Source organism: Nocardia sp. CA-084685 (assembly GCF_050955785.1).
In the GTDB taxonomy this organism is placed as follows: domain Bacteria; phylum Actinomycetota; class Actinomycetes; order Mycobacteriales; family Mycobacteriaceae; genus Nocardia.
This window is the reverse complement of record NZ_CP192094.1, coordinates 1,953,813-2,011,483: the sequence shown is the minus strand read 5'-3', so window position 1 is coordinate 2,011,483 and position 57,671 is coordinate 1,953,813. Positions and strand designations below refer to the sequence as shown.

Below are 57,671 nucleotides of genomic sequence, written 5' to 3'. Positions count from 1 at the left end.
GGACCGGTGTCGGCTCCGGCGACGAGCACTGGTGAGCCGCACCCCGGATCGTCCAACTGGGCGATGACGTGCGGGTGGAAGCCTCGAAGTTCTCGGCCGACTCCTTACCCGCGTACGATGCCGACGGCTGATCGGTCTCGACCATAGCCGTTCGGGATCGGTCTGCCCTTGAACACGTTCGTGAACGGGATTCCGGCCCCGCTGATCCCAGCTCGCTGCCGCAACGGTGCGGGGCGAAACGTCATGCCCCCAGTGCGCCCTTCATGTGGAGTTTCAGGAGGCAACGGCCATACACCGAAACTGACTGCTGCAAATGTGCCATTGACAACTGGCACATTCATGCCTGACTCTTAGCTCATGACAAGGTCAACGAGGACCTCGGTCCCCGGCATTCCGACGGTGCCCTCGGCACGGTCCAGACTCACTGCCGCGGCATGCGAGATCGGACTGCGGCCGCTGAACAATGCGGTACCCATGAACGCACCGGGAGTCTGGTTCGCACGCAAGCTGATCGCGACGATCATGGCCACGGCGGGTCCGACGCCGCGTGGCACATCCGTCGTCCAGATCCGGTCCGGAGCCGTCCGCGGCGAATGGGTCCGCGCACCCGGCGTGGATTTCGGACAGCGCGCCATCTATTACATCCACGGCAGCGGCTACGTCCTCTGCTCGGCTCGCACCCATCGCGGCCTTGCCGCACAACTGTCCAGGAAGACCGGACTGCCGGTCTTCCTCACCGACTACCGGCTCGCGCCGGAGCATCGGTTTCCGGCCGCCGCCGACGATGTCGAGGCTGGATACCGCTGGCTGCTCGACCGGGGGTTCACCGCACAAGACCTGGTGATCGCCTGCGATTCGGCGGGTGGGCATCTGGCGCTGGATCTGCTGATCGAGAACGACTGCCACACCCGGCCGCAACCCGCGGCCGTCGCGATGTTCTCCCCGCTGATCGATCTCACCTTCGGTTTGGCTGCCGAACAGGAACAGCGGCAACGAGATCCGGTCATCTCCGCCCGCGCCGCCAGCCGACTTCCTTATGCCTACACCCGCGGCCTGCCCACCGACGCACCGCGCCTGCGGCTCCGCGTTCCGCCGGGTATGACCATGCCGCCGCTGCTGATCCAGGCGGGCGGCGCGGAAATGCTCACTGCCGACGCTCGACATCTGCACGCGATGGTGCGCGACGCGGGCAGCGACTGCACGGTCGAGATCTGGCCGGGCCAGGTGCACGTCTTCCAGGCGCTGCCGCTGCTGGTGCCCGAGGCGGATAAGGCCCTGGATCGGGCCGCCGAATTCCTGCGTACCGCATTGGTTTCCCAGACCGTCGCTAAGAAGGTGAGCTGACATGTTCGGACTGGAAAGACTCATTCCGATCGGGATCCGACCGCGGCGCAGCCATGGCGCCCGCGCGGTGGTGACCGGTGCGGGCAGTGGCATCGGCCGAGCGTTCGCACTCGAAATCGCCGAGCGGGGCGGACAGGTGATCTGCGCCGATATCGATGAGTCCCGCGCCGATGAGACCGTCGCCCTCATCGAGCGCAATCATCCCGGCGCCGCGCATGCCTTCCGCTGCGATGTTTCGCAGCGTGAAGACGTGGAAGTCCTTGCGCGCTTTGCCGAATCGCTCTTCGAACGTCCGGTCACGCTGTTGGTCAACAATGCCGGTGTCGGCATCGGCGGAAAGCCGGTCGGCGAAATCGGATTCGACGACTGGGAGTGGGCGCTCGGCATCAACCTGTGGGGTGTGGTGCAAGGATGCGAGATCTTCGCACCGCAACTGCGCGCCGCCTGCGGTGGCGGGAGTGACGGGCCAGGAGGCGGTAGCTCGCGTAACCACGCAGGGCCCCGCCCCCATCACCACAGCGGCGGGATCATCAATGTCGCCTCGGCGGCTGCCTTCGCCGCCGCACCATCAATGGCGGTCTACAACGCGTCCAAGGCCGCGGTGCTGTCGCTTTCGGAGACCATGGCCGCCGAGATGAGCGGCACCGGAGTCGCCGTAACGGTCCTGTGTCCGACCTTCGTCAAGACCAATGTGGCTCGCGACGGCCGCATTACACCGCAATCGGCCCGATTGGCCGACACCCTCATGCGCCTGACCGGATTCTCCCCCGACAGCGTCGCGCGTACCACCCTCGACGCTCACGACCGCGGCCAACTGTATGTACTGCCGCAACTGGACGCGCACCTCATCTGGCGGCTCAAGCGCTACTTCCCCGCCCAGTACACCTACGCCCTCGGGCTCCTGGATCGGCTACTGCCACAGGAGAACCCGATCACCACGGACCGCTCCTCGGTCTCCGACAAGACGGGAGTCTGATCATGGCCAACACTATGGATTTCGACGATATGCTCCGCAAGATCAAGGACCGGCAGTGGGCGCTGGCCGATATCGACTGGGATGCGCCCGGCGCGGAAACGATTCCGCCGGATTTACACGCCAAACTCAAACCGTTCATGGCCGATCTGATGTGGATCGAGAATGTCGGTGCCCGCGGCTTCGCCGCCATGGCGAAGAAGGCGCCGACCGAAACGCTGCGCGAGATCTACCGCTACTTTCATGCCGAGGAGCAGAAGCACGCCAATGCCGAACTCGCGCTGATGCGGCGCTGGGGCATGCTCGACGGTGACGAAATTCCGCAGCCGAATGTCAACGTCAAGCTGGTCATCGACTTCCTGGACCAGTACTCCGACGATATGTCGCTGTCCTTCCTCGGCACGGTGATTCCGATGCTGGAGGTGGCGCTGGACGGCGCGCTGATCAAGTTCATCATGGACGAGATCGAGGATCCGATCTGCCAGGAGGCCTTCAAGAAGATCAATGCCGACGAATCCCGGCATCTAGCCGTGGATTTCGCGGTAATGGATCTGCTCGGGCACGCACAGATGCGCAAGCTGCTCATCGATCTGGTCGGCGGGTGGGCCAAGCCGACATTCATCATCGGCGTGCTGAGCTACGTGCCGCTACTGAACAAGATGCGCGACAACATCGTCGAAATGGGCGTCGACGAGGAGAAGTTGTACGCGGCGCTGAAGCGCTACGCGAATGTCGGCGAGCGCAGTGAATTCGCGCGCAGACTGCCGATGTATCAGATCGTCAAGATGCACGGCGGCTGGGTGATCAACCGCGGTCACCCCTATCACCTGCTGGCCGACGCACTCGTCAAGATCACCGCGCGAGTGCCGAAGCGGCTGCTGCGCCCGCAGCCGACCTGGTCCAAGGAACTCACCTACGAGCCAGCGGCATGACGAAGGAAGCCATGAAGACGTTGGATGTCGCCATTATCGGCGGCGGATTCGCCGGTATCGGCGCCGCGATTCGCCTGAAACAAAAGGGAATCGGTGATTTCGCGATCTTCGAACGCGGCACCGCGATCGGCGGAACCTGGCGCGACAACACCTATCCCGGTGCGGCGTGCGATATTCCGTCGCGGCTGTACTCCTACAGTTTCGCACCGAACCCGAATTGGTCGCACACCTACTCGGGCAGTAGGGAAATTCTCGGCTATATCGAGTCGATGGCCGCGGAGTTCGGACTGCACAAGCACTTTCGCTTCGGTCACAACGTCACCGGGATCGTGCTCGACGAGGACACCGGAGCCTGGAACATCACGATCGAAGACCGCGCGGAGGTCATCCGCGCCAGAGCGGTGGTGTTGGCCTCCGGCCCCTTGGCGAATGTGAGTCTGCCGAACATCCCCGGCGTCGAGGACTACCGAGGGCACAAGATTCACAGTGCCCGTTGGGATCACGACTACGACTTCACCGGTAAGAAGGTCGCGGTCATCGGTACCGGAGCCAGTGCGGTGCAGATCATTCCAGAACTCGTGGAGAAGGCGGCCTCGGTCAAGGTGTTCCAGCGGACACCGGGATGGGTACTGCCCCGGGTCAATCGGCGCACCACCCCGCTGACCAAACAGCTCTACCGCAGGGTGCCCGCCGCCGAGTCCCTCTCGCGCTCGGCCTGGTTCTACGGACATGAATCCGTCGCGCTCGGTGTGGTCTGGAATACCCCGCTGACCAGGGTGGTCGAACTGGTCGGACGGGCTCAACTGCGCAGGCAGGTCAAGGATCCGTGGCTGCGCCGCCAGCTCACCCCGGACTTCCGCGCCGGATGCAAGCGCCTGCTGATGACCGACGATTACTATCCGGCGCTGCAGCGCGAGAATTGCACACTGATCACCTGGCCGATCGCCCGCATCGCCGAACACGGCATCCGGACCGCGGAAGGTATCGAGCACCAAGCCGATTGCATCGTCTTCGCCACCGGATTCGATGTCTCCAAGACCGGCACGCCCATCCCGGTCGTCGGCCGTGACGGGCGGGTACTCGCCGAGGAGTGGCGCCGCGGCGCCTATGCCTACAAGAGCATCGCGGTATCCGGCTACCCGAATCTGTTCTTCACCTTCGGGCCGAATTCGGGGCCGGGACACAATTCGGCGCTGGTGTACATGGAAGCCCAGATCGACTATCTGGTCAGCGCGATCGGCACCATCCTGGACCGGAATCTGCGCATGCTCGATGTGCGCCGGGACCGGCAGGACCGCTACAACGCGGCGATCCAGCGGCGCCTCGGCAGCACCACCTGGAATTCCGGTTGCCGCAGTTGGTATCTCACCGAGGACGGTTTCAATGCGACCATGTATCCGGGTTTCGCCACCCAATACGTGGGCCAGCTGCGAACGGTGAACCTCGATGACTACCACGTCATACCCGCCGCGTGCACGACGAAGTCGCGGATCGCGGCGGTTTCCTAGGTGACAGGCACCGGTGACCGGGACGTTAGACTCGCCTCGACCGTATTTCGGCCGCCGGTGCAGCAGGCCCTAGTCGCTATGGGAGGTGATATCGGTGCCGGAGTACCGGATCGATGATCTCGCCCGCGCCGCGGGCACCACGAGCCGGAATGTGCGCGCCTACCAGGAACGGGGGCTGCTACCGCCCCCGATCGGCAAAGACGGGCGCGCCAGCATCTACGACGATTCGCATCTGGAGCGACTGCGACTCATCGACGCACTATTGCAGCGCGGCTTCACCACCGCCCATATCGCCGATTTCATCACCAGCTGGGAAACCGGCAAGGACCTCACCGAGGTGCTCGGTCTACAACACGCGGTGACGGCCACCTGGGCCAAGGACGAAACCTTCGAGGTGCCCCGCGAACTGATCGGGACGATTCTCGGCACCGATACCGACGAACTCGTCGACCGGCTCGCGCAGATGAAGCTGGTGCGAATCGAGGGCGATACCGTCGCCTTCACTGATACCGCACTGCTCACCTCATTCGCCGAATTGCACGAATACGGCCTGGAACTGCGCACGCTCATCGAGATCTATGCCAAAGTGGCCGACCATATCGATGACATCACCCACATCATGATCACGGCCGCCAAACAGCACATCGTCGACGAACACGGGCCGGGCTGGATGCCCGAGACCAGCAGCGAAATCGCCGACACCACAACGATGCTCAACAAAATGCGCGAGCTGGCCGTCGCCTCGGTGCACGCCACCCTGGCCCGGTCGCTCGATGTCACGCTGCGGCGCGAGTTGGGCGATTACCTCGCCACCGCCGCGGAGCGCGAACGCGGACGTACCGGTTCATTGCCCGACGTGCCTTGACCGCCAGCGAAATTCGCTGGGAGCACGTTGATTTCGGGGATTCACGCCGCCGATTGTCCGGCCTCGGGCCGACCGAGCGTTTCGGCTCGACAGGCACGGTGCTCCGGGCAAAGATAGGCTAATCCGGGCCGGATGAACGCCGGGTCCAGCCGCTGTGCGAACGTCAAGTTTTCGCGACGCCAGCAGTCGCCGCATACCACTGTGTTCATGTGGCACCTCATTCCGCTCACGGGACGTGTCACCAAGGATTCCCATTTCCGGCGGAATCAACGCTGTATCAGCCCATGGCAACACAACCGTTACTTCGGATCCGCGTTCTTGCCAGCTGTCGCACGACCTCCCGCCCCGCTCCGGGTGTACGACTTCTACACGTTCCTGGGCGCACGTGGCAGCGCATCATGTTTCCGGACACGACCCCTTGACCTGGAGCGCACTCCAAGGATTACGTTCGCTGTCATGGACGAACGCATCGCACTCGCCAACCATGTCGCTCTGGTCACCGGCGGATCCCGAGGCATCGGTCGAGGCATCGCGCAGGCACTTGCCCGCGCTGGGGCGGCGGTTGCCGTCAACTATCGCAATCGACAGGACGAGGCAGCCGCAACGGTTGCCGATATCGAACGGGCCGGGGGCAGAGCGATCGCCGTGCGGGCGGACGTTGCCGTGCGGGCGGAGGTGGAGGCGATGGCCGCGCAGGTCGGGTCCGAGCTCGGCCCCATCGACGTGCTGGTGAACAACGCGGGTATCGCCACGATCCGCGGGGTGGACGACATCACCGAAGAGGACTTCGACCAGACGCTGGCGGTCAATTTGAAGTCGGCGTTCCTGTGCACCCAGGCAGTAGTCCCCGGGATGCGCGAGCGAGGCTGGGGACGGATTGTGAACGTCTCGTCCGTGGCGGCTCGCGGTGCGGGCTCCATCGGTGTGCATTACAACGCGTCCAAAGCGGGTCTGGAGGGGCTGACGCGTGGCTACGCCGCACGCCTTGCCGCGGACGGGATCACGGTCAATGCTGTCGCACCTGGACTCATCGACACGGAAATGGCTGCGCCACTGAAGGAATCGGGGGTCGCAGACCGTCTGCCCGTTGGCCGCATCGGCACACCCGACGAGATCGGTCATGCGGTCCTCATGATGATCGGCAACGGTTTCCTCACCGGGCAAACGGTAGCTGTCAACGGCGGGGGTAGCTTCCTCTGATTCTTGGATCTTGCGGTCGCGCGCGACTCTGTCGACACTGGTTCGGTCCGAGTTTCGCGAGTGCAGGAGCCAACATGGCCATCACAGCTGTTCGTCGTATCTCGTCCGGGTTCGCGGTTCTCGCCGCAGTCGTCGCATTGGGAGGCGGGTCGTTGCTGACCTCCGGCGCCGCCGCCGGCGCACCCGGGGATGTCACCACCACGGTGACGCTATCCGGGCAGGCGGCCACCGGATGCACGGCGCAGGTGAAGGCGACTGTGGCAGGGAGTTCCGCGCTCGGGCTCGGGAATTACATTCCGCCGGTGGAGTTCTGGGATGACGCAACGTTTCTCGGCAGTGTCACACCGACGGTGAACAAGGCAACGCCGTCCAACGGTCCCTCGTTGACCGCGCACATCGATTGGAAGCCCGCGACGACCGGCAATCACACGGTGCGGGCAAAGTATGTGGGTGGCAATTACACGCCGGAGTCGGAGGGCTCGGTTGTCCTGCGTGTCGGTACAGGCGTCGATCTCGGGTCAGCCTGCTTGCCGATCGGCTGAACTCTGCCGCAGGCGTTCGCTTATGTCAGAGCGAGCGCCTGCACGATCAACGCTATGTAGAGCGTCAGGATGAACAAGACGGCCGGAAGCACCGGATAGTCCGGCTTGCTGCCGCGCACGAACTTCACCGCACCCCAAATGGGAAGCAGTAGCAGCGCCAACGGAATCCATGCGACGCCCGCCGTGTACGTCCACGGCTGGACGAGGGCGATATCGGTGGCTGTGGCGATGGCGGCGCACAGCAGTCCGAAAGCGGTGCTGCCGGTCGCGCCGAGGGCATTGGAGTAGAAGTGTTCGTCGGTGCGCGGCATGCGAGATGTCTTGCGGGCGAATTCGAACTGCAGGAATGCGCCGGCGAAGATCAGAGCGACGGCCGTGGTCTTCCAGGTGGCGCGGACTTCGCCCGTATCGGCGGCAGAGAGGACGACATAGGCAGTGACCAGGAGTTGAACCGGATAGGTGAGCGCCAGATTCGCCAGAATATTGGTTCGGATGGTCGCCGATAGGCGCTCGAGACCCCACAGCGCCAGGCCGTAGGCGAGGACGGCGGCGATCAAGAGCGCGGAGAGTACCGAGAGCGTCAGGCTGGCGGCGAGCGCACCGATGGCGATCACGGCCATGGCGGCACGCAGTTCGGTGGCCGAGATCGCGCCGGTGACCAGGGGGCGGTCCGGGTTGTGCACGCGGTCGTAATCGAGGTCCTTCTGCTCGTCGACCATGCGCAGATACAGCAGGACGAACGCGACGACGACGATGCGCACAACCGTGGAACCGGTCGGATGCCACGCCGAATCCGGTTGTGACACCAGGGCTGCGGTACCTTCCAAGGCCAGCACCCAGAGCACGCCGTACAGAACGTAATGCGGCTTGTACATGACCGCGGTGAAGCGCCCGATGCGAACGACGGACGCAAGGACACCCGAGGACGGGGTGCCAGCGACCTCGCTCACCCTTGCGTCCACCGATCCCACATGGTCACCTCGGCGGCGGGCGTGCGCCGCAGCCCCGGCCCCCGGGTGCCGGGGAGCAGATGCGCGACCGGCAGCATGGCGACCTGAGTGACCTGCTCGAACGGAATCCGCAGCAGGTCGGCGATGTCACGCTCGTAGGCCAGATGCGCGGTGGTCATGGTCGAGCCGAGCCCACGTTCGTGCAGGGCAAGCATGAAGTTCCACACCGCCGGATAGATCGAGCCGTAGAAACTGGCCAGCAGCAGCGGCGACGCATTCGCGGGCGGGCGACCGAGAGAGCACACGATGACCAGCGCAGGCACCTCGTGTAGATGCGCCGCGAGGTGCTGCCCGGAGGCCAGATCACCGAGTTGGTCCGGACGGGGCGTGCGCGCGGAGAGGTAAGCGGCGAAGCCCTTTCGGTAGTACTCGGCGATCTGCTGTCTGGTCGCCGGATCCTCGACGACCAGGAAGCGCCACGGCTGACGATTGGTGCCGCTCGGCGCGTGCACCGCGATATCCAGACAGTCCAGCACATCCTGGCGCGCGACCGGACGGGTCGGGTCGAGGCGGCGGCGAAAGGCGCGGGTGGTGGTCAGCAGATCGGTGCCCGAGAACTCCTCGCCCATCAGACTCCTTCGGTATCGGCCTCGGAAACCAGTGCGTCCTCGGCGAATTCGAGATCTATTCGAGCGGCCACGGCGTCGGCCTGGTGTATCTCGCAATGGATCACGGTACTGCCCGCGCCCGCGTCGGTGATCTCGGCGATGCATTCCACGGGCAGATCCAGCTCGACGAATCGGTCGAAAGTACTTGCCACACATTCGAGTTGGGGCAGATCACGGACAACCATCGACAATGCCGTCTGACGGCAGGCCTCGATGAGCAGGCTGCCGGGCACATGGTCGAGCTGGTGGTCGAACAGGAAGGGATGGCCGAGATCGGGTACGAGACGTGCCCGTGCGATCCGGCCGTCGCGCACCGGCGGGCCGATCACCACGTTGCGCCAGTTCTCCCGGCCGACCGCGGCGGGTGCGGCGCGTTCGGTGAGTGCGGAGGCACCACGAAATACACCGAGGCCCAGGCTGTCCCGGAATCCGCTGCGCAGTGCCGACCACTGTCGCGCGGTCACCCAGGAGAAGGAACCATCGACCGTCAGCATCGGTTCGCCGTCGGATTCGATCTCGAGCACCATATCGAGGCCGTGCAGCACGCCACCGCGCTGGTGGCGCTGTGGCACTCGCACATGCATTACCAGATCGGCGGGTGCGGTGCGCACCTCCCAGGCGGCGGTGTCGGATCCGGTGCCGTTGAAAGTGCGGACCACGAAGGCCATTTCGTTCGGCACACCGTAGAATTTGTGCGTCGAAGCGATGGCTGCCTGCCGGGCCGCTTCCATGACCACCAGCGGATCATGGCGCACCGCAAGCGATCCGGCGTGGTCGCCGTAATACGCATGCATCCTGGGTAGTTGAGCTCCGGCGACGAAGGTGTGCTCACCCACGGCGTCCAATGAGGTGACGAATACCTCCGAGACCGCGCATCGGTGTGCGAGTTCCCGGGAAATCGTGCGGGTATGGCTCGCCGTCTGTACGGCGGCCGCATCTGTGGTCACGTTCGACCCTCCAACCATTCTTCGGCGGACACCGGAGGCAACGTCTGCGACGCGGCGCCGGTCCGCATGGGAAGTACATGGGATCCGAGTACGATCGCCGACCACGGATCCAGCTCGCGACCATCGGCCCAGGCCTGATACAGCAACTGCGCGCAGTCCGCATCCGAGGCCGGATCGAAGCCGGGTGGCGCCGTCCTACCGCCCCGTGCCGAATCGTGGAGCACTCGGTCGAGCGCGTCCGCCCGATCGAAGCTGCGCACGGGTGTGCGCGCGTAGAGTTCCTCGGCGATCGCGGCCGCGTCCGAGGTGCGGTCCGCACCGGTGCAGGCCTGTGCGATCACCGTTGCCCGGCTCCATTCGTCCAGGTAGATGGCGAGTTCACGTAGTACGTCGGCGGGATCGTCGGGCGAATGCACCAGGTTGAGCAGGTAGTTGTGGCGGCCGAGCAGATACCGCAGTTCACCAGGGCGGCGCTTGCGCGGATCGGTGGCGCCCTTCGCCTCGGTCAGCCGCACCGGTACGGGCAGTTCACCGTCGGGGGCATGCACGACCAGTACCAGCACATCCGAGATCGCGACCAGCAGGTCGGCCAAGCGGCGGCGTTCGGGCGAGGCGATATTCCACGCGAAATACCACAGTGCGCGAGCCAGATGCCGGTCCACCGGAACGCGAAATGCGCTCACAACGCGAAAACCATTGTCGGCCAACCAATTCAGTGTCGGCTCGACAGAACGCGCGACAATCGCGTCCGGCTTGAGTAGTAACAGCGAATGCTCCCTGGCGAATTTTGCCGTGTCGACACCGAGTCGATCGAGCTGGTCCACCGATTCCTGGACGTAGGTGTCGGCAACGTAGGCGTCGACCTTGTGCCGCGACGGCGTCAACGCGCTCAGCAATTCCCGCAACGACTCACTCACGGGGCGGCTCCGTCGAAGTCGTTGCTTGCCAGGACTTCCGCTATCGAAGGCAGCGGCATGCCCAGATATCCCGATTCCAGGCAGTAGTCCAGCAGCACCCGCAGATACTCCTTGCCGCTGGCCGGAGACGGCTTACCGAGCAATACGTCGGCGCGGGTGGTGTCGAATACCAACCGCCGCCGGAAATAGCTGGTGTAAAGGGAGCCGATGCGACGGTAGTACTCCCGCTCGATCGGCTCGAGATCGTCCTCGACGAAGGTCGTCTCCGGCACGAAGGTGGCGACCTCGAAGGACGGATATTCGGCCAGCACATCGGAGACCTCGCGCAGCGAAAGAGTGTCGCGACCGAGTGCGTGCAGCGTGCGATTCTGCGCGGAGTCGAAATCCAATACTGCCGCGGCGATTACATCGGCGACATGGTCGACCGGCGCCAGCGAAAGCGTCGCGTCGTAGCGGCCGGGCAGCGCACGCAACTTGCCCTCGACCATGAGTTTCACGACGGTGTAGAGGTTCTTGTACTCCCGGATCGTGCCGGTATCACTGGCTCCGGTCACGATGCCGGGACGGACGATCGCCCACGGCAGGCCGTGCTCCCCCGCCGCGCGCACCAGCTTTTCGGCGCGAAACTTGCTGTCCTCGTAGCCATTTCCGAAGGTTTGACCGGCATCGAGTTCGTCCTCGGCGATAGTGCCGCCGCGCATACCGCACACATACGCGGTGCTGACATGCACCAGCGGCACCTCCCACTCGCGTGCGAGTGCGATGGCATTCGCGGTGCCGACCACATTGAGTTCGTCATAGTCCGCGGCCGATGCGTCGAATGCCGTTGTCGCCGCGCAGTGCACGATGATGCCGACCCGCTCGGCAAGGTCTTCGGTATCGCGCTCGGAGAGGCCGAATCCGGGCACACGCACGTCACCCGCGACGGCCGTACCCGGCTCGATCAGCGTGCCATCATTGCGCACGATGGTCGAATTGCTGTGCAGCACAGCGGCAACCGGCCGACTCGCGGCGGCGAGTCTGGCCACGACCTCGGCGCCGACCAATCCGGCCGCGCCGGTCACCAGCACGGTATCGCCGGAGCTCATAGTGACACCTCGCCAGCGGCCGAACTACCCGCGACCAGGGCGATCACCGCATCGACCCGGCGCACGCCCACCAATTCCTCGGGCCGGTAGCGCGGCAGTTCGAAGGCCCGCTCCAGGACCACGGTGAGTTCCATCAGCCGCAGTGAATCGAAGCCGAGATCCTCCACGAGGCGATGCTCGTCGGATAATTCCGCGGGCGGTTGCGGCGCCATGGCCAGGACGATCCGGCGCACCTTGTCGGCAGTCATGACGACTCTCCTTCCCGCAGATGTGGTTGTTGGCCACCGGAGGTCAGCAGATCGCGCGCCTCGTCCAAGGGCAGGTCGGTATTCAGATACCCGGCGATGCGCAGCCAGTCGTAACCGATCGCCAATGTGCGCCGCCACTGCTCACGCGAATCGAAGGACGCCGGGAATCCTGTTGTCGTCTCCGCCCCCGCCGCGACCCATCGAACCCGTGTGACGAAATCGTCCAGCACCGCGAGACCCGCGAGAGTATCTCCGCCCGTCCCGATTATCTCGGAGAAACGGACCCGCCGTGCCGATTCCAACTGCGTCAGCAGTTCTGCACGACGCATGGCGTGGCTCGGCAACATCCGCCGCAGGGTCTGTGCGGGCGCGACATCGGCGGGCAGCGGGTGAATCCCGAATGCGGACAACAGGACACGGACCGCCATGGCGATGAGCCGGTGTGCGGCGATATCGGCGACCGCGCCCTGAGAGTTCTTGACCGCACCCGCCAGGTCCTCCCTGGCGTTCTCCAGGACGACATTCGACCACACCAGATTCAGGGCACATTCGGTGAATCTGATTGCGGGTAATGGTGACAGCGTCGCGATCACATCGTCGCGGGCGGCACCGGTCAGGCCGAGAGCGGGTGCGGCCGCGTAGGGCACCGGGGTGTACGGCTCGACCGCCTTGCACATAGCCAACGCGGGTTCGATGCGTTCCCCGCCGCGCCACTGCAATCCGACCAGACCGAGTCCGAGGAACTCGAGCAGATCCTCGGCGATGTCGTGTTCGGCGCGGCCGAGCACATCGCGCAACGAATGCCGGAACACCACCGAACGCCAGGCACGAGCAGCGCTGTCCGAGAGCGCGAAGACGTCGCGGTCGTCCCGGATCACGTGGATGCGGCCGCCGATCGTCCAGGTGGTGACTGCTGGTCGGCGAGCGAACAGGATCTGGTGCGGGTCATCGGCGATCTCGGGCACACCGAGCGCCGTCGCCAGCTCCCAGACCTGTTCCCATGCGAACTCGGTCGGGTTGGTGAGGTCGTGGTAGCGGTCGATGAGCGCGTCGGCTCCGATGCGGTCGAGCTGGTGCGGCAGCCACTTTGTTTCCAGATAGCTTTCGCCCTTGCGGGCCGCCCAGCCCTTCATCGCCTGGAGCAGACCGTCGCGGGCCCACTCGGCGGCCTCGACCTCGGCGTGCAGGGTCCGCAGCGCGATCGCGTAGCGCAGCGCCTGCGTCGCGCGCCGGGTCCACCAGTCGGCTACCAGGGCGGTGAATTGCGAATGCGGCAGCAGCGCACGTAATTCCGCGACATTCGGTTCCCCAGCCTGTACTACGGTCGCGCGCAGGAATCGCTGACACCGGTTCAGCAGATCCTCGTCGATCTTGTCCGAGCCCGTCGCCGCCAGCTCCAGCTGATTGCGCAGCTGCGCCGCCGACCTAGTCCGCACCTCGACGCGCCGACCATCAATGAACAGCACCGTCGGCAGTGTCGGCAACTCCTCGTCGCCGGGTGCGACAACCAGGAAATCGATATCGGATCCGGCATTGCCGAAACCCTCCGCCAACGAACCCTCGAACAGCACAGTCGAATCGCGCGGTACCGCAACGCTTTCCAATGCGCGATCGAGCAACTGTCGCACTCGTTCGGCAGGCAGGGCAGGCTCGGGTACCGCATCGTCGGTTGCCGGGCTGGCCGTGTCCGCGGTGTCCTCGGGCGCGTGCACCACCGCGCCAGCCAACGCACCGTCCACGAACAGCTGCCACATATGCCGACGCCGCGGCTTACCACTCGAGGTGCGGCGGATTATGCCGCGCGGGCCGGTCACAATGTGCACCGTCTGCGCGGGCCCGAGTTCACCGCGAATGATCCTGCGCGCCTCGGCAATCCAGTCGCCCGGTGCGGATTCGGCGAACAGTGCGATGCCCTGGGCACCGGCCTCGGTGATCGCGACGGCGGCGAGTTTGCCCTTGGTGATCCGGGTTTCCTGGGCCACGCGGGATTCGATGTCCTCCATGAACACCGACCGGCCGCGGACCTTCAGGCTCGACCCCATCCGGCCGAGTACGAAAACCTCACCGTTGTGAAGGAATCCGGCATCGCCGGTGAACAGCACTCGCTCGACGATCCGCGTCGATGAACCCGTGTCGGGCTCGCCGGAGTAGCCCAGCGCGACCGAATCCCCGACGACGATCATCTCACCGAGGGTGCCATCGGGCAGCTCCCGGCCGTCTTCATCGACCACACGCACGGTCGATTCCGGCGTCGAATAGCCGAGTCCGGTGATCCACCCGGAGCCTTCGACACGATGGGCGTCATCCAGCAATTCCTCGGCCAGGATCGTAATCGGTTGACCGAAACGCAGATTCGGATTATCCAACCGCAGGGCCGTGATGGGCCGGTTCCGGGCGGAGGAGGTCACCATCAGCGTGGCCTCGGCCAGACCATAGGCGAGGGTGTACGCATTGGCCGAAAAGCCTTGTCGGCCAGCGAGTCCCGCGAAGGATTGGAGATCGGCCACCTCGACCGGCTCGGAACCGACGGCAAGCGTGCGCCAGCCGGACAGATTCAGATCCGCGATCTCCTCCGGTGCGACGCGGTGGGCCACATAACCGAGCGCGAACGACGGCGATGGCGTGTGTTGTGCGTGCGACATGGCCCGCAGCCAGCGTGCCGGATCGCGAACGAACTGGTCCGGGCGCATCAGATACAGCTCGCCCTGATTGGTCACCGTGGTGAGGAATGCGCCGACCAGGCCCATATCGTGGTAGAGCGGCAGCCAGGAGACCATGGTTTCGCCGTGCCGCCAGTCGATCAGCGCCGAGATCATCGCGATGTTATTGGCCAGGTTGTGCCAGCTGACCCGCACCCCGCGCGGCGTGCCGGTGGATCCGGAGGTGAATTGCAGCAGCGCGCATTCGTCGGGCTCGCCGAACTCGCGCTCCACCGGTGCGGGACCGAGATTCGCGGCATCGATCACCAGCGGCTCATCGGTGCGCCCAGCCGCCTCCGCCGCTTTGCGCACCAACTGCTCGAACTCGGTCGAGGTCACTACCAGTCGCGGTTGGGCCTGCTCCAGTATGGCCGCGATATGGGCGATGATCTGGTCGAGGTCGCCGAACATCGGCGGCGCGACCGGGGTGAAGACGCCACCGCAGACCCACACGGCGTAAAATGCGGCGGCGCAGGGGAATCCGGTCGGCATGATCACACATGCGCCATCGCCGCTGCCCATACCGTGTTCGCGCATGCGCGCCGCGATCGTCCAGCTCAGCTCCGCGAGATCGTGATAGCTGCGGTATTCCCAGCCGTCGGCCTCGTCGGCCAGGTGGATCCCGGTGTCTAGCGCCGGATCGGCCAGCCAATTACGTACTGCGGCAACGTCTTTATCCGGCTTCATCCCGCAGCTCTCCTCCCGACAGCACGGTCACGGTACCGTTCGTGCCATCGACCCGTATTCCCATACCGGAACGTATCTTCTTGGTCAGGTCCTTCACTTGGACCACCGTCGGAACTCCCAACTCCCGTGCCACGATCGCGACATGGGTGAGGGGGCTGCCGCGCTCGATCACCAGCGCCGATGCCGAGGGCAGCGCGGCCACCCAACCCGGATCGGTGCGGTATGCCACCAGAATGCCGCCTGCCACGTCGCGTGGCTCGTCGACGACCACCGCGGTGCCCTCGACGACTCCGGACGCCGACGGCGTGCCGGGCAGGACGGTGCCGACGGTCGCGGCCGGGGTATCGGTGACCGGCACCCAACCTTGACGCACGAGTTCAGCACGCCCGAATGTCGGCCCCGAGGTGACGAAGCGGGCCGGAGCTACCAACTCGGCGTCCCTGGCGCGCTGGGCTTTCCGTGCGGCGACCAGATCACGTAGGCCATCGGTGTCCTCGCCCTCGTAGCAGCCGCGCAACTCCTGGACCGTCAATGCGAAGACATCGTCGAATTCGTCGATGACGCCGCGCGCGACCAGATCCCGGCCCATAACCCGGATCATCCGCTTGACCATGCCGAAGGCCCTGGTGCGGCAGAACCGCAGCCGCTCCCGATGCGCGGCGCACCGATTCACCTTGCCGCGCAGGCGCTCATAGATTCGGCGGCGCAAGCCGCGCAGGTTGGCGTCGAGATATTCGTCGGCCTCCGCACCGCGGCTGTGCTGCGCGGCCTCGCCGACGCGACCGATCGCGCTGCGCAGCATGATGAACAGGCTCGCGGGATCCTCGCGCAGATCCGGGGTTTCCAGCTTCAGCTCGTCCAGGCTGCGGTAGCCGTAGCGATCGATGTAATCCTCGATTCGGACGAGGAATTCGGCGCGATCATTGATGGCGTCGTAAATCTTGTCCGGCGCAGTCGAATTGATCAATGAGACCAACTCGGGATCCTCGCGAACGAACCGTGCGAGGTCGGTCATGGCGCGGGCCGGTTCGGCCGATTCGACATCCGCGCCGGGGCCGACGACTGCGTACAAGAACCACTCCGGAGCCTTCGGCAGCAGCAGTTTGGTGAGCAGATACATCAGACCGGTGCAGGTCAACAGGATTGCGTCCAGGACCATCAGCGGGCCCCAGCGCTCGACCAGATCCCGGTCGACCTTGCGATAGGCCGCGTAAGCCTGTTCGCCGGTCAGCGTCGAGTAGTCGAGTGCGTCGTATTCGTCGTAGACGCGATAGAAGTCGATCATGAAGCGCTCGGCCATATCGTCGATGCCGAACAGCCGCCGCACATAGGTAGCGGTGGTGCCCGCGCGCGACCGCAGCCGCGCCAGTTGCGTGCGGAAGGTGAATGGGCGCAAGGTCTTCGCGATCTCATCGGGCAGCGGTTCGTCGACGCCGAGCGCGGCCTCGAGTACCTTCCGGTTCAACGGATACCCGGGTGCGATGCCCACCATCCGGTACCAGTGCAGCAGGTTGTAGTAGACCCGGCCATGAAAGTAGCCGAGTAGCACCGGAGTCCAGCGATCGGTCTGGCGCAGTTGCGCATCGGGCACCCGCAGCGATTTCGCATAACCGTGGTACACGCGACCGTAGATGTCGGCGGCGGTCGTGTAGGTCAGCGGGGAGGTGATACCGCTGAAGCTCTCGATGATGTTGGAGTTGTCCCAGATTCGCTCTTCGCCGTCGGCGAGCATCTCACCGGCACCGCGCAGTACCGCACCGCGCGCCGCGGCGTCGGTAACCGCGGTGGTGATCGGTCGCGACTGCAGGAACCACAGACCGTCGGCATCGATGGCCCACTCGATGTCCTGTGGCGCACCGAAATCGGCCTCCAGCTTGCGTCCCCACTCCACCAACTCGGCCAGTTCGGCATCGGCGAGCACGGCGCTCTCCCGGCGCTGCTGCTCGACCTCGAGCACCGCGCAGCCCTGCTCCCCAGCGGGCACATAGCTGCGATCCTTGTCCCCCACAGTCGTTTCCAGCACAGTGCCGGAGGATTTGTCGACCACGACCGAATCGGCGTCCACCGCACCCGACACCAGACCCTCGCCGAGTCCGTATACCGCGCTGACGACCAATTCGTCTGCGGCGCCGCTGATCGGGTTCGCGGTGAACATCACCCCGCTGGACCGCGCATCGATAAGACGTTGCAGGACAACGGCTATGGCCGCGGCGCTCGGCTGGCCGTGTGCGAAGGCATAGCGGATGGACCGTTCCGAGAACGCCGACGCCCAGCAGTCGCGCACGCGCGCCGCGACCGCGTCGATACCATTGACATTGAGAAACGAATCGAACTGGCCCGCATAGGACTGACCGGGACCGTCCTCGACGATCGCCGACGACCGGACCGCGACCGAACCTGTGCCGAGACGGCCGTAAGCGTCCGCGATCAGTTCGAAGATCGATTGCGGCAGTGGCGCATCGACGATCGCGGCGCGTAGTTCCGCACCGGCGGCCAGCGCCGAATCGAGGTCGTCCGATGATGTGACCTTCAACACAATAGTCGCCACATCGGCGTCGGTGGCGGTCTCGATAAGGAACCGGTTGAAGACGTCGGTGCCGAGCACCGCCCAGTCGGGGACGCGGAAGCCGCCATTGTGCAATGTGTACAACCCGCGTGCTTTACCCCCGCCTAGCGCGGCAAATGTCGCCGAGTCGGTCCACGGTCCGAGTACCTGCAAGACTTCTCTCCCATCACCCCCGTCCATCGCACCGGAGCAGGCGCTCCGGTACCACAAGGCAGCGCAAACCGAAGGGGCTGTCTGGATATATCCGAGATTCGCTTTCGACGTTAGCCCGCAAACCTTGGGTACTGCTTGGCAAAGACTTGGTTCGAACGCCTCGAGGCACCAGTAAGCTTCGCGATGACGTTCTGGGCTGTAAGGAGTGATTCGGCGTGGGTTGGACCTTCACCCCGGACGAGTTCGCCCATATCTGGCGCGAAACCGAAGTGGACCGTCACCCGTATCCGCTGCGCATTCTCGAGACGCCGCGAACCGAATCCGAAGCCGATAAATTGCGCGCACAATTGGAGGAGCGACTACCGCCGCGCAGCGATCCGGACCTATCGGCGTGCCTGCGCATCATGGCCGCACCGCAGACCAGGATCGTGGCGATCGGCGGCGGGCACAGTCCCGGCACCGAGATCCGGCTGCTGGCCTGTGCGATCTACGACCGCGCCGTCCTCGCTATCCAGGAACCCGGTTCCGGACCGGATTTCGGTGGGCGCGTACGACTTTCGATCGGGCTCAGCGCCAAACTCGGCGCCCGGATAGCCGCATTGCTGCCCGCGGTCCCGGCCGGACACGAACCGGCGCGGGCGGCATCGGCCGAAGCGATCCGCGACGGCGAGACGGTGGTCGTAGCGCAGCGGGCGGTGCCGTCGATCCGGCGGCTGCTGCTCAAGCCGCATACCGCCGAGGGACATTTCCGGATCGAGGGGCGACTGGACCAGCCCGCGCCGCAGCCGCCGATCCACTACACCTGGATCGATGTCAAGGGCGACGGGCGCTATTTGATCAAGGCGGGCGATACCGTGCACATCGTGCCCGCCTCGGCCGAGCAACTCGCGACGCAGTTGCAGAAACGTATTCCCACGCAGGCCCGATAAGCCGTAACCGACCCGGACTATTTCATCCGGAGGCATGGCCAACGGTTAGTCTGAGGCGGACCGACCGATCCCCGGGGGTGTGGTGCATGACGATCGAGAGCAGCCGAGCCGATATCGCCCGCTTCAAACAGGAGGCACAGGCGGGCACCGTCAAGTTCGACCCGGACGCGGCGCGACGTTGCGCCGAAATGTACGAAAACCAAGCCGACCAGCTCATCTATCTACGCCAACGCCTCGAATCGGCGGGCGAACTGGACGGCTTCGGCGGATTCGTCTCCGCACAGCAATTACAGGCCGGATTCGCCCACAAGGCCCGCGACGCCGCCACCCTGCTCGACCAGTACATCGAAGCCGCCTACCGCATGAAGGAAGCCTTCCTGATCAGCGGCGGGCTGTTCGAGGAGGCCGATGCGGCGAATGCCGCGGCACTGCGGGCGATCGAAACGCGGGTGCCACGATGAGCTCCGGTGATTCCGCCCAAGGCGGTTGTCGGGTGCCCGGTGGGCTCGGTCCACAGCGTGCCGCATGGAACGCGTGGGCGAACGCCAGCAATGCCTGCGTGCAGAATGGCTATCGGGCGCTGACCGCGCGAGCCAAGGCACGGAAAGCGTCGGCGAACGACAACGAAGCCTGCGCACAGAACGACGATCGGACGCCCACCGCGCGGCACAAGGCACAGCCCGCGCCACAGAACGCATCGGCGAACGCCAGGAATGCCTGCGTGCAGAACAACTATCGGGCAATCGCCGGGCGACACAAGGCACATCGCGTGACACGGAACGCGTCGGCGAACGCCAGCGAAACCTGCGCACAGAACGACTATCGGACGCCCACCGCGCGGCACAAGGCACAGCCCGCGCCACAGAACGCGTCGGCCGACATCAGCGAAACCTGCACGCAGAACGACTATCGGACGCTCACCGCGCGCCCCAAGGCACAGCTCGCGACACGGAACGCATGGGCGAGCTCGAGTGAGGCATCCGCGCGGGACGGCTCTCGGGCGCCCGGTCAGCAAGGTATGACACAGCGCGCTACGCGAATGGCGGAGGCGATCGTCAGTGAGGCGCGGCGATGAGCGGTAATGATCCCGACTACATCAGCTCGATGGAGCATTTCGAGTCGATGAAGCATGAGGAGATCTACGCCAAGACCCAGCAGATCGATGCCGCGCAGATCCTCAACGCATCGGTGACCTGGCTGGAAGTCGCAGGGACACTGGCCAGTTCGTTTCCACTGACCAGGGCCGGTTCCGATCGAGTCATGAATTCGATGGCCTGGGAGGGCGCCGCCGCCGAAGCCGCCTATGCGAGTGCACGCAGCTATGCCGACTCCGTCGATGAACTCGCCGCGATCGTGGGGCAGGTCGGCACCCGACTGGGAGCCGTGGCCGCGGCGGCCGAAGCCGTGAAGATCGCCGTTGTGCCACCAGGCAATTCGGGCCCGATCGGCACCATCGCCCGACTGCTCGAAGCCGCCCACGTGATCAATGCGCAAATGGCAGAAGAGGCAATGCGCCAAGAAGCCGTTCTCGCCATGAACATGATCTACAAACCCGCCTACCAAATGGCGGGCACCGCCGTCCCCGCCCTCCCCAGCCCACCCACATTACCGGGCACACCGGGCGCGACACCGTCAGCACCACGGCATTCGCCCCCCACCGAACCAACCCAGCCCGGCGCGCAGGTCCCCGGAACCGAGCCGTCATTCCCCACCCCGGAATCCCAAGCACCACAGCCGAACCCCGCTCCGGAAATACCTCAATCCACCCCAGCCCCGGGCACTCCGGCACCCTCCACGCCGGAACCCCAAGCACCGCAAACCAGCCCGGGACCCAGCAGCCCGTCACCGACACCAGCGCCGTCTGCGCCGGAATCCTCAGCACCGCAACCAACTCCGAACCCAATGACACCGACTCCCGGCCCACCGACACCCTCCACGCCCGAAACCCCAGCACCGCAACCAACTCCGGACCCAACACCAGCACCCAGCCCGGCACCGGCACCGGCACCGGTGCCGGTGCCCTTCACACCGGAATCCCCAGCACCGCAACCAACTCCGGACCCGACGACACCGGCACCCCCCGCCACCGGAACCCCAGATTCCCAGGTACCACAGCCCACCCCGGTTCCGCCCCCTCAACCCGTCCCGGACTCACCGGTACCTACCATGCCGGAATCTCCAGCGCCGCAACCAAACCCAGCGCCCCCGATACCGGAATCCCAGACTCCACAGCCCATTCCGTCCCCACAACCGCAGCCCGCCCCAACACCGGAACCATCAACCCAGCAAGCTCCCCCTCCGCCCCCAACGCGGGAGCCTCAACCTCCCGCACCCCCAACCCAACAGGCACCCCCACCCGCGCCCCCGGCAGCACCATCCCCTTCCCTCCCCGACCCCGGCGGCCAACCAGGCATCACCGGCCCCATCCCCGACCAAACCGGCCCCTCCAAACCCCCACCAACGAGCAACCAACCTGGCGTCATCCCAACCGCAGACAGCGGCCAGCGATGAGTAGCTCCCGATAGGCACGAATCCCCACTAGTGTCGACAAACAGATCGCTGTCCAGATTCCTACTATTCGTCTAGAACCATGATCTGGCCCTGAGCGCTTTTCAAAGGCAACGACTTCGCGCGCACCGACATCACTGCGGTCCGGTTGCCGCAGGACGATGCGGAAGGCGAATCGCCGGAGGCGATCTCGGCGGCAGACGCTAAACCTTGACCAGGTCGTCGGCGTGTATTACCGGGCGTTGCATGGTGTCCGGGAGTTCGGTGGTGGAGCGCCCGAGCATGCCGGAGAGTTCGGTGCTGTCGTATTCGACTACGCCTCGGGCGACTATGCGGTTGTCGGGGGCGATCAGGTCGACTACGTCACCGCCGTGGAAGCGGCCGCGGACGCCGGTTATGCCTGCGGCGAGCAGGGAGCGGCGGCGCTGGGCGACGGCTTGGACGGCGCCGTCATCGATGAGAATGGCGCCACGGCTGTCGGCGGCGTGGCGGACCCAGAATTTGCGGGCGGAGAGGCGGACCGGGCGGGCGGCGAAGGCAGTGCCGACGGTGCCCGCGCTCAGCGCGATATCGGCCTCGGTGGCGGCCGCCAGCAGGACGGGCACGCCCGCGTCGGCGGCCAGCCGGGCCGCGGAGAGTTTGGAGGCCATGCCGCCGGTACCGAGTGCGCCGCCGCTGCCCGCGATGACGCCGTCGAGGTCGGCGCTGCTGCGGACCTCGGGGATGAAGTTGGCGGCACCCTTGCGCGGGTCACCGTCGTATAGACCCTCGACATCGGAGAGCAGCACCAACGCGTCCGCGCCGACCAGATGGGCGACCAGTGCGGCGAGCCGGTCGTTATCGCCGAAGCGGATCTCTTCGGTTGCGACGGTATCGTTTTCGTTCACGACGGCAACCGCACCGAGCGAGCGCAACCGATCCAGGGTGCGCTGGGCATTGCGGTGATGTTCCCGGCGCGAGAAGTCGTCGGCGCTCAACAACACCTGCCCGACCGTGCGCCCGAACCGCGCGAACGAGGCGCCCCATGCATGCGCCAACGCCAACTGGCCGACGCTTGCCGCAGCCTGTTTGGTAGCCAAATCCCTTGGGCGCGTGGTCAATCCGAGCGGCGCGAGACCCGCACCGATCGCACCGGAAGACACGACGACCACATCGGATCCGGCCCGCATCCGCGCCTCCACCGCATCGGCAAGCCGATCCAGTCGCGCCATATCCAACCCACCCTGGAGGCTGGTCAGCGCCGAAGACCCGATCTTCACTACCACACTGCGGGCCGAAGCAATCGCCGTCCTGGCCTCACTCAGCCCGGACTGCGACATCACCTCGGCCATCCCCGAACTCACCTGCATCGCAACCGAACTCCCTGTACCGCAACAGAACCCATCGATTCGACCGCCCTGGCATTACCGGCCGCACCAACCGACTCCGCCGCACCAACCGACCGCAAAGCATCAGGCGCCACCGCCGAATCGGCCGCCGTCTCACCAACCGACCACAAAGCATCAGTCGACGCCGCCGAATCAGCCGCCGACCCACCAGCTAATCGCTCAGCACCAGCGGAGGCCCCATCAACTGACCACAAAGCATCAGTCGACGCCGCCGAATCAGCCGCCGACCCACCAGCTAATCGCTCAGCACCAGCGGAGGCCGCAGCAACCGACCGCCCCAGAGCCGCCAACTGTCGCGAACTAGTCGACCGCACCGCACCAGCCGATTCAGCCGAACTCGTCGTACCTGCCAGCCCAACCGAACCCGCCGCGAATGTCGGGCGCAGCACTACACCCCGAACGCACTGGTCGCCAATGAATTCCGATGCTCGCCGAACGGTCGAACCGAACCGCAGCGCTCGCTGAAACGCCGTGCCAGATCCCGGCGCACACCACAGGCCCACGGCGTCCACGTTATTCCTCGTCGTCCTTGACCAGACCGCGGCGCACCCGAGAGGCATGTTTGCGCTCGGCGGCGCTGATCCGGTCGTTCTGCTCCAAGCGGATATCGGTGCCGCGGCCGGTGGGCACCATATCGATGCCCGCGGAGATCTGCGGCTCCCATTCGAAGGTGACATCGCCGATGGTGACCGGCGCACCGGGTTCGGCGCCCTGCTTCACCAGTTCCTCTTCGACGCCGAGGCGTGCCAGGCGGTCGGCGAGGTAACCGACGGCCTCGTCGTTGTCGAACTGGGTCTGGCGCACCCAGCGCTCCGGCTGCGGACCGCGCACGATGAAGCCGCCGGGCTCTTCGGGATCGGCGATCACGCTGAAGCCGGTCTCGTTCACCGCGATCGGGCGGATTACCGGACGCTTCGGGGCGGCCTTCGGATGCGCGATCCGATACTGCTCGACCATCTCGGCGAGCGCAAAGGTCAAAGCACGCAAGCCCGCTCGACTCACCGCCGAAATCTCGAAGACCGGCCAGCCACGGGCGGTGAATTCGGGCGTGACCATCTCCGCCAACTCGGCGGCATCGGGCACATCGACCTTGTTCAGGATCACCACGCGCGGCCGATCGGCCAGATCACCGAGCCCCGTATCGGCATCCAGAGCCGGTTTGTAGGCGGCGAGTTCGGCCTCGAGCGCGTCGACATCGGACACCGGATCGCGTCCGGGCTCCAACGTCGCGCAGTCCACAACATGGGCGAGCACCGCGCAGCGCTCCAGATGCCGCAGGAAATCCAGCCCGAGCCCACGCCCGTCGCTCGCACCGGGAATCAGACCGGGCACATCGGCGATGGTGAAGGTTGTGTCACCGCTGGAGACCACACCGAGATTGGGCACCAGCGTGGTGAACGGGTAGTCAGCGATCTTCGGCTTCGCAGCCGAAAGCACCGACACCAGCGAAGACTTACCGGCCGACGGGAATCCGACCAGGCCAACATCGGCGACGGACTTCAGCTCGAGGACGAGATCGCCCTCCTCACCGTCCTCACCGAGCAGCGCGAAACCGGGCGCCTTGCGCGCCTTGGAGGCCAGCGCGGCATTGCCGAGTCCGCCGCGTCCGCCACGGGCCACGATGAACTTATTGCCCGAACCGACCAGATCGACGACTACCTTGCCGTCGTCGTCGAGCACCACGGTGCCGTCGGGCACCTTCAGCACCAGATCGGTGCCCTGCTTACCGTCGCGGTTACTGCCCTCACCTGGCTTGCCGTTGCTCGCTTTGGCGTGCGGGTGGAAATGGAAGTCCAGCAGGGTGTGCACGTTCGGGTCGACCTCGAGGATCACATCCCCGCCACGTCCGCCATTGCCGCCGTCCGGTCCGCCCAGCGGCATGAACTTCTCGCGGCGCACGGAGGCGCAGCCGTGACCACCCTTGCCCGCACGCACGTGCAATACGACACGGTCGATGAATTTGGACATGTCCGAATCATCCTCCTCGGTGGTCAGAGTTGTGGGAACGCGATCTTTCGAGAACGCGAAAAGCGGGCCAGGGAATGCACCCTGACCCGCTCAGCTTCTCCGGAAATGGCTAAAGAGGCGGTCAGGCCTCGGCCGGCTCCGGAACCACGATGTTGACGGTCTTGCGGCCACGCTTGGTGCCGAACTCGACCTTGCCCGCCGCCAAGGCGAACAGGGTGTCGTCGCCGCCACGGCCGACGAGCACACCCGGGTGGAAGTGCGTGCCACGCTGGCGGACCAGGATCTCGCCCGCCGACACGGCCTGGCCGCCGAAACGCTTGACGCCGAGTCGCTGGGCGTTCGAGTCGCGCCCGTTGCGGGAGCTGGATGCACCCTTCTTATGTGCCATTTCTGAACTCCTGTGAAGTAATTCGAGAAAGCGCGGAGGCTTACTTGATGCCGGTGACCTTGAGGACCGTCAGCGGCTGGCGATGACCCTGTCGCTTGTGGTAGCCGGTCTTGTTCTTGAACTTGTGGATGCGGATCTTCGGGCCCTTGGTGTGCTCGACGACCTCAGCGGCCACCGAAACCTTGGCCAGCTTGTCCGCATCGGTGGTCAGCTCGGCGCCATTCACCACGAGGACCGGGGCCAGCGCCACGGACGAACCCGGCGCACCCTCGATCTTCTCGACCTTCACCAGGTCACCGACCGCGACCTTGTACTGCTTTCCGCCGGTCTTGACGATCGCGTACGTTGCCATCGGTCGGCTGCCCTTCTTCCTGTAATGCGCGCGGCTAGTGCTCGCGCGGCTGCGTGCTCCCGCCCGGATGACTCCGGCTGGAAACCACAGCACTCTGGTCTGGTAGTCACCGCCGCCTCAGCAACCTGATGGCTCTCGGCTTCGAGCCGAGTCACGAACACAGCGCAGATAAGCGCTGTCGCCGGGCAGCGACTGTCCAAGATTACAGGACGGGTACCACCCCGACCAAACCGGTGCCCGGGTAAGACAGGACCCCCGTCGCGGAATGCGGCGGGGGTCCCAAGTTTTCGGATCGTGGCAGTTAGTTCGCGTCGTCCACCGGCGGTCCAGCCGGACGACCGACGGCCCGGCGGCGTGGCTTGCGCGTCGGCACCACGACCGGCACATCCGCGGTGTAGTCGACAACGGGCTCCACGGCCCCCTGATCCGCCGTCGGCAGCACGAACACCGCACCGGTGCTATCAGCCGCCGGTGCGGCGGCCGAACGCGCGACGCGACGTCTGCGGCCGGTCGTACGGGATGCGGATTCGGGCACACCGTTGGCCGATGCCGCAACCGGCTCTGCCGCAGGCTCAGCGGGTTCATCCGCCACGGGCGTCGAAACCCCGGCACCGACCGGCGCAACGACAGCTACGGGCTCGACAGCCTCTTCGTCCACCGCCGCGGCTTCCCCGGATGGGGGCTCGACGGCCTCTTCGGCCACCTCTGCCACGTCCTCGGTTTCGGCATCCGCGACTTCCTCGGCGACCGCCTCCGCGACTTCCTCGGCGACCGCGGCAACGGAATCGGAAACTACGACCTCATCGCTTGCGGCGACAATATCGGTGACGTCCTCGACATCCTCCGCGTGCGCCGGCTCCTCCGACTGATGCGCCGCCATCGCCAATGCCACCGGATGCGCCCGCTTGACCGCGATCTCCGCCTCGTCTTCGACGACATGTGCGGTGCCATTGCTCGCCGCGGCAGGCGCACTCGCCGCCGCACCCTTGTCCCGGCCACGGCGCCGCCGCGACCCGGTCTCGCGAGCACCGCGCGCACTGTCCTCGGCGCCGGTGAGCTCCACCGGGTAGGTGTGCACGAGGATGCCCCGACCGTGGCAATGCTCACAGGTCGACGAGAACGCCTCGACCAGGCCGGTGCCCAGCTTCTTGCGGGTCATCTGCACCAGGCCGAGCGAGGTCACCTCGGAGACCTGGTGGCGGGTGCGGTCGCGGCCCAATGCCTCGGTCAGCCTGCGCAACACCAGATCCCGGTTCGACTCCAGCACCATATCGATGAAGTCGACGACGATCATGCCGCCGATATCGCGCAGCCGCATCTGGCGCACGATCTCCTCGGCCGCCTCCAGGTTGTTCCTGGTGACCGTCTCTTCCAGATTGCTGCCGCCCGCACCGGTGAATTTGCCGGTATTGACGTCGATGACGGTCATCGCCTCGGTCCGGTCGATCACCAGGGTGCCGCCCGAGGGCAGCCACACCTTGCGATCGAGCGCCTTGGCGAGCTGCTCATCGATCCGGTAGGTCTCGAAGACGTCGGCACCGTTGTTCTCGTGCCGGGAGACCCGGGCGAGCATGTCCGGCGCGACCGTGCGGATGTAGTTCTCGACGGTGCTCCAGGACCGCTCACCCTCGATGACCAGCTTGGAGAAGTCCTCGTTGAACAGGTCGCGGATGACCTTGACCAACAGGTCCGGCTCTTCGTACAGCGTCTTGGGCGAGCCGTTGTCCTTGACCTCGGCGGCCTTCTCGATGGTGCGCCAAGTCGCCTGCAACCGCTCCACATCGCGGGCCAGTTCGGTCTCGCTGACCCCCTCGGACGCGGTGCGGATGATCACTCCGGCGTCGGCGGGAACGATATCGCGCAGGATCTCCTTGAGCCGCTTGCGCTCGGTATCGGGCAACTTGCGGCTGATACCGGTGGACGAACCGCCCGGCACGTAGACCAGGAAGCGGCCGGCCAGGCTGATCTGGGTGGTCAGCCGGGCGCCCTTATGCCCGACCGGATCCTTGGAGACCTGCACCAGCACCTGATCGCCAGGCTTGAGCGCCTGCTCGATCTTGCGCTCCTTACCGCCGAGACCGGCAGCCTCCCAGTTCACCTCACCGGCATAGAGCACACCGTTGCGGCCGCGGCCGATATCGACGAAGGCCGCCTCCATCGAGGGCAGCACATTCTGCACCTTGCCGAGGTAGACATTGCCGACCATCGACGCCGAGCCGGTATTGGTGACGAAGTGCTCGACCAGGATGTTGTCCTCGAGCACCGCGACCTGGGTCGCGGTCGGGTGCTCCGGGAAGGTCTTCTCCCGTACGACCATGACCCGGTCCACCGCCTCGCGGCGGGCCAGGAATTCCGACTCGGTCAGGATCGGCGGACGACGGCGACCGGCCTCGCGACCGTCACGCCGACGCTGCCGCTTGGCCTCGAGCCGGGTGGAGCCGGTGATGCCCTGCACCTCGTCGACGGTGGTGGCGCGGCTGCGGCTCTTATTGCGCGGCTCACGCTCGTGCACGACGGTATTCGGCGGATCGTCCTCGGAGACGCTCTCGCTATCGGCGCCTTCGCCCGCCACCTTGCGGCGACGACGGCGACGGCGACGGCGGCTCGAGCCCTCCGGCACACCGGATTCGTCGTCCTCGCTCTCGGTGTCGTCGCCGGCGTCGGCTTCGGCCTCGCTCTTGACGGCGGCCTGCTCGTCCTCGGCGCTCTCGTCGGTGCCTTCGGTGTCCTCACCATCGGTGTCGGCGTCGGCGTGCTGCTCGCCCCGGCCCCGACCCCGACCCCGACGGCCACGCCGACGACGACGCGGCTGATCCGCCTCGCCCTGCTGTTCGGTCGACTCGTCCTCGGTGGTTTCGGTCTCTTCTTCGACGGTTTCGACCGCGGTCTCCTCGACGCGACGGCTTTCGCGCTGGGCCCGGCGCTGCCGACGCGCTTCCTCGGCGGCAGCGGCGTCCGGCGATAGGAACAGCGGTGCGGCGACCGAGGCCGCGGCCTCGAAGACGACCGGGGTCGCGACATGCGGCTCCGGCGGAACCGAATGGGTGAACAGCTGCACCGACGGCTGATGCGCCGCAGGCTGCTCTCCCGATGGCAGCGATCCGGACTGATCTATCGCCTGGTCCGGTCTGGAGAAGATGAGGCCCGGCTCGGGCGCGGCAGCAACCGCCTCGGGCTCCGGCGCCACCGGCTCGGCTGCCACCGGCTCGGGCTCGGCCGCAATCGGTTCCTGCTCGGCGGCCTCGGGCTCGACGGCCCCGGGTTCCACCGTGCCGAGCGCATCGCGGACAGATTCCGCTACCGCTCGGTCGACATTCGATTGCGCACTACGTGCGTCGGCACCCAACTCGGCGAGCTTGGCCAGGATGCGTTTGCTGGTTACTCCCAGCCGCTTGGCAAGCGCGTGAACTCGGATTCGCTCCGGCAATTGTTCGGCATCCTGTGATGTTGTTGTCAGCGGCTCTTGATCGGCCACGAAGTCTCCTCGGGTCCCCGGGCGCGTCCCTCCTGGCAGGAGTGACGCGGCCGACGCGGGGGCACTGTCCGTTCACCTCACGCGGTTGGCGCAAGGTCAAGTGGTCTCGCCCCGCATGCCCGGTTAACACCATTTTATTCGTCGTCGGGCTAACTGGTCACGCGGCGCCTGGCTGTTGGCTGAACTCCACGGCGCGAGCGCTCATCCAGCGTGCCGACGCGAACCTCCGGCCCAGCAACGGGCCAGCTGTTCGTAGCAGCGATGATCGGCATCGAACCGCAGTGTCATCCGGTTACCGTCCGGCACCAATCGTCCGCGTACCTGCGCGAACAGTCGGCATCGTCAGCAACCACAGCCAGTATCCCACACAGTGCCGCGACGCCTCGCCATCGCCGCACGACTTCGCCTCGCTGCCGCTCGGCCAAGTCCCGCCGCGACGCCGGCTGTGCTGTCTGTTCCGCAGCTCACGCCTCAGGCCCAATATCAGGCCGGGAACTCGGGAAACCAGAGCGCGATTTCCCGCTTGGCCGATTCGGGCGAATCGGAGCCGTGCACCAGGTTCTCCTGGGTCTCCAGTGCGAAGTCGCCGCGAATGCTGCCGGGGACGGCCTTCTCGACCGGGTCGGTGCCGCCGGCGATCTGACGGAAGGCCGCAATGGCGCGCGGACCCTCCAGAATGGCCGCGACGACCGGGCCGGAGGTGATGAACTCGATCAAGGACCCGAAGAACGGCTTCTCGGCGTGTTCGGCGTAGTGCCCGCGCGCCAACTCGTCGGATACCTGCTTCAGCTCCAGGGCCGCGATCTTCAGGCCCTTGCGCTCGATCCGGGCCAGCACCTCACCGACGAGGCCACGGGCCACACCGTCCGGCTTGATGAGTACCAACGTCTGCTCAGTCACGGCGCTCAGCCTAATAGGCGATACCCCGGGTTACCGAACCGACGGCTAGGAAGAGCCCTGGATGCGTTGACTCGGCAGCAGGCCGAGTTCCATTCGGCGCTTGACGTCGGCGCGCAGCACCAGGATGAAGCCCCAGACGACGGCGAAGAAGACGCCCATCACGCCGATCGACACGTGCACGAAGACGCCGAGGATCAGCAGCACCTGCAGCCCCAGGTTGAACGGGATGGCCCATGGTCGGCGTTGCAGTCCGGCGCCGAGGATCATCACCAGCGCGAGGACAACCAGATAGCTGCCGGAGAACCAGCCGATACCGCCGCCGACGGACCCGACCACGGGCAGTGCGAGCAGCACCGTGATCGCCTCGAGGATCAGCGTGCCCGCCATGACACCGCGCAGCCCCTTCCACGGGTCGGTGGCAGGTGGGGGGACCTGCGGCTCGCCGTCGGCCCGCTCGGGCTCGGCGGCGTCGCCGGTTGACTCGGTCACGCTGTCTCCTTCTCGGCATCCGTGGGTCCCATATGCCTACGCATGCTGCCGCGCCCGGACCGCACGGCTCGTGCCTGCGCCTAGCTGGCGCTCGGCTCCGGCATACGCCGATGCGCACTGGCACATGATTCGCGCACTGCGTTCGCTCATGCAGGGTCCTTCCCGAACAGGGCCCGCGCCGCGCCCGCGGTGACCACCGATCCGGTCACCACGACGCCCGCACCGGAAACCATCTCGCCCGCATCGCCGACCTCCTCGGCAATGGCAATGGCCGTTTCCAACGCATCGGGCAGGGTCTCGGCGACGACCACGCGTTCGTCGCCGAAACGCTGCACTGCGAGGTCGGCGAGGCGTTCGACATCCATGGCGCGCGGCGAACCATTGGTGGTGACCACGATCTCGTCGAACACCGACTCCAGCGCGTCCAGCATGCCCGCCACGTCCTTATCACCGAGCACCGCGACGACACCGACCAGCTTGCGGAAGTCGAATTCCGCGGTCAGCGTCGCGGCCAGTGCCCGCGCGCCCGCCGGATTGTGCGCGGCATCGATGAAGATGGTGGGGGCATTGCGCATCCGCTCCATCCGCCCCGGGCTGGTGACACTCGCAAAACCAGCGCGCACCGCTTCGATATCGAGCTGCCGATCCGCTCCGGCACCGAAGAACGCCTCGACCGCGGCCAATGCGAGCACCGCATTGCGGGCCTGGTGCTCACCGTGCAGTGGCAGGAAGATTTCGTCGTAAATCCCACCGAGGCCCTGCAATTCGAGCTGCTGGCCGCCGACCGCTATCTGGCGGGCCAGCACCCGGAACTCCGAGCCCTCGCGCGCCACCGCGGCATCGACCTCGACGGCCCGGCGCAGCAGCACATCCATCGCCTCGGGTTCCTGCTCGGCGATGACGGCGACGGTATCGCGCGGCACCAGGCTGTCCGGGGCGCGTTTGATGATCCCGGCCTTCTCCCCCGCGATAGATGCGAGATCCTCGCCGAGGAAATCGGTGTGGTCCAGACCGATCGGGGTGATCACCGCGACCTGTCCATCGATGACATTGGTCGCGTCCCAGCGCCCGCCCATACCGGTCTCGACCACCGCGACATCCACCGGCGCCTCCGAGAAGGCGGCGTAGGCCATGCCGGTGAGCACCTCGAACTTGCTCATGGCCGGACCGTCGGCGGCCGCGGACTGCTTATCGATCATTTCGATATAGGGCAACAGTTCGCGGTAGGTCTCCACGTACTTGGCGGGGGTGATCGGCATATTGTCGATGCTGATCCGCTCGGTTGCCAGCTGCAGATGCGGGCTGGTGATCCGGCCGGTGCGCCGATGCAGTGCGGTGAGCAGCGCATCGATCATCCGAGTCACCGAGGTCTTGCCATTGGTGCCCGCGATGTGGATGGCCGGGTAGCTCTGCTGTGGTGAGCCAAGCAGATCCATCAGCGTCGCGATACGGGACAACGACGGCTCGATCTTGGTCTCCGGCCAGCGCCGGTCCAATTCCGCCTCGACCAACGCCATTTCGGCCAGGTCCACCGGGGACGGGCCGGAGCCGAGCCGCCGCTTCGGCTCCTCGTCGTCGGCGTACTGCGGTTCCGGTTCGGCGTTCACTTGCCGCTCAGTTCCGCGAGCCGGGCGCCGATGCGCGCGACCTCGGCCTCGGCGACATCGCGACGTCCCTTGATCTTGTCGACCACCTGGTCCGGCGCCTTCGCCAGGAAGGCCTCGTTACCGAGTTTGGCTGTGGTGGTTGCCAATTCCTTCTCCGCGGCGGCGAGGTCCTTTTCCAGGCGACGGCGTTCGGCATCCAGGTCAACCGCGCCGGAGGTGTCGAGTTCGACCGTCACCGTTGACCCGCTCAGGCGCACCTCGACCGATGCGGTCGCGGCGAATTCGGCACCGGGCTCGGTGAGCCGGGCCAGGTTGGTCACCGAATCGTGCAGTTCGGTGAGGCCCGCGGTGTCCAGCCCGATCAGCTTGGCCGCCACCTTCTGCTTATCGGCCAGCCCCTGATCACTGCGGAAGCGGCGGATCTCGGTGATCAGGCGCTGCGCGTCCGAAATACGTTGTGCGGCGGTCACATCGGTGGCCACACCGGTGGCCTGCGGCCAAGTGGCGATGACGACTGATTCGCGGCCGGTCAATGCCCGCCACAGCGATTCGGTGACGAACGGGATGACCGGATGCAGCAGCCGAAGCACCGCATCGAGCACGTTGCCGAGCACGATGCTGGTCGACTCGGCGCGCGAACCACCGGCGGCGAACTGCACCTTGGACAGTTCCAGATACCAGTCGCACAGCTCGTCCCAGGCGAAGTGGTACAGCGCCTCGCACGCCTTGCCGAATTCGTAGGCGTCGAAGGCCGAATCCACCTCGGCGCGAACCTGTTCGAGCCGATCGATGATCCAGCGGTCGGCGTCGGTGAGTTCGGCGCGATCGGGCAGCGTGCCCGGCTGCGCACCGTTCATGAGTGCGAACTTGGTGGCGTTGAACAGCTTCGTCACGAAGCTGCGCGAGGCGAGGGCATGCGATTCGCCGACCGACAGGTCACCTCCTGGCTGCGCACCGCGCGCCAGGGTGAAGCGCAGCGCGTCCGCGCCGTAGGAGTTGATCCAGTCCAGCGGGTCGATACCGTTGCCGCGCGATTTGGACATCTTCTTGCCGTACTGATCGCGAATCAGGCCGTGCAGGAACACATCCTTGAACGGCACCTGCCTCGCACCGCCCTTGCCCGCGGTGAGCACGTGGTCGTCGGAGACGAAGGTGCCGAACATCATCATCCGGGCCACCCAGAAGAACAGGATGTCGTAACCGGTGACGAGCACGCTTGTCGGATAGAACTTCTGGAGCTCCTCGGTGGAATCCGGCCAGCCCATGGTGGAGAAGGGCCACAGCCCGGAGGAGAACCAGGTGTCGAGCACGTCCGGATCCTGCACCCAGCCCTCGGGGGCGGTCTCATCCGGACCGACGCAGACCACCTCGCCCTCGGGGCCGTACCAGATCGGGATGCGGTGACCCCACCAGAGCTGGCGCGAGATGCACCAGTCGTGCATATTGTCGACCCATTCGAACCAGCGCGGTTCCTGGCTGGTCGGGTGAATCACGGTGTCGCCGTTGCGGACCGCGTCACCGGCGGCCTTGGCCAGCGATTCCACCTTGACCCACCACTGCATCGAAAGCCGCGGTTCGATCGCCTCGCCGCTGCGCTCGGAATGTCCGACGCTGTGCAGATACGGCCGCTTCTCGGCGGCGATCCGGCCCTCGGCGGCGAGCCGCTCGCGCACCTTGACCCGCGCCTCGAACCGGTCCATACCGTCGAATTCGGTTCCGGTGCCGGTAATCCGGGCGCGCTCGTCCATGATGTTCGGCATGGGCAGGTTGTGCCGCAGGCCCATCTCGAAGTCGTTGGGGTCGTGTGCGGGCGTGATCTTCACGGCACCGGTACCGAATTCGGGATCGACGTAATCGTCGGCGATGATCGGAATCCGGCGTCCGGTGATCGGATGCTCGAGGGTGCTGCCGATCAGATCCTGGTAGCGCGGATCCTCCGGATGCACCGCGACCGCGGTATCGCCGAGCATGGTCTCCACCCGGGTGGTGGCAACGATCACATGCGGCTCATCGTCATTGAGCGAGCCGTAGCGCAGCGAAATCAGCTCGCCCTCGACATCCTCGAATTTGACCTCGATATCGGAGATGGCGGTGCGCAGCTCCGGCGACCAGTTGACCAGGCGCTCGGCCCGGTAGATCAGGCCCGCGTCGTATAGGCGCTTGAAGATGGTCTGCACGGCCCGGGAGAGCCCGTTGTCCATGGTGAAGCGGTCGCGGCTCCAGTCGACGCCGTCGCCGAGCGCACGCATCTGCCACTGGATCTGTCCGCCGGATTCGCGCTTCCAGTCCCAGACCTTCTCGATGAACAGGTCGCGGCCGAAGTCTTCCTTGGTCTTGCCGTCGACCGCGAGCTGCTTCTCCACGATGGTCTGGGTGGCGATGCCCGCGTGGTCCATGCCCGGCAGCCACAGCACCTCATAACCCTGCATCCGCTTGCGACGCGAGAGGGTGTCCATCAGGGTGTGGTCGAGCGCGTGGCCCATATGCAGGCTGCCGGTGACGTTCGGCGGGGGCAGCACGATCGAGTAACCGGGCTTGTCGCTGGCGGGATCGGCGGCGAAGTAACCAGCCGCTACCCAGCGCTCGTACATCTCGGCCTCCACCTGGCTGGGAACCCAGCTCTTGGGGAGGGCATCGGCACGATTACGCGGGTTGTCAGGGGTTGCGCTGGTCACCCCGGCATTCTAGTGGTGGTGCCCGCTGAGCTCCTAAAAGGGCCAGCGCAGAGAAAAGGCGGGGTCTTCGGTGGATGAGGGACACCGAAGACTCCGCCCACACGTGGAGCTTACCGGCGAAACGGGCCCGAACTCGGAATCCACAACCAATTCTCAGCTTCTCGACGAGTTCAATATGCCGCTGCCGCAATGGCACCTTTTCCGCCCCTGACGGCGCGTCTGGTGCCCAGACAGCCGGACGCTCGCGCTGGCGGATGAGGGGGTTACACCCCGGCCGCACCGGAGTCGACCGTTGTCCTCGGCCGAACCATCATCGACCGCCTACGTCCGGTCGGTTTCGCGGCTTGCCGAATCAGGGGACGAGCACGGTAAGCGCGCCGGGCACCGCGCGCAGGGTTACGGGAAGAGTGCCCGCAGGTTCGCCGTCGGCGGTAGCGGGAGCGCCGGGAGCGGTGAGAGTCACCTGGGCGACGCGATACTGCTTGGACTTCGGATGATCGATTCGCTTACCGGCCGACAGGGCTGGCAGCATGCGGAGCATATCCAGGCGGGAAACCGCGCCTACGACAGTCAGATCCAGTAGCCCGTCGTCCATTACCGCATCCGGGCAGACCCGCATGCCTCCGCCGTAGGTGCGGGTATTGCCGATGGCCACCATGACGGCGTCGGTCTCGATGACAGTGTCGGTGTCGGGATTGTCGAGTGCGCCGGGCACGACACCGGACAGCTCGATTCGGTACGGCACGGTGAAGCGGCCGGAGATCTCGGCCAGTGCGGCGAAGGTGTAGCGCAGTGGGCCCTTGGGCCAGCGCATATCGTTGGCGCGCAGGGTGACTCGCGCATCGAATCCGGTGCCGGTGACGGTGGCGAACCACTTGGGAGTGAATCCGGGCGAGGGCGATTCGATGCGACCGAGGTCGATGGTGCGGGTGCGGCCGCCGAGGATCAGGTCTGCTGCTGCGACGGGATCGTCAGTGGGCACACCGATTTCGCGCGCGAGATCATTGCCGGTGCCCGCGGGGATCAGGCCCAGCGCTACGCCGGTCTGCGCAATGGCTTCCAGCACGACATTCATCAATCCATCGCCACCGATGCAGACCACCGCATCCGGCGTGGCGCTGCCGGTAATCGAATCCCGCACCTGGCGTACGGATTCGGCGGCCGATGCCGCGCGGACCTCGGTGACCTCGACCCCCCGAGCGGCGAAACGCGCCAGCGCGGCCGTGGCCACCTCGTGTCCTCTGCCGACACCGGACTGCGGGTTGGTCACAACGGTTATCGCACGCATCGGACGCGAAGCCTGTGTCACGGGACCAGCTTTCCCGGGTTGAGGATGCCCGCGGGGTCCAATTCCCGCTTCACCGCGCGCAGTACGCGCACGCCGAGATCGCCGATCTCCTCCGGAATCCAGGGGCGGTGGTCGGTGCCGACCGCGTGATGGTGGGTGATGGTGCCGCCCACGGCCACGATCGCGTCACCGACCGCACGTTTCGCGATATGCCACTGGGCGATCGGATCGTCCAACTGCTTGGCGATGACGGTGAAGTACAGCGACGCTCCGGTCGGATAGGTGTGCGAGATGTGGCACATGACCAGCGGCGGGGTGCCCTGTCCAGCAAGTGAATCCGTCAGTGCCGCAGTCACCTTCGCCTTGAGCTGGGCCAGATTCGACCAGGTGGTCGCGGTTTCGAGGGTTTCGCACAGCACACCGAGATCGAGCAGTGCATCGCGCATATAGGGTGCGGCGAAACGTCCGTGCTCCCATTCCTGAGCCGGGGTCTGTCCCAGCGAAGTCCCGCCCCCCGCCGCGAGCAATGCGCCCGCCTCCGCGCCGCGGGCCGCGACATGCGCCTGGGTGCCTTCGAAGGTGCTGACGGCCAGACAACCGGCCACCGCCTCGCCGCCGATGTCGGCGGAGCGCGCCAGGTTCACTCCGGTCTCGACCTCATCGGACAACCGCAGCACCGTAGGCGCGGCACCCGCCTGCACCACTGAACGCAGTGCGGCGGCGCCAGTTTCGAAATCCGGAAACGACCAGGCCTGGTAGCTGATGGTTTCCGGGACCGGATGCACCCGCAGCGTCACCTCGGTGATCACACCCAGCGCACCCTCCGACCCGACGAACAGTTCACGCAGGTCCGGGCCCGCGGCGGAGGCGGGTGCGCGGCCGAGTTCGATGGTTCCGCTGGGTGTTGCGACCTTGAGATGCTGGACCATGTCGTCGAAGCGACCGTAGCCCGCCGATGCCTGACCGGAGGACCGGGTTGCGGCGAATCCGCCGATACTGGCGAATTCGAAGCTCTGCGGGAAGTGACCGAGCGAAAGTCCATGTGCGGCGAGGAGTTCCTCAGCCTTGGGTCCGGTGAGTCCCGCGCCGAGCGTGGCGGTGCCACTGACCGGGTCGATCTCCGAAATACCGTCCAGGCGGCGAATATCCAGCGCGATGACGGTGTCGAAGCGACCGCGGACCGGATCGACGCCGCCCACCACGCTGGTGCCGCCGCCGAAGGGTACGACCGCGATGGCATTGTCGGCGCAGTAACCGAGCACCGCGAGTACCTGCTCGTGATCGGCGGGGAAGACGACAGCATCGGGTGCGTCCTGCGGACCATCGGCGCGACGACGCAGCAGGTCCGGGGTGCTCTTACCGCCCGCGTGCAGCAGCCGATCGTGGTGGTCGACCGAAATGCTGCCCACGCCGACCACCGCGACCAACCCGTCCCGTTGAGTCGGCGTCAGCGTCGACTCGCGTAGCGGCACATCGCCCTCATCGCGGCGCGCCACCGGGTCACCGGACACCCCGAATACCTGCGTCAACAGGTCCCGAATCGAAGCCGAGAGCGGCTTGTGCCCGGCGGGGATGCCCCAGGCGTCCCAAACCATACCCGCCGCATACGTAGGCTCGCCCGGGTTTGCGGCGGGCGCACCGGTCTCGGACTGTCCGATTTCGTCGGTGTGCTGTTGCGTCTCGACCATGCGTTACAGTTTGACATAGACTGTCAAGCAGTAATGATCAGGCATCCGTTTTCCGGCACTTCGGTGCCGCCGACACCCGGTGGTGATACCCGATGACCTCCGCAGCGTCCACCCCCGATGACGCGCTTTCGGCCACCGATCTCGCGATCCTCGACGCGGCCAGGGCCTGCGTCGAGGAGTTCGGGGTGCGCCGCACCACACTTACCGAAGTCGCCCGCCGCGCCGGTGTCAGTAGGCCCACTGTCTACCGCCGCTGGCCGGATACCGGATCGCTGGTGGCCGAACTGCTGGTGCGCGAATTGCACGCGATCGTCGCCGACACCATGCCTGCCGCGGGAGATGCGCGCACGCGGCTGGTCGCGGGGGTGGTCGCGGGTGCGGCGACGATTCGCTCGAATCCGTTGTTCGGCAAGATCTTCCGCACCGATACCGATCTGATGCTGACATATGTCTTCGGCCGCCTCGGGCGCAATCAGCGCGCTCTGATCGACCTGTTCAGTACGAGCATTCGAGAAGGCCACCGGGACGGCACGATTCGCCCGGGCGATCCGGAACAGATGGCGACCATGCTGCTGCTCATCGCGCAGTCGGCGGTGCAGTCGGCCGGTACGGTCGCACCGTTGCTGGCCGGTGCGGCGCTGGACACCGAGTTGGCCCGTGCGATCGACGGTTACCTGACCCCCGTCGAGAAGGCGCAATGACAAAAGCCCGAATACCTCAGCACCGGCTGATTGTCCGCCGTCGAAAAGGATTGTAATGACTACGAATTCGGCTGATCCCCACGGCAATTCCGCGCTGAATGCCACACGCCGCAACCGTGAACTGACGCTACTCGGCGACGGCGGCGAAATCGACGTGTTGGTGATCGGCGGCGGCGTGACCGGAGCCGGTGCGGCGCTCGATGCCGCTGCGCGCGGGCTGCGAACCGTGCTGGTGGAGCGCCACGATCTGGCATTCGGCACTAGCCGCTGGAGTTCGAAGCTGGTGCACGGCGGGCTCAGATATCTGGCCAGCGGGCAGGTCGCCATTGCACACGAAAGCGCGGTCGAGCGCGGGATTCTGATCACCACCACCGCACCGCATCTCGTTCGCCCCCTGCCGCAGCTGGTACCGCTGCTCCCGGAAATCGGTATCGCACAACGCACTTTGATCCGCGCCGGCTTTGTCGCCGGTGACGTACTGCGCCGCAGTGCGGGCACTTCGCCTGCGACACTGCCACGTTCGCGTCGGGTCGCCACCGCCGAGGCGCTGCGGTTGGCACCGATCGTGCGTCGCGACGGGTTGCGCGGCGGCCTGCAAGCCTGGGATGGACAGCTGGTGGACGATGCGCGGCTGGTAGTCGCGCTGGCTCGCACAGCCGCCGCACAAGGCGCAACGATCCTCACCCGCCTGGAAGCCCTTGACGTGACCGGCGATTCGGCCACCGTGCGCGATACCCTGACCGGCGAAGCCATGACCGTCCGGTCCCGCACGGTCATCAATGCCACCGGCGTCTGGGCCGATCAGGTCGACCCGAGCATCGAACTGCGTCCGAGCCGCGGCACCCATCTCGTTTTCGATGCCGAATCATTCGGCGGACTGACCGCTTCGCTTACCGTCCCCGTCCCCGGCAGTACCAGCCGCTTCGTCTTCGCCTTCCCCGCCGCGCACGGCCGGGTCTATCTCGGTCTCACCGATGAGGATGCCCCCGGCCCGGTTCCCGACGAGCCGAAGCCCACCGAAGCCGAAATCGATTTCCTGCTCGACACCATCAACACCGCACTCCGAGAGCCATTGACCCGCAATGATATTCGCGGCACATACGCCGGACTGCGCCCGCTGCTGCGGACGGCCGACAACAGCACCGCCGATATCTCCCGTCAGCACGCGGTCCTGCACTCTCCCACCGGCGTCATCACGATTGTCGGTGGCAAACTCACCACCTACCGCAAGATGGCCGAGGACGCTCTCGATGCGGCGATCGCGCACGGCAACCTCACCGCCGGTCCGTGCCGAACCAAGCGACTTCCGTTGGTCGGCGCGGTCTCCGGTGCCGCCCGCGATCGCATCAACGCCCCGACCGTGCTGGTCGAGCGCTACGGTAGCGAGTCCGCGTCCGTACTCGAACTTGCCGATCGGAATCCCGCCTTGGCCGAACAGGTCGCACCCGGAATCGACGTCACCGCAGCCGAATTCGCCTTCGCGATCACCCACGAAGGCGCCCTCGACACCGATGACCTGCTGGACCGTCGCACCCGGATCGGTCTCGTCCCCGAGGACCGCGCGGCAGCCTTGCCCGCAGCGGAAGCCGCCTTCGCGCGGCAGCATTAGCTCAGTCCATTTGCCAAGTGTCGAGTTCGGCGCGCATGGCGGCGCGCGGCCAGAGGTCGAGGCCGTGCGCGGCCTCGGCGGCCCGGATTTCGCGTAATTCCGCGGTCTCCTCGGCGGGGGGCAGAAAGCGGAAGCCGAGGCGTTCGTAGTACGGGCCGTTCCAGGCCACATCAATGAAGGTTGTCAACGTGATCGCCTGCATCCCTTGGGCTTTCGCCCAGCGCACGGCATGGTCGATGAGCCGTTTGCCGATCCGCTTGCCCGCGTGATCCGGATCCACCGAAACCTGGTCGATATGGGCGTTACCGTCGACGATCCCGAGGATCAGATAGCCGATCGGGCGGCCAGCGGCATCGGGAAAGATCCAGGCGCGGCCCGCGTGCTGGAATTCCCGCAGCGTATCCAGTGACGGCGGATCGTCATCGGCAACGGCCATCATGCCGATGTCGGCGAATGGTTTGCCCGCCACGCGCTCGATATCTTGCAGTATCGGCAGGTCGTCCTCGACCGCCGGTCGAATCATCCGCATAGACTATTCTCCCACGGCATTCATTCGACCGGAGTCGCCAGGATGCCGTTGACCAGCGCACGCAGCGCCCAGCGCGACCGATCGTCGCCGCCGCCCGCCAGCATCTGTTCGCGCATGGCCACCAGTGTCGGATAGCGGTCGGCAGGTAGTTCGGCGAAATGACGGGCGACCTCGGCGACATAGTCCTGCTCGTTGGTGTCCTTGGTGTTGTACGCGCTCTGCTCCACGGCCTGCGCGGATATGTGCAGGTAGATCAGGTCGACGGCCCAGGAATTGGTCTGCGGGTCCACACCGCCCTCGGCGAGCAGGGCAAGTAGCCGCTCCACGATCAGCAGCGCGTTCGGGCTCGTCGGGATCGAGCCGAGCGCGACCAGTGCGAGTCCCTCGTGTTTCGACATCGCGTCGACGGTCGTTTCGACCAGCGTCGTCAGGCGGTCGCGCCAGGTGTCGCCCGTGGGCTCGGGCACCGTACCGAGCGCCTGGTCGAGCATGGCGGCCATCAGGTCGTCACGGTTGGCGACGTAGACATAGAGCGAGGCCGCGCCGGTATCGAGGTCCTGCGCGACGCGGCGCATGGTGAGGGCGGCCAAGCCGTCGCGGTCGAGAATGCGCAGGCCGGTATCGATGATGACGTCACGACTGAGGGGTGCCTTCGCGGGACGGGCCCGGCGGCTGACGGGTGCGGCGCTCATATTTCGGAGCATACGCCTCGACGAACAGCGTTTGACACGAACAGCGTTCGCCGCATAGGGTTCAATTGTGTCGAACACTGTTCGTAACGATCATTGCTCGCTGCCGATAGACCTTCCTCGAGAGCTGGACATGACCACCCCAACACAGCAAGCGGCGCCACCAGATACCAAGGTCAGCCCCCGAATGTGGGCGATATTGGCCGTCATTCTGGCGGCTGACATCCTCGACCTACTCGATTCGACTATCACCAATATCGCCGCGCCGACCATCGCGCGGGATCTGCACGGCGGACCAGCGCTGATCCAGTGGCTCGGTGCCGGATACGCCCTCTCCCTCGGCGTTCTGCTCGTCGTCGGCGGCAGACTCGGCGACCGCTTCGGCAAGCGCAGGTTGTTCCTGATCGGCTTGGCCGGGTTCACCCTCGCCTCGATCGCCTGCGGCCTCGCCGTCGATCCGACCACGCTGATCTCCGCGCGACTCGTACAGGGCGCCTTCGGCGCGATGCTGATTCCGCAGGGTTTCGGCATCCTGACCAGCGTCTTTCCCCGTGAACAGCGCGGCAGGGCATTCAGCGTTTTCGGCCCGGCCCTCGGCCTGTCCGGAGTATGCGGACCGATCCTGGCCGGATTTCTCGTCGATGCCGATCTATTCGGCCTCGGCTGGCGTGCCATGTTCCTGATCAATATCGGGCTCGGCGGGCTTGCATTCGCCGCCGCCTATCGCCTACTGCCAACCGAACAGGGCGATCGCACCGTCACCATCGATGCACTCGGCGCTGTTCTGCTCGCCGCAGCGATGCTCGGCACACTATTCGGTCTGATCGACGGCTCGGCCCACAGCTGGACCGCTTCATCGTTCGCGTCGATAGCGGCGGGAGTCGCGGCCTTCGCGCTGTTCGCCCGTCGGCAGGTCACCGCGGTCGCTGCGCTGATCGAGCCGACGTTACTGCGGAACCGGGGCTTCACCTCGGGTCTGATCCTCGGACTCGTCTTCTTCGCCGCGGTCTCCGGGCTGTTGTACGTGCTGTCGCTGTTCATGCAGAACGGCCTCGGTTATCGCCCGACCGAAGCCGCGCTCGGCCTGGCGCCGCTGGCCGTCGGCATAATCATCGCGTCGATTGCCGCGCACCGACTATTGGCTGAACTCGGTCGCAATCTCATCCTGATCGGCCTATTGATCACCCTTTTCGGCACCGGCCTGCTACTGATTCTCGCACTCACCACCGCAATCACTAATGCCCCTTGGGCTCTCGCCGTGGCGATCCTCGTGCTCGGCCTCGGTATGGGCACTTGCTTCGGCAGCATCTTCGTTGTCACCATCGGCGATATCGACCCGTCCGAGACCGGCAGCGGTAGCGGATCCCTTTCCGCCGTACAGCAACTCGCCAATGCGATCGGCGCCGCCGCCATCACCACGGTGTACTTCCACACGGTCGGCTCCGGTGCGGCGCACGCGCTTACGGCCAGCCTCGTATTCGTCACGGCCACCACGCTGATCAGCCTCGGTCTGGTGCGACTGCTGCCGCGACATGCCCAGGCCGAGCCACAGCACTGAATCACTCTCGACTCGAGGACTTCTCATGATTCTTATTACCGGAGGCCGCGGCGCGGTCGCCACCAAGCTCCTGTCCCTGCTGCGCGCCGACGGCCACCCTGTCCGCGTCGGTTCCGGCCGGCCCGAGCAGCTTCCCGCGGGAGTACCCGCCGTCACCTGCGACCTGCGCAACCCGGCCACCTTCGCCGCCGCACTCGACGGCGTCATCTCGGTATTCCTGTATGCCGAACCCGAGTGCATCACCGAATTCGTCTCCGCCGCAACCGAAGCCGGAGTCGATCACATCGTGCTGCTGTCCTCGTCCGCAGTGCTCGATCCGGCTGCGACCACCAATCCGGTCGCGAAGTCCCACCTCGACGCCGAACTCGGACTGGCCGACGCACCGATGACCGTCTCCGTGCTGCGTCCCGGCGCCTTCGCCGGCAATGCCCGCGGCTGGTCGTTCGCGATCAAGGCCGAACGCCCCGTCAGCCTCCCCTACCCCAATGCCTACACCGATCCGATCCACGAACTCGACGTCGCAGAGTGCGCACATGCGCTGCTCACGAAACCCGACCACCGTGGCGGTGTCTATACCCTCACCGGTCCGCAGACCTTGACGTTCACCGCGCAGATCGACCTGATCGCCGAGGTCACCGACCGCACCGCAACCATCACCCACGTCACCCCCGACGCGTGGAAGCAAGAGATGGCCGAATTCATCCCCGGCCGCTACGCCGACGGCCTGCTCGACTATTGGCGACGCTGCGACGGCGTCCCCACTCCGATCACCGACGCCGTCTCCATCCTGACCGACCACCCCGCCCGGCCGTTCACAACCTGGCTCGAAGACCACGCATCCGAGTTCACCGGCTGACACCTGTCCGGGCTCATCGCGCACCGACCCGGCAGTATGAATCCCGCCGTACCGCCGGTCGTTCACGCAGTGTCCGCGCGCAGCGGTTTGCCCGCTCGCAGAAGACCGCATCTGTGGGAGGGAGTCTTTGGTATTCAGTGGTGCACGACACCTCGTCGATCAAAGCCGGTAAGAATCACAGCGTGTGCGCGCTTGCGGTTCGTCGGCGGCCGGTTTCGGGTGCTGGGTACGTTCTATGCTGGACGCCGGTAGTGGGCCGGGAAGGAGGCGCGAGTGCGGAATGACGCGTCGACGGTGGGGATTGCGCCAGGTGATGGTCTGATCGCACGCTTCGGCGCGGGCGGAGATCCGAGGCGCGGAAGGATCCCGCCGACTCTCCGGAGCCCGCGCGTTCACCTGGGTAGACGAAATCGTGCGAGAACCGGTGCGCCGGATCGCGGTCGGCGCGGACATCGCTTTCCCGATCCACGAACTCCCACGCACCGACCTGCGCGCCGGCATCGTCGCCGGCAGCGGCTTCGTCCTGCGCATAGCCGCCCGCCGCACCGGAAAATCGGCGAACACCCGAGCCCGCACCACCGCTAATCCCTCCCCCGTCGAACCCCCGCCCACCGCTCCGGCCGGATTCGAAGCCCTGCGCGAGCCAACCGCAAAATCCGCGACCGAATCGGCACCAGCCGCAGGCTCCGCCCAAAGCCCAGGCGTCACACGCGAGGCTGGATCTGCCCGTCCGACAGGGGAATCCAGCCGAGACCCCGCTGCGCGGTCGACCGCCCCCAACGAGCAGGGGCGCTCCGCAGGATCCGCCACCGAGTACGACGGGCCAACCGAGAGGGCGGGAACCACCGGATCGGTGGACTCTGGCCAATCCGCGCAGCGATCCACTACCAAGTCCACCGCACACGACAAGCCAACCGAAAAGGCAGGACCCACCGGATCGGCGGACTCTGGCCAATCCGCGAGGGGATCGGCGGCGCAGAGCGTGGGATTCGGCGCGTCGGCCGATAAGGTCGGGCCCGCGAGATCGACGTCCGCTGCTCGACTCGGCGCAGCATCATCGGAGGCGCGGCCGAGTGGTTCGGCACCGTCGCGTGCATCCGGGCAGGCAGATGCGCCGGAGGAAATCGGCACCCAAGCCATGCCCGCCCGGGAACGAGAGGACGCCGCTGGAACGCGGGCGGGTTCGGCAGCGCGGCCGGAACCGATTGCATTGCACAAGATTCCGGCGTTGCAGGGGGTACGACCGCGGCCGCTACGACCAGTAGGCGAGGCGAATAATCAGGAGAACTCCGGGGCGCGACCGCCCGTAGGCGCGCTGGTTCTGGCGGATGGCTCCGCGTTTCCGCTGGACCGACCGTATGTCGTCGGCCGCAGCCCAATGATCGACGAGACGGTGCGTGCCGCCACTGCCACACCCCTCGCGGTCCCGCGCGATCGCCACGTCTCGCGGGTGCACGCCTACGTCTCGGTCGACCGCGGGAAGGTCTACGTCCGTGACGCCGCAACCCCCGCAGGCACATTCATCGCCGCCCCTGGCGCCGACGAATGGACCCGTATCGGCACAACCCCCACCGAACTGCACCCGGGCTGGAGCCTCCGCATCGGCCAACGCATCCTCACCTACCGCACCGAGGCCCACCCGAAGCACCCAACCGAGGCAACCAGCAAACGACGCCGTTCCTGAGCAGCTCACACCGCCACCGAAAGGCCTCCGGCCTCCGTTCCAGGGCTACTGCTTCAACGTTTATCGCGCCGTGCGCGGCGGAGCAAGCTGTGGCGCTTGCCGATTCGGCGTGCGGCTGATGCGGCGGCGAGGCCAGCTCCGGCGGCGAGTACGGCGGTGATGGCGAGGGTGCTGATGGTGGGCGGAGTGTCGTGGAGAATCCAGGCGCCACCGGCCACGGCGACCGCGAGGATGGCTGAACTCGCGGACAGGCCGATGATGTTGGCCATGCCACCGTGGCCACGGCGTAAGGTGCGGGTGTTGGACTCGAGGTAGGCAACGGCGAACAGGGCGAGGACCACGATCGCGGCCGCTGCGGCGGTGCGTGTCGGGCGCTGGGTGCTGCGGAATTCGATTCGCTGCGTGGCGATTTCCGTTCCGCTGCGCAGCAGGGTCAGCTCGCCGTCGAATTTCCCGGCCAGCACATGTGAGTTGACCGGATCGGGCAGGGTGGCCGCGCCGCCGGGCCGCAGCGGCACCGGATCCCCACCCAACCGCACACCGAATACCTCGACCGTGAGCGCAGCGGAGTCGACGTCGATTCCGTTGACCTGCAATGGAATCGGCTCCGACAGATCGACCTCGATCGGATTCGGTCCCGTCGCATCGACACCGGCGACGGTGACAGTCCCGGGTACCAGATCCCCTCCGGCGGTCGGCGCGCCCACTCCGATCACCGCAACCGCACAAGCAGCCACCGCAAGCAACGCGCCAACCCCGAACATCGGCCACGGCGAAGCAAAGCTGACAACATCGCGGATCGGCACCAGATCTCGGCGGGTTCGAAGTGATCGGCGGCTGCGGATTCGACGTGCTCGGCGGCCGTGGAATCGGCGGCAAGGTGATGGTGATCGGCGGCAACACAATATCGGGCGGCCGCGATTGTTCGGGACTGGAAGTCGGTCCGGGGCACCCATCCGACGACCGACCGGCGCACGGATCAGTCGGCACCCGACTGGTCGTCGCCTGCGTCCCGGTTCCGTCGTGCGTCCCGGTACCGTCACGGGTTCCGCCACCGTCCGAGTTGTCACCCGGTACCGCGGTGCTGGATTGCACCACGGCCCCATCCCGGTCCCCCGACCCGTGGTGCCCGGGCGCAGGCGATGGCGAAACCACCGATGAAGTAGCCTCTTCCGAGGCCGGAACCCCGAAGGCCGCTACCCTGCCGAACCCGACCGGCACCACCGCGACCAAGAGCGCGGCGGAACAGGAAGTCCCCCACCGAACGCGCCGAGACACCGCGTGCCGACGCTCCCCGCCGGCACGCGTCGGAATTGCCGCCAGCGTCCCCATCGCCCATGCCTCAGATCAGCGATTTGATCAGTAGATATGGTAGGCCAGCACCTGCCGGCGCGGAGCCTTCTCGCCGAGCCCGAACCCAGCGAAAACAACTGGCTACCAGACAGCATCACCGCGTACCCGGCAGTGCGCAAACCCTGCCGGAGCGGCCATAAGTGCATACGATCCGAACCGGGTGGTACCCGTCCCACTACCGCGGCGCGAGCGTCCGGAATCAGGACAAACGGGTAGGTCCGCGACAAACTTCGTGGGGAGAGGACAATATCGGCATGCACCGCAATGGCCCGACACAGGACATCGACGAGTCCGAACTGACCGTCACCCAGCCGAAGGAGCAGGCCGCGGGTGTGACGGCCGTGGCCGTTGCGCTCAAGCGCGGGGTCGAGGAGATGGGTGTGCTGCGCACCGCGCGCACACTGGCCCGCCTCAACCAGGTGCACGGCTTCGACTGCCCCGGTTGTGCGTGGCCGGAGCCGACGGGGCATCGCCGCCCTGCCGAGTTCTGTGAGAACGGCGCCAAGGCCGTCGCCGAGGAGGCGACGCTGCGCACCGTCACGCCCGAATTCTTCGCGCGGCACTCGATCGAGGAATTGGCGAGCAAATCCGGTTATTGGCTCGGCCAGCAGGGCCGCCTCACTCATCCTATGGTGTTGCGACCCGGCGCGACCCATTACGCGCCCATCGAGTGGGATGATGCCTACCAACTCATCGTCGAGCACCTGCGGGCGCTGAACTCCCCCGATGAGGCGGTGTTCTACACTTCGGGCCGCACCGCCAACGAGACCGCATTCCTCTACCAATTGCTGGTCCGCAGCTTCGGCACCAACAATCTGCCGGACTGTTCGAACATGTGCCACGAATCCTCCGGCGCCGCGCTGACCGAATCCATCGGCATCGGCAAGGGTTCGGTCTCGATCGACGACTTCGGCAAGGCCGATCTGATCATTGTCGCGGGCCAGAATCCGGGCACCAACCATCCACGCATGCTCAGCGCGCTGGCGGATGCGAAGGCGGGCGGCGCCAAGGTCATCGCGGTCAACCCGCTGCCGGAGACCGGACTGCTCGGCTTCCGCGACCCACAGACGGTCAAGGGTTTAACCAGCGGTGTCGCCATTGCCGACGACTTCCTGCAGATCCGGCTCGGCGGCGATATGGCGCTTTTCCAGGGCCTGGGCAAACTGCTTTTCGAGGCCGAGGACCGTGCACCGGGCACGGTGGTCGACCGCGAGTTCGTCGACGCGCATTGCGCGGGCTTCGCCGAATACGAAAAGAACATGCGCGCGGTCGATCTCGCGACTGTACGTGCGGCAACCGGACTAACCGACGACGATTTATACCGCACCGCAACATTGCTGGCCGAATCCAAGAACGTCATCATCTGCTGGGCAATGGGCCTGACCCAGCACAAGCACGGCGTCGCCACCATCGAGGAGGCGACCAACCTGCTGTTGCTGCGCGGCATGATCGGCAAGCCCGGCGCTGGCGTCTGCCCGGTGCGCGGCCACTCCAACGTCCAGGGCGACCGCACCATGGGCATCTGGGAGAAGATGCCAGAGGCCTTCCTCGACGCACTCGACCGCGAATTCGGCATCACCAGCCCACGCGAACACGGCTACGACACCGTCGATGCCATCCGCGCCATGCGCGCGGGCACGGCGCGGGTGTTCTTCGGCATGGGCGGCAATTTCGTCTCCGCCACCCCGGATACCGGAGTGACCGAGGCCGCGCTGCGCAGTTGCGCGCTGACCGTGCACGTCTCCACCAAGCTGAACCGCAGCCACGTCGTACACGGCACGACCGCACTCATCCTGCCCACCCTCGGCCGCACCGATCTCGACCTGCGGAATGGCACGAAACAGCAAGTGTCGGTGGAAGATTCGATGTCGATGGTGCACCTTTCCACCGGTCGACTGAAGCCGGTCAGCGAGCACCTACGCAGCGAGGTCGCCATCGTCTGCGAACTCGCACAGGCGCTGTTCGGCGCCGATCACCCGGTGCCGTGGGCGCAATATCAGCAGGACTACGACAAGATCCGCGATGCGATCGCCCGTGTCGTCCCGGGCTGCGACGACTACAACAAGCGGGTGCGCGATCGCAACGGCTTCGTACTGCCGCATCCACCGCGCGACTCCCGCGAATTCCGTACCGCAACCGGCAAAGCCAATTTCGCGGTGAACGAATTGACTTGGGTGCCGGTCCCCGAGGGCCGGTTGATCCTGCAGACCTTGCGCAGCCACGACCAGTACAACACCACCATCTACGGCCTGGACGACCGCTACCGCGGTGTGCACGGCGGCCGCAAGGTGATCCTGATGCATATCGATGACATCACCGAATTCGGTTTCGTGGACGGCGATCTGGTGGATCTGGTCTCCGAATGGACCGACGGAACCGAACGCAAAGTGACCGGCTTCCGCATCGTCGAATTCTCGACCCCGCGCGGCAATGCCGCCGCCTACTATCCCGAGACCAATCCCCTGGTTCCGCTGGACCACGTTGCGGCACGATCGAATACACCGGTTTCCAAAGCCGTGACCATCCGGGTGGAGCCGCACGTTCATGTGGGGTTGAGCGCCAGCGAGGCGCAGTCGTGAGCAGAGTGACCGCGCGACGCAAGACGCGTCGCATCTCACCCAACGGCGTAATCGAACGCCCGGACTCCGTTGCGGTAGAAGAGCCACTGGAGCTGCGCCTCGACGGCCAATCGCTCACCGTCACCATGCGCACCCCGGGCAGCGATATCGAGCTGGTGCACGGATTCCTCTTGGGCGAGGGCATCATTCAAGCCGCCGAGGATGTGGTGAGTGCCCGCTATTGTGCGGGTACCGACGAAAACGGGCATAACACCTACAACGTCCTCGATATCCACCTGCGCACGCCGATCCCGGTGCACGGCCGCAACTTCCTCACCACGGGCGCATGCGGACTCTGCGGTAAGACCGCACTCGACGAGGTCCGCACCCGCACCAGATTCCCGCTGCCGACCACCTCGATCACCGTCGACACCGAGACCCTCGCCGCCATGCCGGACCAATTGCGCACCTATCAAAGGGTTTTCGATGCCACCGGCGGACTGCACGCCGCGGGACTGTTCACGCCCGACGGCACCGCACTCGCCGTGCGCGAGGATATCGGCCGACACAACGCCGTCGACAAGGTACTCGGCTGGGCGATACTCGAAAACCAAATCCCCGCACATGATCTCGTCCTCATCGTCAGCGGCCGGGCCTCCTTCGAACTGGTCCAGAAGGCCGTGATGGCGGGCATCCCGATGCTCGGCGCCGTCTCGGCCCCCAGCTCATTGGCCATCGATCTGGCCGCGGAATCCGGCCTCACCCTGGTCGGCTTCCTGCGCGGAGACACCATGAACATCTACTCCCGCTCCGACCGACTGACCATCACCGACGAGGTCGCCGCCTATTGATCGTGACCCGAGGTCCGACTTACGGTTGCAGCACCAGATCCCTGGTTCGGCGATGAACGGAGAGACCGATGCGGATCACGGTAGACGGCAAATCCGGCGGACTGCGTGTGCGGATGCGGTTCCAACAGCAGCGCAATCGCTGGCTCGCGGTGCGAATCATCTTGGGGGTATTGGCATTTCAGGGCGCGGTCGTCGGACTGTGGGCGGTCGTCGCGCCGCACTCCTGGTACACCAGCTTCCCTGGATTCGGCATGCAGTGGATCTCCGCGGACGGCCCGTACAACCACCATCTCGCCTCCGATGTCGGCTCGTTCTTCCTCGCGCTGACCGCGGTGACACTGGCCGCGCTATTCCTCGGCGGCAGCGCACTTGCCCAGGTAGCGGGCCTCGGCTGGCTGGTTTTCGGCGTGCCACATCTGATCTATCACGCCTTCCACAAACCCGCCGACATGGGCGGAGCCAGTTTCACCCTCAGCGTCATCGGTGCGGCATTGATCGTCGCCCTCGGTCTGGCCCTGATCCTGGTCACCCCGCGCGGGCCGCAATTGCGCGATCCGGCCCCGATCACCTTCCAACGCCCCCGCCGCCGTACGAACCGCTAGAGCGCCGAAAACAGTAACGCCCCACAGCATGCTGTGGGGCGTTCTCCGTGCGAAGTAGCGTTCAGGCCGCGTGCCACCCGCCAACCTCGGTCAAATGGTTGAGGGCCTGCACAACGGCCGGCGCGCACAGGTGTCCGTCGTCCGGCCCGAGCCATGCCATCTCGGCGATCTCCGCCGCCGGAGCCGGCGTGCCGTGACCGGGTGCGCGGAAGCAGTGCATCTCGACCAGCGTTCCGGGACGCCCGTGGGCAGGGGCCGTAATGGTGACCACGGGCGTGATCCGGTGTGCCTCCAATTCGACCCCGACTTCCTCGCGAACCTCCCGAACGAGCGCTCCCGCCAGGGTTTCTCCGGGTTCGGGCTTGCCGCCCGGCAGATAGAAAGCGTCGCGCCCCTCGGTCCGGACCGCGAGCAAGCGGCCGTTCTCGACGCACAGCCACGCCACCGACGTGAGCATTCGTTCCCCGATCATGGTCCGGCTGACCCTTTCGAACCGACCTGCAAGCAATCAATCGCTACGGACGACGTGTCAGTCCTTCAGCGCTTCGAGCAACGCCGCGCGCTGGCGGGCGCCGAGTCCACCGATGCGGCGGTCCTCGGGAATTTCCGCCTGGTCCATCAACTTGGCCGCCTTGACCGGTCCGACCCCGGGCAGCGCCTTGATCACGGCAGCGACCTTCGTCTTCTTGACCAGGTCGTCGCTGTCCGCCTTCTTCAACAGGTCGGCGACCGAAACCTTGCCGGCCTTTACCTTGCCGATAAGTTCGGAGCGCGCCTTGCGGACCGCAGCCGCCTTGGCCAACGCCTCAGTGCGCTGTTCCGCGGTCATGGTAGGCAGTGCCATGTCTCCTCCGCTTTCACTCGTCACTCGAACATCTGGTTGACCGGACCGAGTAAACAGCACGATGAGCACCACACAAGCTCGACACACCGCGTTCCAACAGCGAGAAATAGCGACAAGTTTTCTGAACCACCCCCGCCCCACCGGGCTCGAGACCCACCCGGACCAGGCGAAAGGGACAAAAGGATTCCGACCACGACCACCTCGGCGGGGATCAGCGAGGTTGCCGGTTACCTCTTCATACACAGCGATCGGACCGGGCCGAGCACATCGGCTTCGGGTCCAGAAAAGGCTGTGGTGGCGGTAACAAATGGAGGGCGAATGCCGACACCCAAAGCAGACGCACAAAGTGCGGGACAGAAGGTTCAATGGCGAACCAGGGAGTCAATGGAGACTCCGAGTCCGGGCGCGATCGGGCAGCACAGCGATGTGGTAAGCGGTCGTCACCGTATCCCATTTCACTAGCGCGCCAACAAGATAGCCGACGGGGGAACCCGTTCGGTGCGCATCGCAGTTCGACGAGTACTGGCGCGGGGGGCCATCTGCGCCAGTACATCCGCCCATCCAATGGGATTCCATGCCACGCGATCACCGGACACTGCTACGCTCCGAATTAGAACACGTTTCAATTCGTGAGAGGTTTCCATGGCAGCCAAGATCCGCGACGTGATCGAGCAGTACGTCAAGTTGGTCGGTTCCGGCCCAACCGAGGCGATCGTCGATCTCTACGCACCCGATGCGGTGGTGGAGGATCCGATCGGCACCGAACCCAAGCGCGGCCACGAGGCTATTCGCGAGTTCTACGAGGTGATCGGGAACCTCGATCGGGAAACGCAGCTGCACGCGGATTCGGTTCGTATCGCGGGCAACCACGCCGCCTTCATGTTCACCCTCGTCACCAAGTTCGGTGATCAGCGCCTCATACTCTCGCCCATCGATGCGATGGATTTCGACGACGAGGGCAAGATCGTCGCCATGCGTGCCTACTGGAGCCAAGACGACATGCGCAACGAAGCGCCCTGACTCCGTACAGACCGCGGGTGCGGCAGCCAGATTCGGCTGCCGCACCCGCGGTTTCGGTTATCAGGCGCTCGCGCGAGCCAACTCGAGCGGTTTCGGCCGCGCAACTGCGGCCAGGCTCGGGACGACATCGAAGACCGCGGCATGACCCGCGACCTCGAGTAGCCGATCCACGCAGCGCGGGCCCGTGATCAACTGGAGTCGCCGACCGCTGTGGCCGAGCCAGGATCGGGCCTCCATCAACACCCGCAGTCCGGCGACGCCGAAGAACGTCACCCGCGATAGATCGATAACGACCACCGCGCCCGCCGTCGGTAACGCTTCCAGCAGGGACTGCCGGAAGGCCTCGGCCGTCAGGTAATCCATTTCGCCGCCGACGGCACACAAGGTGACCGAATCCACCGGCGGTGAGACGACGACGCACAGACGATCGGCAGACCGCTCGGGTCCGGATCCGTCCACGGCAGCGAGGGGTTGATCTGAGGAAACTAGAACTGTCGACATGAGGACCTCGGTCCGTCGAATCCGCCGGGCAGACGCCTTGCCGGCGGGAGACTTTTCGCCCCGATCATCCAGGATCAGGACTGGGCTGGTTGCTCAACCGTGCCCTACGAGTACCCAAGCCGGCAAGCCGATACACATCGAACTAGCTCGAACGAGATCGCCGCAACATCGCGTAGTAGCAGTGCCACTGCAGGTAATCCCCCTGGCACTCCCGCGTGAAGACGTTCACCAGCTCCCACCCGAAATGCTCATCCAGCCATTCGACACAGGTCGTCACGAGCGAGAGGATGCCCTGGTAATCGGGGATCGCCGTATTTGCGATCCTCGCGGACTCCCTAGGGGTCTCGGCGTAAACCACGAGGTACTTGCGCTGGTACGTACGCATATCGACAGTACCGTTGAGGATCGCGGCGGCATCCAGCAGCGTGCCCGGGCCAGCCGGAAGCAACGGAGGTTGCGGTTGCATTCGTCTGACCCGGTTCGCGAAATGCTTACGCCGACTTCTCCCGACGCTCGGCGCGCTGTGCCTTGCGCGGCACGATGGTCGGCAGCACATTGTCGTTGACGGTGTCGGCGTTCACGACCACCTTGGCGACGTCGTCGCGGCTGGGGATATCGAACATCGCCAGCTGCAGGACCTCCTCCATGATGGCGCGCAGACCGCGAGCACCGGTGCCGCGCAGAATCGCCTGATCGGCGATGGCCTCCAGCGCGTCATCGGTGAATTCCAGGTCTACGCCGTCCATCTCGAACAGCCGAACGTACTGCTTCACCAGCGCGTTCTTCGGCTCGGAGAGGATCTTGACCAACGACTCCTTATCCAGATTCGTCACCGAGGCGACGACCGGGAGGCGACCGATGAACTCGGGGATCAGACCGAATTTGATCAGATCCTCCGGCATTACCTCGGCGAAGTGGTCATCGGTATCGATCTCGGCCTTGGAGCGCACCTCGGCGCCGAAGCCGATGCCGCGGTGTCCGGTGCGATCGGAGATGATCTTCTCCAGCCCCGCGAACGCACCCGCAACAATGAAAAGCACGTTGGTCGTGTCGATCTGGATGAATTCCTGGTGCGGATGCTTGCGCCCACCCTGCGGCGGCACACTCGCCTGCGTACCCTCCAGGATCTTCAACAGCGCCTGCTGCACACCCTCACCGGAGACATCGCGGGTGATCGACGGGTTCTCGCTCTTGCGGGCGATCTTGTCGACCTCATCTATGTAGATGATCCCGGTCTCGGCGCGCTTGACGTCGTAGTCCGCGGCCTGAATCAGCTTCAGCAGGATGTTCTCGACATCCTCACCGACATATCCGGCCTCGGTCAGCGCCGTCGCGTCGGCGATGGCGAACGGGACGTTGAGCATCTTGGCCAGCGTCTGCGCCAGGTAGGTCTTGCCGCAACCGGTGGGGCCGAGCATGAGGATATTGGACTTGGCCAGTTCGACGGTCTCGCCGCGGCTGTCGCGCCCCTTGTCGCCCGCCTGGATGCGCTTGTAGTGGTTGTAGACGGCCACCGCCAGGGTGCGCTTGGCGGTGTCCTGCCCGATCACGTAGTTCTCCAGGAAGTCCCGGATCTCGGCGGGCTTGGGCAGCTCATCGAGTTTGACCTCGCTGGACTCGGCCAGCTCTTCCTCGATGATCTCGTTGCATAGATCGATGCACTCGTCGCAGATGTACACCCCTGGTCCCGCAATGAGCTTCTTGACCTGCTTCTGGCTCTTTCCGCAGAACGAGCACTTCAGCAGATCGCCGCCATCTCCGATGCGCGCCATCTCGTGGGTCCCTACTTCCTTGTCCGCGTGCAACCGTCTATCCAGGTTGCCAGCAATCCGCCACCCTCGGGTGTAATCACGAACACCTCGAGCGATTCCGACGGTTCGAGCACTGCCGTCAACCGGGAGCAAAGGTCCCTAGGTCGACCGTACCCGGTGTGTGCGACGGAGGTCGACAACTCGAGCATGTTTCTCACGGGGGTCGTCCGAGTTCTTACCACTATGAAACACGTTCCACCCCGATCGACGGCCATCCGACACTCCTGGCCGCCCGCCTCGGAAACCCTTCCGCCCGACACCCTTCCGGCCGGTCGGCTTTCGGCGAAGCAGTCCGGCCGGGGCACATGCCGAGCGGCATGCGGCCCGGCCGGATTTTCCTGACATAGAGCAACTTACGAGCGATCAGCGCGCCGCACCCGGCGCCGCGGCCTTACTTCTGGGCGCTGAGCTTGCGGTAGTCGAAGACCGTGTCGATGATGCCGTATTCCTTGGCCTCCTCGGCCGTCAGGATCTTGTCGCGGTCGGTGTCCTTGCGGATGGTGTCCGCATCCCTACCGGTGTGGCGCGCCAGGGTGGTCTCCATCAGGCGACGCATGCGCTCGATCTCGGCGGCCTGGATCTCCAGGTCCGAAACCTGCCCCTGGATGCCCCCCTCGAGCGACGGCTGATGGATCAGCACGCGGGCGTTGGGCAGGCAGGCGCGCTTGCCGGGGGTACCGGCGGCGAGCAGCACGGCCGCGGCGGAAGCGGCCTGACCCAGGCACACGGTGGCCACATCGGCACGCACGTACTGCATGGTGTCGTAGATCGCCATCAACGAGGTGAACGAACCACCGGGCGAGTTGATGTACATGGTGATATCGCGATCGGGATCAAGCGACTCCAGCACCAGCAGCTGCGCCATGATGTCGTTCGCCGAGGCGTCGTCGACCTGCACGCCGAGGAAGATGATGCGCTCCTCGAACAGCTTGTTGTACGGGTTGGACTCCTTGACACCGAAGCTCGAATGCTCGATGAACGAGGGCAGGATATAGCGCGACTGCGGGCCCGCCGGAGCGGTGCCGCCGAGGCCGGCGCGCGGGTCGAACAGATTGGCCATCTTCGTCTCCAAGTCTGGGTGGGTGAGCGGTTGCGGCGCCGACTTACTTCGCGCCGTTGGCCTGATCCGCGTGGCTGATCACGTGGTCGATGAAGCCGTACTCGAGAGCCTGCTTCGCCGTGAACCAGCGGTCGCGGTCGGCGTCGGCGGTGACCTGCTCGATGGATTTACCGGTGTGCATCGCCTGCAGCTCGTTCAGCTCCCGCTTGGTGTGTGCGAACTGTTCGGCCATGATCGCGATATCGGCCGCGGAACCACCGATGCCCGCCGACGGCTGGTGCATCATGATGCGAGCGTGCGGCAGGGCGTACCGCTTGCCCTTGGTGCCCGCGGTGAGCAGGAACTGCCCCATCGATGCGGCCAGGCCCATGCCGTAGGTGGCGATATCGCACTCGGCGAACTGCATCGTGTCGTAGATGGCCATACCCGCAGTGACCGAACCACCGGGCGAGTTGATGTAGAGCGAGATGTCCTTGGTCGGATCCTCCGCCGACAGCAGCAGGATCTGCGCGCACAGCTTGTTGGCGATGTCGTCGTCGACCTGGGTGCCGAGGAAGATGATGCGCTCACGCAGCAGGCGCTCGTAAACCGAATCACTGAGGTTGAGACCAGCAGTGGGGGATGTCATGACGACCCCTGCCTTATTCATTGTCACGGATACCTGCCTTCTCTTCTCACCGGCTCTGATTGCTACACAGCCATCACTGGTTCGCTGTCACAAACATTAACGAAGCCGGGCGGCACCGAACTCCCGGTACCGCCCGTCTTCGCTTAGAGCGCAACCTCGCTAGGGCGCGGCCGAACTCTGCGCGAGGGCGCGCTGTGTTTTCGGTTCACTCGCTACGCTCGCTCACGGCGCAATCACCCAACCACACAGGTCCGCGTCGCGCTGCCTTCCATGGAATTATTCGGCGCTCGCGGCGGTGGTCTCTTCGGTACCGTCGGACTCCGAATCCTCAGGGCCACCGAACATTTCGGCGGTATCGACGGTGTTGCCGTCGGAGTCGGTGACCTTCACCTTGCCGACCACACCGGCCAGCGCCTTGCCGCGACGCACATCCGCGAAAACCGCGCCGAGCTGGCCCGCCTGCTGCACCTGCTGGATGAACTGTTCGGGCGAAAGGCCGTAGCGCTGCGCCTGGAACAGGATCCGCTCGGTGAGTTCCTCCTGGCCGACCTGGGTGTTGTCCGCCTCGGCGATGGCATCCAGCAGCAGCTGGGTCTTCACCGACTTCTCGGCGGACTCCTTGGTGTCCTTGTCGAACTCCTCGCGGCTCGAGCCCTGGGCCTCGAGTGCCTCGGCGAGTTTGGCCTCGTCGTGATCGAAGCCGTGCACCGCATCGTGCACCACGGCGTCGATCTCAGCCTGCACGACTGCCTCCGGCAACGGCACCTCGACCTGCTCGAGCAGGGTCTCGAGCACCTTGTCGCGGATCTGACCGGCCTGCTCGACCTTCTTGACGCGCTCGACCCGGTTACGCAGGTCTTCCTTCAGTTCGTCGA

At 65.7% G+C, this 57,671-nt stretch carries 50 protein-coding genes (1 of these 50 only partly in view); 20 read left to right on the top strand and 30 right to left on the bottom strand.

What is annotated here, in order from left to right:
• Nucleotides 1-357 precede the first annotated feature (357 nt).
• The 7 genes from ACQP2U_RS08830 (at nucleotide 358) to ACQP2U_RS08800 (ending at nucleotide 7,364) form a co-directional block, all read left to right on the top strand.
• Entirely contained in the window at nucleotides 358-1,344 is a 987-nt protein-coding gene (locus ACQP2U_RS08830; RefSeq protein WP_433714214.1) for an alpha/beta hydrolase, read from the top strand.
• 1 nt (nucleotide 1,345) lies between these two features.
• Nucleotides 1,346-2,320 carry an SDR family NAD(P)-dependent oxidoreductase gene (locus ACQP2U_RS08825; RefSeq protein WP_433714213.1) on the top strand — a complete coding sequence of 325 codons (975 nt, stop codon included), beginning with the start codon at nucleotides 1,346-1,348 and terminating at the stop codon, nucleotides 2,318-2,320.
• A 2-nt stretch (nucleotides 2,321-2,322) separates the two neighbouring features.
• Complete coding sequence (locus ACQP2U_RS08820) at nucleotides 2,323-3,249, top strand: ferritin-like domain-containing protein (RefSeq protein WP_433714212.1); 927 nt, start codon at nucleotides 2,323-2,325, stop codon at nucleotides 3,247-3,249.
• Entirely contained in the window at nucleotides 3,246-4,757 is a 1,512-nt protein-coding gene (locus tag ACQP2U_RS08815; protein ID WP_433714211.1) for a flavin-containing monooxygenase, read from the top strand. The genes ACQP2U_RS08820 and ACQP2U_RS08815 overlap by 4 nt, the downstream gene beginning before the upstream one ends.
• A gap of 94 nt (nucleotides 4,758-4,851) precedes the next feature.
• Nucleotides 4,852-5,622 (top strand): MerR family transcriptional regulator, encoded by a 771-nt coding sequence (locus tag ACQP2U_RS08810; protein WP_397039220.1) that lies wholly within the window; start codon nucleotides 4,852-4,854, stop codon nucleotides 5,620-5,622.
• Nucleotides 5,623-6,078: 456 nt separating this feature from the next.
• A complete protein-coding gene (locus tag ACQP2U_RS08805; RefSeq protein WP_433714210.1) occupies nucleotides 6,079-6,822 on the top strand; it encodes an SDR family NAD(P)-dependent oxidoreductase in 744 nt (247 codons plus the stop codon).
• Nucleotides 6,823-6,896: 74 nt separating this feature from the next.
• Nucleotides 6,897-7,364, top strand: a complete 468-nt coding sequence (locus ACQP2U_RS08800; RefSeq protein WP_433714209.1) for a hypothetical protein — start codon at nucleotides 6,897-6,899, stop codon at nucleotides 7,362-7,364.
• Between the two features lie 20 nt (nucleotides 7,365-7,384).
• Here the strand turns inward: ACQP2U_RS08800 and ACQP2U_RS08795 are convergent, their stop codons facing one another.
• The 8 genes from ACQP2U_RS08795 to ACQP2U_RS08760 are packed head-to-tail and all read right to left on the bottom strand — an operon-like array spanning nucleotide 7,385 to nucleotide 18,287.
• Complete coding sequence (locus ACQP2U_RS08795; RefSeq protein WP_433714208.1) at nucleotides 7,385-8,314, bottom strand: hypothetical protein; 930 nt, start codon at nucleotides 8,312-8,314, stop codon at nucleotides 7,385-7,387.
• On the bottom strand, nucleotides 8,311-8,943 hold the full coding sequence (locus ACQP2U_RS08790) for a nitroreductase family protein (RefSeq protein WP_433714207.1): 633 nt from the start codon (nucleotides 8,941-8,943) through the stop codon (nucleotides 8,311-8,313). Before ACQP2U_RS08790 ends, ACQP2U_RS08795 begins: the two co-directional genes overlap by 4 nt.
• The gene (locus ACQP2U_RS08785) at nucleotides 8,943-9,929 is read right to left on the bottom strand and encodes a ScbA/BarX family gamma-butyrolactone biosynthesis protein (RefSeq protein WP_433714206.1); all 987 of its coding nucleotides are present in this window, start codon (nucleotides 9,927-9,929) and stop codon (nucleotides 8,943-8,945) included. The genes ACQP2U_RS08790 and ACQP2U_RS08785 overlap by 1 nt, the downstream gene beginning before the upstream one ends.
• The gene (locus tag ACQP2U_RS08780; protein ID WP_433714205.1) at nucleotides 9,926-10,846 is read right to left on the bottom strand and encodes a nucleoside-diphosphate kinase; all 921 of its coding nucleotides are present in this window, start codon (nucleotides 10,844-10,846) and stop codon (nucleotides 9,926-9,928) included. Before ACQP2U_RS08780 ends, ACQP2U_RS08785 begins: the two co-directional genes overlap by 4 nt.
• Complete coding sequence (locus tag ACQP2U_RS08775) at nucleotides 10,843-11,934, bottom strand: SDR family oxidoreductase (protein ID WP_433714204.1); 1,092 nt, start codon at nucleotides 11,932-11,934, stop codon at nucleotides 10,843-10,845. The genes ACQP2U_RS08780 and ACQP2U_RS08775 overlap by 4 nt, the downstream gene beginning before the upstream one ends.
• A complete protein-coding gene (locus ACQP2U_RS08770) occupies nucleotides 11,931-12,182 on the bottom strand; it encodes an acyl carrier protein (protein WP_433714203.1) in 252 nt (83 codons plus the stop codon). Before ACQP2U_RS08770 ends, ACQP2U_RS08775 begins: the two co-directional genes overlap by 4 nt.
• Complete coding sequence (locus tag ACQP2U_RS08765; protein WP_433714202.1) at nucleotides 12,179-15,568, bottom strand: AMP-binding protein; 3,390 nt, start codon at nucleotides 15,566-15,568, stop codon at nucleotides 12,179-12,181. Before ACQP2U_RS08765 ends, ACQP2U_RS08770 begins: the two co-directional genes overlap by 4 nt.
• Nucleotides 15,555-18,287: a phosphoenolpyruvate synthase gene (locus ACQP2U_RS08760; protein WP_433714201.1), complete on the bottom strand. Its 2,733-nt coding sequence runs from the start codon at nucleotides 18,285-18,287 to the stop codon at nucleotides 15,555-15,557. The genes ACQP2U_RS08765 and ACQP2U_RS08760 overlap by 14 nt, the downstream gene beginning before the upstream one ends.
• Nucleotides 18,288-18,502: 215 nt before the next feature.
• On the opposite strand from ACQP2U_RS08760, the gene ACQP2U_RS08755 reads away from it, so the two are divergent.
• From ACQP2U_RS08755 to ACQP2U_RS08740, 4 genes are all read left to right on the top strand, one after another.
• On the top strand, nucleotides 18,503-19,216 hold the full coding sequence (locus ACQP2U_RS08755; RefSeq protein WP_433714200.1) for an ESX secretion-associated protein EspG: 714 nt from the start codon (nucleotides 18,503-18,505) through the stop codon (nucleotides 19,214-19,216).
• An 86-nt stretch (nucleotides 19,217-19,302) separates the two neighbouring features.
• Nucleotides 19,303-19,677, top strand: a complete 375-nt coding sequence (locus ACQP2U_RS08750) for a hypothetical protein (protein ID WP_433714199.1) — start codon at nucleotides 19,303-19,305, stop codon at nucleotides 19,675-19,677.
• Nucleotides 19,674-20,291 (top strand): hypothetical protein, encoded by a 618-nt coding sequence (locus ACQP2U_RS08745; protein ID WP_433714198.1) that lies wholly within the window; start codon nucleotides 19,674-19,676, stop codon nucleotides 20,289-20,291. The genes ACQP2U_RS08750 and ACQP2U_RS08745 overlap by 4 nt, the downstream gene beginning before the upstream one ends.
• Nucleotides 20,288-21,727 (top strand): hypothetical protein, encoded by a 1,440-nt coding sequence (locus ACQP2U_RS08740; protein WP_433714197.1) that lies wholly within the window; start codon nucleotides 20,288-20,290, stop codon nucleotides 21,725-21,727. The genes ACQP2U_RS08745 and ACQP2U_RS08740 overlap by 4 nt, the downstream gene beginning before the upstream one ends.
• Nucleotides 21,728-21,927: 200 nt before the next feature.
• On the opposite strand, the gene proB is transcribed toward ACQP2U_RS08740, so the two are convergent.
• The 11 genes from proB to ACQP2U_RS08685 all read right to left on the bottom strand — a co-directional run bounded on the left by proB (nucleotide 21,928) and on the right by ACQP2U_RS08685 (nucleotide 37,849).
• The gene (gene proB / locus ACQP2U_RS08735) at nucleotides 21,928-23,043 is read right to left on the bottom strand and encodes a glutamate 5-kinase (RefSeq protein WP_397039272.1); all 1,116 of its coding nucleotides are present in this window, start codon (nucleotides 23,041-23,043) and stop codon (nucleotides 21,928-21,930) included.
• A gap of 582 nt (nucleotides 23,044-23,625) precedes the next feature.
• Entirely contained in the window at nucleotides 23,626-25,080 is a 1,455-nt protein-coding gene (obgE, locus tag ACQP2U_RS08730; RefSeq protein ID WP_433714196.1) for a GTPase ObgE, read from the bottom strand.
• A gap of 121 nt (nucleotides 25,081-25,201) precedes the next feature.
• On the bottom strand, nucleotides 25,202-25,468 hold the full coding sequence (gene rpmA / locus ACQP2U_RS08725; RefSeq protein WP_364501315.1) for a 50S ribosomal protein L27: 267 nt from the start codon (nucleotides 25,466-25,468) through the stop codon (nucleotides 25,202-25,204).
• A gap of 40 nt (nucleotides 25,469-25,508) precedes the next feature.
• Nucleotides 25,509-25,820: a 50S ribosomal protein L21 gene (rplU, locus tag ACQP2U_RS08720; protein WP_040687720.1), complete on the bottom strand. Its 312-nt coding sequence runs from the start codon at nucleotides 25,818-25,820 to the stop codon at nucleotides 25,509-25,511.
• 301 nt (nucleotides 25,821-26,121) lie between these two features.
• A complete protein-coding gene (locus ACQP2U_RS08715; protein WP_433714195.1) occupies nucleotides 26,122-29,295 on the bottom strand; it encodes a translation initiation factor IF-2 N-terminal domain-containing protein in 3,174 nt (1,057 codons plus the stop codon).
• Nucleotides 29,296-29,778: 483 nt separating this feature from the next.
• Complete coding sequence (ndk, locus tag ACQP2U_RS08710) at nucleotides 29,779-30,195, bottom strand: nucleoside-diphosphate kinase (protein WP_040687718.1); 417 nt, start codon at nucleotides 30,193-30,195, stop codon at nucleotides 29,779-29,781.
• A 45-nt stretch (nucleotides 30,196-30,240) separates the two neighbouring features.
• Nucleotides 30,241-30,582: a DUF4233 domain-containing protein gene (locus ACQP2U_RS08705; RefSeq protein ID WP_433716407.1), complete on the bottom strand. Its 342-nt coding sequence runs from the start codon at nucleotides 30,580-30,582 to the stop codon at nucleotides 30,241-30,243.
• 248 nt (nucleotides 30,583-30,830) lie between these two features.
• Nucleotides 30,831-32,291, bottom strand: coding sequence for a bifunctional tetrahydrofolate synthase/dihydrofolate synthase (folC, locus tag ACQP2U_RS08700; RefSeq protein WP_433714194.1), 1,461 nt, complete (start codon nucleotides 32,289-32,291; stop codon nucleotides 30,831-30,833).
• A complete protein-coding gene (locus ACQP2U_RS08695) occupies nucleotides 32,288-34,966 on the bottom strand; it encodes a valine--tRNA ligase (RefSeq protein WP_433714193.1) in 2,679 nt (892 codons plus the stop codon). Before ACQP2U_RS08695 ends, folC begins: the two co-directional genes overlap by 4 nt.
• Before the next feature lie 352 nt (nucleotides 34,967-35,318).
• Nucleotides 35,319-36,275, bottom strand: a complete 957-nt coding sequence (locus tag ACQP2U_RS08690; protein ID WP_433714192.1) for a YegS/Rv2252/BmrU family lipid kinase — start codon at nucleotides 36,273-36,275, stop codon at nucleotides 35,319-35,321.
• On the bottom strand, nucleotides 36,272-37,849 hold the full coding sequence (locus tag ACQP2U_RS08685; RefSeq protein ID WP_433716406.1) for an FAD-binding oxidoreductase: 1,578 nt from the start codon (nucleotides 37,847-37,849) through the stop codon (nucleotides 36,272-36,274). The genes ACQP2U_RS08690 and ACQP2U_RS08685 overlap by 4 nt, the downstream gene beginning before the upstream one ends.
• 185 nt (nucleotides 37,850-38,034) lie before the next feature.
• Between ACQP2U_RS08685 and ACQP2U_RS08680 the strand changes: the two genes are divergently transcribed.
• Both ACQP2U_RS08680 and ACQP2U_RS08675 read left to right on the top strand, forming a co-directional pair.
• Nucleotides 38,035-38,643, top strand: coding sequence for a TetR/AcrR family transcriptional regulator (locus ACQP2U_RS08680; RefSeq protein ID WP_433714191.1), 609 nt, complete (start codon nucleotides 38,035-38,037; stop codon nucleotides 38,641-38,643).
• 55 nt (nucleotides 38,644-38,698) lie between these two features.
• Nucleotides 38,699-40,252 carry a glycerol-3-phosphate dehydrogenase/oxidase gene (locus ACQP2U_RS08675; RefSeq protein ID WP_433714190.1) on the top strand — a complete coding sequence of 518 codons (1,554 nt, stop codon included), beginning with the start codon at nucleotides 38,699-38,701 and terminating at the stop codon, nucleotides 40,250-40,252.
• A 1-nt stretch (nucleotide 40,253) separates the two neighbouring features.
• Here the strand turns inward: ACQP2U_RS08675 and ACQP2U_RS08670 are convergent, their stop codons facing one another.
• On the bottom strand, nucleotides 40,254-40,775 hold the full coding sequence (locus ACQP2U_RS08670) for a GNAT family N-acetyltransferase (protein WP_433714189.1): 522 nt from the start codon (nucleotides 40,773-40,775) through the stop codon (nucleotides 40,254-40,256).
• A gap of 26 nt (nucleotides 40,776-40,801) precedes the next feature.
• On the bottom strand, nucleotides 40,802-41,473 hold the full coding sequence (locus ACQP2U_RS08665; RefSeq protein ID WP_433714188.1) for a TetR/AcrR family transcriptional regulator: 672 nt from the start codon (nucleotides 41,471-41,473) through the stop codon (nucleotides 40,802-40,804).
• Between the two features lie 130 nt (nucleotides 41,474-41,603).
• Between ACQP2U_RS08665 and ACQP2U_RS08660 the strand changes: the two genes are divergently transcribed.
• The 3 genes from ACQP2U_RS08660 (at nucleotide 41,604) to ACQP2U_RS08650 (ending at nucleotide 45,568) form a co-directional block, all read left to right on the top strand.
• On the top strand, nucleotides 41,604-43,028 hold the full coding sequence (locus tag ACQP2U_RS08660; RefSeq protein ID WP_433714187.1) for an MFS transporter: 1,425 nt from the start codon (nucleotides 41,604-41,606) through the stop codon (nucleotides 43,026-43,028).
• A 25-nt stretch (nucleotides 43,029-43,053) separates the two neighbouring features.
• Nucleotides 43,054-43,884: an SDR family oxidoreductase gene (locus tag ACQP2U_RS08655; protein ID WP_433714186.1), complete on the top strand. Its 831-nt coding sequence runs from the start codon at nucleotides 43,054-43,056 to the stop codon at nucleotides 43,882-43,884.
• A 412-nt stretch (nucleotides 43,885-44,296) separates the two neighbouring features.
• Complete coding sequence (locus ACQP2U_RS08650) at nucleotides 44,297-45,568, top strand: FHA domain-containing protein (protein ID WP_433714185.1); 1,272 nt, start codon at nucleotides 44,297-44,299, stop codon at nucleotides 45,566-45,568.
• Between the two features lie 53 nt (nucleotides 45,569-45,621).
• On the opposite strand, the gene ACQP2U_RS08645 is transcribed toward ACQP2U_RS08650, so the two are convergent.
• Nucleotides 45,622-46,275 (bottom strand): hypothetical protein, encoded by a 654-nt coding sequence (locus tag ACQP2U_RS08645; RefSeq protein WP_433714184.1) that lies wholly within the window; start codon nucleotides 46,273-46,275, stop codon nucleotides 45,622-45,624.
• 900 nt (nucleotides 46,276-47,175) lie between these two features.
• Between ACQP2U_RS08645 and ACQP2U_RS08640 the strand changes: the two genes are divergently transcribed.
• From ACQP2U_RS08640 to ACQP2U_RS08630, 3 genes are all read left to right on the top strand, one after another.
• Nucleotides 47,176-49,500: an FdhF/YdeP family oxidoreductase gene (locus tag ACQP2U_RS08640; protein ID WP_433714183.1), complete on the top strand. Its 2,325-nt coding sequence runs from the start codon at nucleotides 47,176-47,178 to the stop codon at nucleotides 49,498-49,500.
• A complete protein-coding gene (gene fdhD, locus ACQP2U_RS08635) occupies nucleotides 49,497-50,330 on the top strand; it encodes a formate dehydrogenase accessory sulfurtransferase FdhD (RefSeq protein ID WP_433714182.1) in 834 nt (277 codons plus the stop codon). The genes ACQP2U_RS08640 and fdhD overlap by 4 nt, the downstream gene beginning before the upstream one ends.
• Before the next feature lie 68 nt (nucleotides 50,331-50,398).
• Nucleotides 50,399-50,932, top strand: a complete 534-nt coding sequence (locus ACQP2U_RS08630; protein ID WP_433714181.1) for a hypothetical protein — start codon at nucleotides 50,399-50,401, stop codon at nucleotides 50,930-50,932.
• A gap of 61 nt (nucleotides 50,933-50,993) precedes the next feature.
• Here ACQP2U_RS08630 and ACQP2U_RS08625 read toward each other — a convergent pair whose 3' ends face one another.
• Together ACQP2U_RS08625 and mihF are read right to left on the bottom strand one after the other, a co-directional pair.
• Nucleotides 50,994-51,404, bottom strand: coding sequence for an NUDIX domain-containing protein (locus ACQP2U_RS08625; protein WP_397039145.1), 411 nt, complete (start codon nucleotides 51,402-51,404; stop codon nucleotides 50,994-50,996).
• Nucleotides 51,405-51,461: 57 nt separating this feature from the next.
• Nucleotides 51,462-51,776 (bottom strand): integration host factor, actinobacterial type, encoded by a 315-nt coding sequence (gene mihF / locus ACQP2U_RS08620; protein ID WP_040687687.1) that lies wholly within the window; start codon nucleotides 51,774-51,776, stop codon nucleotides 51,462-51,464.
• Nucleotides 51,777-52,418: 642 nt separating this feature from the next.
• Here mihF and ACQP2U_RS08615 point away from each other — a divergent pair.
• A complete protein-coding gene (locus tag ACQP2U_RS08615; RefSeq protein ID WP_433714180.1) occupies nucleotides 52,419-52,796 on the top strand; it encodes a nuclear transport factor 2 family protein in 378 nt (125 codons plus the stop codon).
• A gap of 60 nt (nucleotides 52,797-52,856) precedes the next feature.
• Here the strand turns inward: ACQP2U_RS08615 and ACQP2U_RS08610 are convergent, their stop codons facing one another.
• From ACQP2U_RS08610 to tig, 6 genes are all read right to left on the bottom strand, one after another.
• Nucleotides 52,857-53,255 (bottom strand): STAS domain-containing protein, encoded by a 399-nt coding sequence (locus tag ACQP2U_RS08610; RefSeq protein WP_397039141.1) that lies wholly within the window; start codon nucleotides 53,253-53,255, stop codon nucleotides 52,857-52,859.
• Between the two features lie 184 nt (nucleotides 53,256-53,439).
• Nucleotides 53,440-53,763: a hypothetical protein gene (locus tag ACQP2U_RS08605; RefSeq protein ID WP_433714179.1), complete on the bottom strand. Its 324-nt coding sequence runs from the start codon at nucleotides 53,761-53,763 to the stop codon at nucleotides 53,440-53,442.
• A 25-nt stretch (nucleotides 53,764-53,788) separates the two neighbouring features.
• Nucleotides 53,789-55,069 carry an ATP-dependent Clp protease ATP-binding subunit ClpX gene (clpX, locus tag ACQP2U_RS08600; RefSeq protein ID WP_040687684.1) on the bottom strand — a complete coding sequence of 427 codons (1,281 nt, stop codon included), beginning with the start codon at nucleotides 55,067-55,069 and terminating at the stop codon, nucleotides 53,789-53,791.
• Nucleotides 55,070-55,499: 430 nt separating this feature from the next.
• Nucleotides 55,500-56,168 (bottom strand): ATP-dependent Clp protease proteolytic subunit, encoded by a 669-nt coding sequence (locus ACQP2U_RS08595; protein WP_397039134.1) that lies wholly within the window; start codon nucleotides 56,166-56,168, stop codon nucleotides 55,500-55,502.
• Between the two features lie 43 nt (nucleotides 56,169-56,211).
• A complete protein-coding gene (locus ACQP2U_RS08590) occupies nucleotides 56,212-56,796 on the bottom strand; it encodes an ATP-dependent Clp protease proteolytic subunit (protein ID WP_397039131.1) in 585 nt (194 codons plus the stop codon).
• A 276-nt stretch (nucleotides 56,797-57,072) separates the two neighbouring features.
• Nucleotides 57,073-57,671, bottom strand: partial view of a trigger factor gene (gene tig / locus ACQP2U_RS08585; protein ID WP_433714178.1) — the 3' end only. Its footprint extends 775 nt past the window's final position; 599 of the gene's 1,374 nt are visible here — the last part of the coding sequence; the start codon falls outside the window, past its right edge; it ends in the stop codon at nucleotides 57,073-57,075.

Excerpts from the sequence above, each read along its gene's own strand:
- ACQP2U_RS08830 (WP_433714214.1), top strand. The coding sequence starts at position 358 with ATGACAAGGTCAACGAGGACCTCGGTCCCCGGCATTCCGACGGTGCCC.
- ACQP2U_RS08825 (WP_433714213.1), top strand. The coding sequence starts at position 1,346 with ATGTTCGGACTGGAAAGACTCATTCCGATCGGGATCCGACCGCGGCGC.
- ACQP2U_RS08820 (WP_433714212.1), top strand. The coding sequence starts at position 2,323 with ATGGCCAACACTATGGATTTCGACGATATGCTCCGCAAGATCAAGGAC.
- ACQP2U_RS08815 (WP_433714211.1), top strand. The coding sequence starts at position 3,246 with ATGACGAAGGAAGCCATGAAGACGTTGGATGTCGCCATTATCGGCGGC.
- ACQP2U_RS08805 (WP_433714210.1), top strand. The coding sequence starts at position 6,079 with ATGGACGAACGCATCGCACTCGCCAACCATGTCGCTCTGGTCACCGGC.
- ACQP2U_RS08800 (WP_433714209.1), top strand. The coding sequence starts at position 6,897 with ATGGCCATCACAGCTGTTCGTCGTATCTCGTCCGGGTTCGCGGTTCTC.
- ACQP2U_RS08790 (WP_433714207.1), bottom strand. The coding sequence starts at position 8,943 with ATGGGCGAGGAGTTCTCGGGCACCGATCTGCTGACCACCACCCGCGCC.
- ACQP2U_RS08775 (WP_433714204.1), bottom strand. The coding sequence starts at position 11,934 with ATGAGCTCCGGCGATACCGTGCTGGTGACCGGCGCGGCCGGATTGGTC.
- ACQP2U_RS08770 (WP_433714203.1), bottom strand. The coding sequence starts at position 12,182 with ATGACTGCCGACAAGGTGCGCCGGATCGTCCTGGCCATGGCGCCGCAA.
- ACQP2U_RS08765 (WP_433714202.1), bottom strand. The coding sequence starts at position 15,568 with ATGAAGCCGGATAAAGACGTTGCCGCAGTACGTAATTGGCTGGCCGAT.
- ACQP2U_RS08750 (WP_433714199.1), top strand. The coding sequence starts at position 19,303 with ATGACGATCGAGAGCAGCCGAGCCGATATCGCCCGCTTCAAACAGGAG.
- ACQP2U_RS08745 (WP_433714198.1), top strand. The coding sequence starts at position 19,674 with ATGAGCTCCGGTGATTCCGCCCAAGGCGGTTGTCGGGTGCCCGGTGGG.
- ACQP2U_RS08740 (WP_433714197.1), top strand. The coding sequence starts at position 20,288 with ATGAGCGGTAATGATCCCGACTACATCAGCTCGATGGAGCATTTCGAG.
- proB (WP_397039272.1), bottom strand. The coding sequence starts at position 23,043 with ATGTCGCAGTCCGGGCTGAGTGAGGCCAGGACGGCGATTGCTTCGGCC.
- obgE (WP_433714196.1), bottom strand. The coding sequence starts at position 25,080 with ATGTCCAAATTCATCGACCGTGTCGTATTGCACGTGCGTGCGGGCAAG.
- rpmA (WP_364501315.1), bottom strand. The coding sequence starts at position 25,468 with ATGGCACATAAGAAGGGTGCATCCAGCTCCCGCAACGGGCGCGACTCG.
- rplU (WP_040687720.1), bottom strand. The coding sequence starts at position 25,820 with ATGGCAACGTACGCGATCGTCAAGACCGGCGGAAAGCAGTACAAGGTC.
- ACQP2U_RS08705 (WP_433716407.1), bottom strand. The coding sequence starts at position 30,582 with ATGGCGGGCACGCTGATCCTCGAGGCGATCACGGTGCTGCTCGCACTG.
- ACQP2U_RS08685 (WP_433716406.1), bottom strand. The coding sequence starts at position 37,849 with ATGGTTTGGGACGCCTGGGGCATCCCCGCCGGGCACAAGCCGCTCTCG.
- ACQP2U_RS08680 (WP_433714191.1), top strand. The coding sequence starts at position 38,035 with ATGACCTCCGCAGCGTCCACCCCCGATGACGCGCTTTCGGCCACCGAT.
- ACQP2U_RS08675 (WP_433714190.1), top strand. The coding sequence starts at position 38,699 with ATGACTACGAATTCGGCTGATCCCCACGGCAATTCCGCGCTGAATGCC.
- ACQP2U_RS08670 (WP_433714189.1), bottom strand. The coding sequence starts at position 40,775 with ATGATTCGACCGGCGGTCGAGGACGACCTGCCGATACTGCAAGATATC.
- ACQP2U_RS08665 (WP_433714188.1), bottom strand. The coding sequence starts at position 41,473 with ATGAGCGCCGCACCCGTCAGCCGCCGGGCCCGTCCCGCGAAGGCACCC.
- ACQP2U_RS08660 (WP_433714187.1), top strand. The coding sequence starts at position 41,604 with ATGACCACCCCAACACAGCAAGCGGCGCCACCAGATACCAAGGTCAGC.
- ACQP2U_RS08655 (WP_433714186.1), top strand. The coding sequence starts at position 43,054 with ATGATTCTTATTACCGGAGGCCGCGGCGCGGTCGCCACCAAGCTCCTG.
- ACQP2U_RS08640 (WP_433714183.1), top strand. The coding sequence starts at position 47,176 with ATGCACCGCAATGGCCCGACACAGGACATCGACGAGTCCGAACTGACC.
- ACQP2U_RS08630 (WP_433714181.1), top strand. The coding sequence starts at position 50,399 with ATGCGGATCACGGTAGACGGCAAATCCGGCGGACTGCGTGTGCGGATG.
- ACQP2U_RS08625 (WP_397039145.1), bottom strand. The coding sequence starts at position 51,404 with ATGATCGGGGAACGAATGCTCACGTCGGTGGCGTGGCTGTGCGTCGAG.
- mihF (WP_040687687.1), bottom strand. The coding sequence starts at position 51,776 with ATGGCACTGCCTACCATGACCGCGGAACAGCGCACTGAGGCGTTGGCC.
- ACQP2U_RS08615 (WP_433714180.1), top strand. The coding sequence starts at position 52,419 with ATGGCAGCCAAGATCCGCGACGTGATCGAGCAGTACGTCAAGTTGGTC.
- ACQP2U_RS08605 (WP_433714179.1), bottom strand. The coding sequence starts at position 53,763 with ATGCAACCGCAACCTCCGTTGCTTCCGGCTGGCCCGGGCACGCTGCTG.
- clpX (WP_040687684.1), bottom strand. The coding sequence starts at position 55,069 with ATGGCGCGCATCGGAGATGGCGGCGATCTGCTGAAGTGCTCGTTCTGC.
- ACQP2U_RS08595 (WP_397039134.1), bottom strand. The coding sequence starts at position 56,168 with ATGGCCAATCTGTTCGACCCGCGCGCCGGCCTCGGCGGCACCGCTCCG.
- ACQP2U_RS08590 (WP_397039131.1), bottom strand. The coding sequence starts at position 56,796 with ATGACATCCCCCACTGCTGGTCTCAACCTCAGTGATTCGGTTTACGAG.